The organism is Hymenobacter guriensis, assembly GCF_015773195.1.
Lineage (GTDB): Bacteria > Bacteroidota > Bacteroidia > Cytophagales > Hymenobacteraceae > Hymenobacter > Hymenobacter guriensis.
In genome coordinates this window covers 169735-227405 of record NZ_JADWYK010000007.1, presented here as the reverse complement: position 1 = coordinate 227405, position 57671 = coordinate 169735, and the positions used below count along the sequence as shown (strand labels likewise).

Annotated in this window: 49 protein-coding genes (2 of these 49 only partly in view); 41 read left to right on the top strand and 8 right to left on the bottom strand. The window is 59.1% G+C overall.

Annotation, left to right across the window (positions count from 1 at the left end):
* From I5L79_RS13445 to I5L79_RS13400, 10 genes are all read left to right on the top strand, one after another.
* Window positions 1-1864 carry the 3' portion of a DUF4175 family protein gene (locus tag I5L79_RS13445; RefSeq protein WP_196955572.1) on the top strand. Its footprint begins 1559 nt before the window's first position, so only the last 1864 of its 3423 coding nucleotides appear in the window; its start codon lies off the left edge, out of view; the stop codon is at window positions 1862-1864.
* Between the two features lie 42 nt (window positions 1865-1906).
* Window positions 1907-2362, top strand: a complete 456-nt coding sequence (locus I5L79_RS13440; RefSeq protein ID WP_196955571.1) for an ATP-binding protein — start codon at window positions 1907-1909, stop codon at window positions 2360-2362.
* The gene (ybeY, locus tag I5L79_RS13435) at window positions 2359-2844 is read left to right on the top strand and encodes an rRNA maturation RNase YbeY (RefSeq protein ID WP_196955570.1); all 486 of its coding nucleotides are present in this window, start codon (window positions 2359-2361) and stop codon (window positions 2842-2844) included. Before I5L79_RS13440 ends, ybeY begins: the two co-directional genes overlap by 4 nt.
* 192 nt (window positions 2845-3036) lie before the next feature.
* Window positions 3037-3765, top strand: coding sequence for a GNAT family N-acetyltransferase (locus tag I5L79_RS13430; RefSeq protein WP_231403078.1), 729 nt, complete (start codon window positions 3037-3039; stop codon window positions 3763-3765).
* 128 nt (window positions 3766-3893) lie between these two features.
* A complete protein-coding gene (locus I5L79_RS13425; protein ID WP_196955569.1) occupies window positions 3894-4169 on the top strand; it encodes a hypothetical protein in 276 nt (91 codons plus the stop codon).
* 60 nt (window positions 4170-4229) lie between these two features.
* Window positions 4230-6098 (top strand): tRNA uridine-5-carboxymethylaminomethyl(34) synthesis enzyme MnmG, encoded by a 1869-nt coding sequence (gene mnmG / locus I5L79_RS13420; RefSeq protein ID WP_196955568.1) that lies wholly within the window; start codon window positions 4230-4232, stop codon window positions 6096-6098.
* A gap of 575 nt (window positions 6099-6673) precedes the next feature.
* On the top strand, window positions 6674-7588 hold the full coding sequence (locus I5L79_RS13415; protein ID WP_196955567.1) for a class I SAM-dependent methyltransferase: 915 nt from the start codon (window positions 6674-6676) through the stop codon (window positions 7586-7588).
* Between the two features lie 121 nt (window positions 7589-7709).
* Window positions 7710-9323 (top strand): Ig-like domain-containing protein, encoded by a 1614-nt coding sequence (locus tag I5L79_RS13410; protein WP_196955566.1) that lies wholly within the window; start codon window positions 7710-7712, stop codon window positions 9321-9323.
* A gap of 746 nt (window positions 9324-10069) precedes the next feature.
* On the top strand, window positions 10070-10561 hold the full coding sequence (locus I5L79_RS13405; protein ID WP_196955565.1) for a DUF4385 domain-containing protein: 492 nt from the start codon (window positions 10070-10072) through the stop codon (window positions 10559-10561).
* A 133-nt stretch (window positions 10562-10694) separates the two neighbouring features.
* On the top strand, window positions 10695-11168 hold the full coding sequence (locus I5L79_RS13400; RefSeq protein WP_196955564.1) for a hypothetical protein: 474 nt from the start codon (window positions 10695-10697) through the stop codon (window positions 11166-11168).
* 220 nt (window positions 11169-11388) lie between these two features.
* Here I5L79_RS13400 and I5L79_RS13395 read toward each other — a convergent pair whose 3' ends face one another.
* Window positions 11389-12789, bottom strand: a complete 1401-nt coding sequence (locus I5L79_RS13395; protein WP_196955563.1) for an inorganic phosphate transporter — start codon at window positions 12787-12789, stop codon at window positions 11389-11391.
* Between the two features lie 303 nt (window positions 12790-13092).
* Here I5L79_RS13395 and I5L79_RS13390 point away from each other — a divergent pair, with 303 nt between their 5' ends.
* The 3 genes from I5L79_RS13390 to I5L79_RS13380 all read left to right on the top strand — a co-directional run bounded on the left by I5L79_RS13390 (window position 13093) and on the right by I5L79_RS13380 (window position 15303).
* Window positions 13093-14604, top strand: coding sequence for a glycine--tRNA ligase (locus I5L79_RS13390; RefSeq protein WP_196955562.1), 1512 nt, complete (start codon window positions 13093-13095; stop codon window positions 14602-14604).
* Window positions 14605-14704: 100 nt separating this feature from the next.
* Entirely contained in the window at window positions 14705-14938 is a 234-nt protein-coding gene (locus I5L79_RS13385) for a DUF433 domain-containing protein (protein ID WP_196955561.1), read from the top strand.
* Between the two features lie 29 nt (window positions 14939-14967).
* Complete coding sequence (locus I5L79_RS13380; protein ID WP_196955560.1) at window positions 14968-15303, top strand: DUF5615 family PIN-like protein; 336 nt, start codon at window positions 14968-14970, stop codon at window positions 15301-15303.
* A 113-nt stretch (window positions 15304-15416) separates the two neighbouring features.
* Here the strand turns inward: I5L79_RS13380 and I5L79_RS13375 are convergent, their stop codons facing one another.
* A complete protein-coding gene (locus I5L79_RS13375; RefSeq protein WP_196955559.1) occupies window positions 15417-15815 on the bottom strand; it encodes a hypothetical protein in 399 nt (132 codons plus the stop codon).
* A 234-nt stretch (window positions 15816-16049) separates the two neighbouring features.
* Between I5L79_RS13375 and I5L79_RS13370 the strand changes: the two genes are divergently transcribed.
* The 8 genes from I5L79_RS13370 (at window position 16050) to I5L79_RS13335 (ending at window position 30279) form a co-directional block, all read left to right on the top strand.
* On the top strand, window positions 16050-18479 hold the full coding sequence (locus I5L79_RS13370) for an efflux RND transporter permease subunit (RefSeq protein WP_196955558.1): 2430 nt from the start codon (window positions 16050-16052) through the stop codon (window positions 18477-18479).
* Window positions 18480-18622: 143 nt separating this feature from the next.
* Entirely contained in the window at window positions 18623-22090 is a 3468-nt protein-coding gene (gene ileS, locus I5L79_RS13365) for an isoleucine--tRNA ligase (protein ID WP_196955557.1), read from the top strand.
* Between the two features lie 263 nt (window positions 22091-22353).
* Window positions 22354-23010, top strand: coding sequence for a lipoprotein signal peptidase (locus I5L79_RS13360; protein WP_196955556.1), 657 nt, complete (start codon window positions 22354-22356; stop codon window positions 23008-23010).
* Window positions 23011-23176: 166 nt separating this feature from the next.
* Complete coding sequence (locus tag I5L79_RS13355) at window positions 23177-25168, top strand: ABC transporter ATP-binding protein (protein ID WP_196955555.1); 1992 nt, start codon at window positions 23177-23179, stop codon at window positions 25166-25168.
* 411 nt (window positions 25169-25579) lie between these two features.
* The gene (gene rnr / locus I5L79_RS13350; protein ID WP_196955554.1) at window positions 25580-28090 is read left to right on the top strand and encodes a ribonuclease R; all 2511 of its coding nucleotides are present in this window, start codon (window positions 25580-25582) and stop codon (window positions 28088-28090) included.
* A 136-nt stretch (window positions 28091-28226) separates the two neighbouring features.
* Window positions 28227-29198, top strand: a complete 972-nt coding sequence (locus I5L79_RS13345) for a polyprenyl synthetase family protein (protein WP_196955553.1) — start codon at window positions 28227-28229, stop codon at window positions 29196-29198.
* Window positions 29199-29239: 41 nt separating this feature from the next.
* Complete coding sequence (locus I5L79_RS13340; protein WP_196955552.1) at window positions 29240-29893, top strand: rhomboid family intramembrane serine protease; 654 nt, start codon at window positions 29240-29242, stop codon at window positions 29891-29893.
* A 95-nt stretch (window positions 29894-29988) separates the two neighbouring features.
* Window positions 29989-30279, top strand: a complete 291-nt coding sequence (locus I5L79_RS13335) for a PLDc N-terminal domain-containing protein (protein ID WP_196955551.1) — start codon at window positions 29989-29991, stop codon at window positions 30277-30279.
* 88 nt (window positions 30280-30367) lie between these two features.
* Here I5L79_RS13335 and I5L79_RS13330 read toward each other — a convergent pair whose 3' ends face one another.
* On the bottom strand, window positions 30368-30988 hold the full coding sequence (locus I5L79_RS13330) for a DUF2939 domain-containing protein (RefSeq protein ID WP_196955550.1): 621 nt from the start codon (window positions 30986-30988) through the stop codon (window positions 30368-30370).
* A gap of 99 nt (window positions 30989-31087) precedes the next feature.
* On the opposite strand from I5L79_RS13330, the gene I5L79_RS13325 reads away from it, so the two are divergent.
* From I5L79_RS13325 to I5L79_RS13315, 3 genes are all read left to right on the top strand, one after another.
* Window positions 31088-31921 carry a glycerophosphodiester phosphodiesterase family protein gene (locus I5L79_RS13325; protein ID WP_196955549.1) on the top strand — a complete coding sequence of 278 codons (834 nt, stop codon included), beginning with the start codon at window positions 31088-31090 and terminating at the stop codon, window positions 31919-31921.
* Window positions 31922-32264: 343 nt separating this feature from the next.
* Window positions 32265-32663: a helix-turn-helix domain-containing protein gene (locus tag I5L79_RS13320; protein WP_196955548.1), complete on the top strand. Its 399-nt coding sequence runs from the start codon at window positions 32265-32267 to the stop codon at window positions 32661-32663.
* A 168-nt stretch (window positions 32664-32831) separates the two neighbouring features.
* A complete protein-coding gene (locus I5L79_RS13315) occupies window positions 32832-33404 on the top strand; it encodes an acyl-CoA thioesterase (protein WP_196955547.1) in 573 nt (190 codons plus the stop codon).
* Between the two features lie 211 nt (window positions 33405-33615).
* Here I5L79_RS13315 and I5L79_RS13310 read toward each other — a convergent pair whose 3' ends face one another.
* Both I5L79_RS13310 and recF read right to left on the bottom strand, forming a co-directional pair.
* The gene (locus I5L79_RS13310; protein ID WP_196955546.1) at window positions 33616-33939 is read right to left on the bottom strand and encodes a DUF721 domain-containing protein; all 324 of its coding nucleotides are present in this window, start codon (window positions 33937-33939) and stop codon (window positions 33616-33618) included.
* 64 nt (window positions 33940-34003) lie between these two features.
* Window positions 34004-35116 carry a DNA replication/repair protein RecF gene (gene recF / locus I5L79_RS13305; protein WP_196955545.1) on the bottom strand — a complete coding sequence of 371 codons (1113 nt, stop codon included), beginning with the start codon at window positions 35114-35116 and terminating at the stop codon, window positions 34004-34006.
* A 67-nt stretch (window positions 35117-35183) separates the two neighbouring features.
* Here recF and pdhA point away from each other — a divergent pair, with 67 nt between their 5' ends.
* The 17 genes from pdhA (at window position 35184) to I5L79_RS23330 (ending at window position 54980) form a co-directional block, all read left to right on the top strand.
* Window positions 35184-36359, top strand: coding sequence for a pyruvate dehydrogenase (acetyl-transferring) E1 component subunit alpha (pdhA, locus tag I5L79_RS13300; protein WP_196955544.1), 1176 nt, complete (start codon window positions 35184-35186; stop codon window positions 36357-36359).
* Window positions 36360-36413: 54 nt separating this feature from the next.
* Window positions 36414-37190, top strand: coding sequence for a tetratricopeptide repeat protein (locus tag I5L79_RS13295; RefSeq protein WP_196955543.1), 777 nt, complete (start codon window positions 36414-36416; stop codon window positions 37188-37190).
* A gap of 138 nt (window positions 37191-37328) precedes the next feature.
* The gene (gene ribH, locus I5L79_RS13290; protein ID WP_196955542.1) at window positions 37329-37805 is read left to right on the top strand and encodes a 6,7-dimethyl-8-ribityllumazine synthase; all 477 of its coding nucleotides are present in this window, start codon (window positions 37329-37331) and stop codon (window positions 37803-37805) included.
* A 209-nt stretch (window positions 37806-38014) separates the two neighbouring features.
* Window positions 38015-38398: a TraR/DksA family transcriptional regulator gene (locus I5L79_RS13285; RefSeq protein WP_196955541.1), complete on the top strand. Its 384-nt coding sequence runs from the start codon at window positions 38015-38017 to the stop codon at window positions 38396-38398.
* A gap of 167 nt (window positions 38399-38565) precedes the next feature.
* Complete coding sequence (locus tag I5L79_RS13280; RefSeq protein WP_196955540.1) at window positions 38566-40365, top strand: pseudouridine synthase; 1800 nt, start codon at window positions 38566-38568, stop codon at window positions 40363-40365.
* Between the two features lie 50 nt (window positions 40366-40415).
* Window positions 40416-41159, top strand: a complete 744-nt coding sequence (locus I5L79_RS13275; protein ID WP_196955539.1) for a type III pantothenate kinase — start codon at window positions 40416-40418, stop codon at window positions 41157-41159.
* Window positions 41149-42474, top strand: coding sequence for a hypothetical protein (locus I5L79_RS13270; protein ID WP_196955538.1), 1326 nt, complete (start codon window positions 41149-41151; stop codon window positions 42472-42474). Before I5L79_RS13275 ends, I5L79_RS13270 begins: the two co-directional genes overlap by 11 nt.
* Window positions 42475-42483: 9 nt before the next feature.
* Window positions 42484-43047: an LPS export ABC transporter periplasmic protein LptC gene (gene lptC / locus I5L79_RS13265; protein ID WP_196955537.1), complete on the top strand. Its 564-nt coding sequence runs from the start codon at window positions 42484-42486 to the stop codon at window positions 43045-43047.
* Between the two features lie 51 nt (window positions 43048-43098).
* Entirely contained in the window at window positions 43099-43368 is a 270-nt protein-coding gene (locus tag I5L79_RS13260; RefSeq protein ID WP_196955536.1) for a hypothetical protein, read from the top strand.
* Window positions 43369-43500: 132 nt separating this feature from the next.
* Window positions 43501-45627: a peptidylprolyl isomerase gene (locus I5L79_RS13255; protein ID WP_196955535.1), complete on the top strand. Its 2127-nt coding sequence runs from the start codon at window positions 43501-43503 to the stop codon at window positions 45625-45627.
* Between the two features lie 168 nt (window positions 45628-45795).
* Window positions 45796-47643, top strand: coding sequence for a tetratricopeptide repeat protein (locus tag I5L79_RS13250; RefSeq protein ID WP_231403077.1), 1848 nt, complete (start codon window positions 45796-45798; stop codon window positions 47641-47643).
* A 264-nt stretch (window positions 47644-47907) separates the two neighbouring features.
* Complete coding sequence (gene recJ / locus I5L79_RS13245) at window positions 47908-49629, top strand: single-stranded-DNA-specific exonuclease RecJ (RefSeq protein WP_196955534.1); 1722 nt, start codon at window positions 47908-47910, stop codon at window positions 49627-49629.
* 177 nt (window positions 49630-49806) lie between these two features.
* Window positions 49807-51642 (top strand): M61 family metallopeptidase, encoded by a 1836-nt coding sequence (locus I5L79_RS13240; protein WP_196955533.1) that lies wholly within the window; start codon window positions 49807-49809, stop codon window positions 51640-51642.
* Between the two features lie 99 nt (window positions 51643-51741).
* A complete protein-coding gene (gene lptB, locus I5L79_RS13235; protein ID WP_196955532.1) occupies window positions 51742-52473 on the top strand; it encodes an LPS export ABC transporter ATP-binding protein in 732 nt (243 codons plus the stop codon).
* 120 nt (window positions 52474-52593) lie between these two features.
* A complete protein-coding gene (locus I5L79_RS13230) occupies window positions 52594-54117 on the top strand; it encodes a GH3 auxin-responsive promoter family protein (RefSeq protein ID WP_196955531.1) in 1524 nt (507 codons plus the stop codon).
* 108 nt (window positions 54118-54225) lie between these two features.
* On the top strand, window positions 54226-54702 hold the full coding sequence (locus I5L79_RS13225) for a toxin-antitoxin system YwqK family antitoxin (RefSeq protein WP_196955530.1): 477 nt from the start codon (window positions 54226-54228) through the stop codon (window positions 54700-54702).
* Between the two features lie 71 nt (window positions 54703-54773).
* The gene (locus I5L79_RS23330; RefSeq protein ID WP_231403076.1) at window positions 54774-54980 is read left to right on the top strand and encodes a hypothetical protein; all 207 of its coding nucleotides are present in this window, start codon (window positions 54774-54776) and stop codon (window positions 54978-54980) included.
* A 91-nt stretch (window positions 54981-55071) separates the two neighbouring features.
* Here I5L79_RS23330 and I5L79_RS13220 read toward each other — a convergent pair whose 3' ends face one another.
* From I5L79_RS13220 to gltX, 3 genes are all read right to left on the bottom strand, one after another.
* Window positions 55072-55854, bottom strand: a complete 783-nt coding sequence (locus I5L79_RS13220; protein ID WP_196955629.1) for a TIGR00266 family protein — start codon at window positions 55852-55854, stop codon at window positions 55072-55074.
* Between the two features lie 155 nt (window positions 55855-56009).
* Entirely contained in the window at window positions 56010-56375 is a 366-nt protein-coding gene (locus I5L79_RS13215; RefSeq protein WP_196955529.1) for a hypothetical protein, read from the bottom strand.
* A 178-nt stretch (window positions 56376-56553) separates the two neighbouring features.
* Window positions 56554-57671, bottom strand: the 3' portion of a protein-coding gene (gene gltX / locus I5L79_RS13210) for a glutamate--tRNA ligase (RefSeq protein ID WP_196955528.1). Its footprint extends 430 nt past the window's final position; only the last 1118 of its 1548 coding nucleotides appear in the window; its start codon lies off the right edge, out of view — the gene reads right to left on this strand; the stop codon is at window positions 56554-56556.

Below are 57671 nucleotides of genomic sequence, written 5' to 3'. Positions count from 1 at the left end.
CGCGCAGGCGTCGTCGGTGCAAAGCCAGCTGAGCAAGTCGCAGGAGCAAAGCAAGAAGCTGGAGCGGGAGTTGGCCAAGGCCGAAGACAAGCTCAAAACCAAGCGCGACCTGAACTTCCAGGACCGCAAGCAGCTGCAGGACATGCTGGAGCAAAAGCAGCAGTTCGACGAGCAGATGCAGGACGTGCGCCGCATGTTTGAGCAGTTCACTCAGCAGCAGGACCAGCTCGACCCCAAAAGCCAGGAGCTCAAGGAAAAAGCCCAGGAGCTGCAGAAGCTGATGGACTCCCTGCTCGACCCCGAAACCAAGAAGCTCTACGACCAGCTGCAGAAGCTGCTGGAACAGAAGCAGGACCAGAACCAGTTGGAAATGCAGCAGCTCATGCAAAAGCTCGAAAACAAGGAAAACACCCTGCAGAAAGAGCTGGAGCGCGCCCTTGAAATGTTCAAGCAGCTGCAGTTTGAGCAAAAGCAGGAAGCCACCCTGAAACAGCTGGAGCAGCTAGCCAAGGAAGAACAGCAACTGGCCGAGAAAACCGAGCAGAACGACAAGCAGAACCCCGATAACAAAGCCAGCAACCAGGAGCAGAAGGCCAAAAACGAGCAGTTCAAGCAGGAGCAGCAGGAAAAGCAGCAGCAGTTCGACCAGATTCAGCAGAACCTAAAGGACCTGCAGAAAATGGACGAGCAGCTCGACAACCAGAATGGGGCTGACGAAATGAAGGACCAGCAGCAGGAGGTGGACGAGCAGATGCAGCAAAGCCAGGAGCAGCTAAGCAAAAACCAAAACCAGAAAGCCAGCCAGAATCAGAAGCAGGCCGCGCAGAAGATGCAGCAGATGGCTCAGAAGATGCAGCAGCAGATGAGCGAGGAAGAACAGAATGAGCAGCAGGAAAACATTGACGACCTGCGCGACATCCTCGAAAACCTGCTCAAGCTCTCCTTCGACCAAGAAGGGCTGATGAAGGACTTCCGGCAGGTAGACCAGCAGGACCCGCGCTTTGTGCAGCTGGGCCAGCAGCAGCGCAAGCTCAAGGACGATGCCCGCGTGGTGCAGGATTCGCTCTACGCCCTGGCCAAGCGCGTGTTTCAGCTTCAGAGCTTCGTCACGCGTGAAGTAAGCGAGATGAACGGCCGCATGGATGAGTCGCTTACGCAGCTGCAGCAGCGCAACGTGGGCCGCGCCACCGCCAGCCAGCAGCAGGCCATGACGAGCATGAACAACCTGGCCCTCATGCTTAACTCGGCTTTGCAGCAGATGCAGGAGCAGCAGCGCGAAAGCCAAAGCCAGCAGCAGGGTGGGGGCAAGCCCGGCCGCAAAAAGAAGAAGAAGGGTAGTCAGGCCGGTGAAGGCCAGCTGGGCAAGATGCAGCAGCAGCTCAACCAGCAGATTCAGCAGCTCCAGCAAAGCGGTAAGAGCGGCCGGGCTTTATCGGAGGAGCTTGCCAAGCTCGCCGCCCAGCAGCAGATGATGCGCGAAGCCCTCAAAGAGCTGGAAAAGATGCAGCAGGGCGGCAAACAGGGCAAAGGCGAGCAGGGCGGTGGTGGCCTCGGCGACGTTAAAAAAATGATGGAACAAACCGAGACGGAGCTCGTAAACAAGCGGCTAACGGAGCAAACGGTTATGCGTCAGCAGCAGATTCTGACCCGCCTGCTGGAAGCCGAGAAATCGGCCCGGGAGCGGGACCAGGATACGCAGCGCGAGGCAAAGGCCGCCGAAAACCGTCCGCCAGTTTTTCCGCCGGCTTTCAACCGGTATCGTCAGCAGAAAAACCAGTCGACGGAAGCCCTCCGGTCGGTGCCGCCGTCCTTCACGCCGTACTACCAGCGCGAGGTCAGCGAATATTTTCAGAAAATGAAATAGCGTTCTGCTATTTTTACCGCCTTTGCCGCCTTTCCCTCTTTTATGAAACAGGTCAAGATTCAGATTCCTTCGCTCGTTGAGAACATTCGTGTGGTAGAAAGCTTCATCGACAACTCGAAGGATACGTTTCACATTGAAGACGACATCTACGGCAACATTATGGTGGCCGTCACGGAGGCGGTGAACAATGCCATCCGGCACGGCAACAAGTTCGACCGTGACAAAAACGTGCACCTCTCGCTGCAGGTAGATGCCAACCGGGTGAAGTTTGAAGTGGAAGACCAGGGTCCTGGCTTCGACTATACCAACCTGATTGACCCAACCGCGCCCGAGAACCTCGAAAATCCCGGGGGCCGCGGTATCTTCCTCATCCGCCACCTCGCCGACGAGGTAGAGTTTTCCAAGGATGGCCGCAACGTGCAGCTCACGTTTTTCCTCACGCCCGAAGGCGCCGATTCGGCCACTGCTTCCGAAGCTTCTGACCACAACGCGGCATGAGCACCCTGCCCCCTACCGAGCACGATGAGCCCATTGACGGGTACTTTGAGCACGAACGGCTCGGTATCGAATTTGTGGTGGAAGACGTAGATTTTGAGCTGGCCGACGCCGAGGAGCTGACGTCCTGGGTGGAGCGCATTGCCAAAGTCCACGAGCACGAAATCGTGCACCTTACCTACATTTTCTGCTCCGATGAGTACCTGCACAAGGTGAACATGGAGTACCTCGACCACGACACGTACACCGACGTCATCACCTTCGACAACGCCGACGATGCCGACATCATCGAGGGAGACATTTTCATTTCGGTGGAGCGAATCCGCGAAAACGCCCAACTGCACGGCGTTACGTTCCGCGACGAGCTGCACCGCGTGATGATTCACGGCGTGCTGCACCTGCTCGGCTACGCCGACAAGGATTTGCTCAGCCAGACAGCCATGCGCAAGAAAGAAGACGACTGCCTTTCGCTGCGCACCTTTTAAGCGCAAGGCTTACGCCAGCCCGTTGAAACGCCCGCCCATCGGTGGGCGTTTTCGTTGGTTTGCAAGTATTAGAACGTCATGCTGAGCGGAGTCGAAGCATCTCTCCCGCTTTGGCTGTAAGTATTGAGTTAGCCACAGGTAGAGATGCTTCGACTCCGCTCAGCATGACGGTTTATCAAATTTCTCTCTACTATGTCCACCACGCCTCAGTCAATTCTTACTATTCCGGGTGAAGCACTAGATTATTACCTGAGTCAGGGCTACTACCGGATGCAGCAGAACCTGTTTACCTGCCGGTTTCTGCCCATCGACGACCAGCTGTACTCGGTGCATTGGCTGCGGCTGGTACTGAGCCAGGTGAGCTACGGGCCCGCCCAGCGCCGGTTGCTACGCCTCAACGAGCGGTTTGCCGTGGTGCTCCGGCCTTTTCGCCTTACCGATGAGCTGGAAGAGTTGTACGCCCGCTACCGTGCTTCCATCACCTTCGACGCGCCCGAAACCATTGAGGCTTTTCTGCAGGCGGGCGCCGCCAACAATGCCTTCAGCACGGGTGTGGTAGAAATCCGGGACGGTCAGCAGCTGATTGCGGCCGGTATTTTCGACAGTGGGGCGCGCAGCATCGCGGGCATCATGAACTTCTACGACCCCGCCTACCGCAAATACAGCCTGGGTAAGTACCTTATGCTGCAGAAAATAAACCACGCCCTGCGCCAGCAAAAGGCCTACTACTACCCCGGCTACGTGGTGCACAACTACCCCAAGTTCGACTACAAGCTGTTTGCCTGCGAAGCCGCCACCGAAGTCTACGACAGCCTGATTGGCCGCTGGCTGCCATTTTCCTGGGCTACGGTGGCGGCGCAATCAGCGGCTATCCTGGCTGATTTGCCGGAAGACGCCGTGGATGAGTACGAATTGGAATAAGCAGCGCGTGGCGCGGAAAAGCCGCTGACTGCGTATCTTTGTGCACGTTTTGAGGGGTTTAGCTTGGCTTTTTCGTAAAAGATGAAGTTGGTGTCCTTCAGGTGTGGAGGATTTTCCGCTTTGCCCACATGCATGCAGCCGGCACGTTTACAGTAGAAGATGCGTTCTACATCACCAACCGTGGTTGGGTACTTATAGGCGAAATCCAGGGGGAATTTGGTGTGGTCAGGCAGTTACGTTTTGCTACTGGAGTGTTACTTCCTATAAGCCAAATGTGCCCTGTCAATGTCAGCAATAAGAATCGAATTCATAAAACTGGCTTGATTACTTCCGCTCACTTTGCTTCCCGGCAGGAATTACTCCACCAGCAGATCATTGGGGCGACGGCGCAAGTGTTGGAATAATGCCCGCCGGGCACAATTTCCGCCGCTTGCCTGTTGCTCTCTTTCGAACAACTTTTGATCATGTTTCAGCAAGAAGAGTACGACGTTATTGTAGTAGGTGCCGGCCACGCCGGGTGCGAGGCCGCCGCGGCCGCCGCTAACATGGGCTCCAAGGTGCTACTCGTGACGATGAACATGAACACCATCGCGCAGATGTCGTGCAACCCGGCTATGGGCGGGGTGGCCAAAGGGCAGATTGTGCGCGAGGTGGACGCCCTGGGCGGGCAGTCGGGCATCATCACCGACAAAACCATGATTCAGTTTCGGATGCTGAACCGCTCGAAAGGCCCCGCCATGTGGAGCCCGCGGGCACAGAGTGACCGGATGCGCTTTGCCGAAGAGTGGCGCCTGACGCTGGAACAAACCCTGAACGTGGACTTCTGGCAGGAAGCTGTAACCGGCATCGTAGTGGAAAAAGGCACGGCCGTGGGCGTGAAAACCCAGCTCGGCATCGAGTTCCGGGGCAAGTCGGTGGTACTGACCAACGGCACTTTCCTCAACGGCCTTATCCACATCGGCGAAAAGCAGTTTGGGGGTGGCCGCGCCGCCGAGAAAGGCAGCACCGGCATCACGGAGCAGCTGAAGGAGCTGGGCTTTGAGGCCGGCCGCATGAAAACCGGTACTCCGCCCCGCGTGGACGGCCGCTCCCTCGACTACAGCAAAATGGAGGAGCAGGCCGGCGACGAAACGCCCAGCAAATTCTCCTACCTCGACACGCCTGCGCTAACGAACCAGCGCCCGTGCTACATCACCTACACCAACGCCGAGGTCCACGAAATCCTAAAAGAGGGCTTCGAGAAGTCGCCGATGTTCCAGGGCCGCATCAAGGGCCTGGGGCCGCGCTACTGCCCGAGCGTGGAAGACAAAATCAACCGCTTCGCCGACAAGGACCGCCATCAGATTTTCGTGGAGCCCGAAGGTTGGTCTACGGTGGAGGTTTATGTCAATGGTTTCAGCTCATCGTTGCCCGAAGACGTGCAGTACCGCGCCCTGCGCAAAATTGCCGGCTTCGAAAACGCGAAGATGTTCCGGCCCGGCTACGCCATCGAGTACGACTTCTTCCCGCCCACACAGCTCAACCTAACGCTGGAAACCAAGCTGGTGCAGAACCTCTACTTCGCGGGCCAGATCAACGGCACCACGGGCTACGAGGAGGCCGCCTGCCAGGGGTTGATGGCCGGCATCAACGCCCACAACAAAGTGCACGGCAAGGAGCCCTTCGTGCTCAAGCGCAGCGAAGCCTACATCGGCGTGCTCATTGATGACCTTGTGAATAAAGGCACCGACGAGCCCTACCGCATGTTCACGAGCCGCGCCGAACACCGCCTGCTGCTGCGCCAGGACAACGCCGACCTGCGCCTCACGCCGCTGGGCCACGCCCTGGGTTTGGCCTCGGAAGAGCGGATGGCGCTGGTGCGCGAGAAGGAGGAGCAAACGGCCGCCGTGGCCAAGCTGCTGAAAACGCACGCCATAGAGCCGGCGGAAATCAACGGCTGGCTGACGGAAATCGGTTCGGCCACCATTCACGAGAAAACGCGCGTAGTAAACCTGCTGCGCCGCCCCGGCGTGGACCTGCCCGCCCTGGCGCGGGTGCTGCCCGGCCTCACGCTGGCCCTAGCCCCGTACCGCCCCGATGCCTTGGAGCAAGCCGAAATTCTGGTGAAGTACGAGGCTTACCTGGAGAAAGAGCACCAACAGGCGGCCCGCGTGCAGGAGCTGGAAAACTTCACCATCCGCGGCCGCCTCGACTACCATGCCATGCCCGCCCTCTCGCACGAAGCCCGCGAAAAGCTGCTCAAGATTCAACCCGAAACCCTGGGCCAGGCCAGCCGCATCAGTGGCGTCAGCCCAGCCGACGTTTCGGTGCTGATGGTGTATCTGGGTCGATGAAAACCGGAACAGCAGCCAGTCATTGGTCCCGGCTCCTGTTTTGGACGGGTCTGCTGAATGGGTTTGTTTTGTGCGGACTTATAATCGGGCTGTTCTTTAATTACCAGTTTGCGAAAACTCACTTCTGGTTATACTGGCTGGCGTTGGTCTGCTGGGTTTTGCTGGCAATTCAAGGATTACTTGCCATTGTGGTCATGGTTCTTAGATTCCTGCATCGGCGTTGGGGGCCGGCTCTGGCTTAGCTACTATGGGCTAGTTTGGGTTTGGGGCTTTGCGCTGCTACCATGCTTCCAGTGATGGCGCTTTTCGGAGCCGGCAGTTCAGTAGGCGAGCCGCCACCGGGCAGCCCGGGGCGGATTGAGGCTGACCGCGCAGACTCACTCTATAGTCAGCCTAATTTCCGACCAAAAGATTAGGGGAAATTATAGACTGACCTCCTAGCGTAACAAAGACCACGGCTGCAGTTTCTTCCGGATTCTGCGGCCGCTTTGGTTTCGTACCTTCGCCCTGCGGCTGGTTTCTCTGCGCAAGCCGGTCGTCGCCAGCAGCGAAATCAACATAATCAGCTAGAATCAGTGGTTTACGAGCGTTTGGAGAAGTGCCCGGTGTGCGGGAAAACGGAGTTTCGCAACAAGCTGGTCGTCGAGGACAAATCGGTCAGCAAGGAAAGCTTTGCCATTCAGCAGTGCCTGGCGTGCTCGTTTCAGTTTACCAACCCCCGGCCCGACGCCGCGCACATTGGTCGCTACTACGAGTCGGAGGAGTACGTGTCGCACAACAGCGGGGCGGGTGGGCTTATCAATCAGGCTTACAAAGTTGCGCGCTTCTTTACGATGCGTCGCAAGGTAGCATTGCTGAATCAGCGGGCACCGCGCAAGGGCAAGCTCCTGGACTACGGCTGCGGCACCGGACACTTTCTGGCTGCCGCTAAGGGCAACGGCTGGCAGGTGGCCGGCTGGGAGCCCAACGCCCGGGCCCGCGAAGAAGCTACCCGTCGCGTGGGGCAGCCCATTGGCACCGAGAGCCTGGTGCAGTTTCAGGCCGGCTCGTTTGATGCCATTACCCTCTGGCACGTGCTCGAACACGTGCACGACCTCAACGAGACGCTGGCCCAACTTATTCGCCTACTCAAAACCGACGGTGTGCTGCTGATTGCGGTGCCCAACATTGAGAGCTTCGATGCCCAGCACTACCAGCAGGACTGGGCCGCGCTGGACGTGCCGCGCCACCTCTACCACTTCAGCCCTAAAACCATGACGCAGCTGCTCAAAAAGCACAAGCTGCAGCTCCGCGACACCCTGCCTATGCCGCTGGACGCGTACTACGTGAGCATGCTGAGCGAGAAAAACCGGGCCGAGCGGGGCGCCGGCATGCTGGCCGTGCTGCGCAATGGCTACCACTCCAACCAGTACGCCGCCCGGCACCAGCAGCAGTACAGCAGCCTGATTTACGTGGCCACCCGGCGCGAAGCCGCCCCGGCCAGCCGCTAGGGGAGGAGGGAGGCTGTTCGGCTTCGGCAGCAGAATTTACCGTGGGGCTGGCAGAAGCTGGCCCTGCGTACTTTTGGGCGGCGGTGGCCGTTTTCCGCTTTTCACGTTTGTAGTGCTGCTGATGTCTGCTCGTTTTGCGTTGCCGTTGCTTGTTCTTGTGGGTGCTGCCGGGGGTGGCTGTGCTACCATTGCTACGCCCGAAGGCGGGGCCCGCGACACCGTAGCGCCCAAGCTTGTAAGCAGCATACCGGCCGACCGCGCCGTAAACGTGCGCAACCGCTCCGTGGTGCTGGAGTTTTCGGAGCCCGTGCAGGTGAAGGACCTCAGCAAAAACCTGCTGGTGGCGCCCCTGCTCGCCGACGACAACAAGTACACTGTGCGGGAAGGCAAGAACACCGTGACGCTGGATTTCGATAAGCCCTTCGAGCCGAACACGACCTACTCCTTCAACTTCCGCGACGCCATTACCGACATTACGGAAAACACCCCCGCCCGCGACGTGTCCGTGAGCTTCAGCACCGGCGCGGTCCTCGATTCGGGGGCGGTGCAGGGCCGCGTGGTGGATCTGCTTTCCTCCCAGCCCTCGGCCGACGTTTCGGTGGTGCTGTACCCCGAAACCGATACGGCCAACGTGCGCCGCGGCCGGCCCTACTACCTTGCCCGCACCGATAAGGGTGGCCGCTACCAGCTGCGCAACCTGCGCGAAGGACGTTACCGCCTGTTTGCCCTGGCCGATAAAAACCAAAGCAGCCGCTACGAGGAAGGTGAGAAAATCGGCTACCTGCCCGAACCCATTACGATCAAGCCGGGCACCGACTCCGTGCAGCTCCAGCTCACGCGCCCCGATGCCCGTCGGGCCCTGGTAACGTCCCAGAAATCGGACCCGCTGCGCTTTGTGGTGGGCTACAACGAAGGTCTGCATAGCGCGGTCATTAGCCCCCTCGGTGCCGCCACTACCTCGCCCAACGAAGCTCTGCAGCTTATCGACCGAGGCCGCTCGGTGGCGTTGTACAAATCAACCCAGCTCCCGGAAGGCCGCTACCTGCTGGCCTCCACCGACAGCGCCGGCAATTCCGGCCGCGACACCCTGAACGTGAAGTTTACGGGTACCACGCCCACCCGCCGGCCCCCCGCTTGGCAGCTGGTGGGCAGCAGTAAGGAAGTATACCGCCAGGGCCTGGTAGCTGTTCAGTTCACCGAGCCCCTGCGTCTGGTGCCTGATCAGCCCATTGGTGTATTGGTGGAAGACTCCACCAGGCGCCGCCCCCTACGCCTGCCCGCCGACGCTACCCTCAGCCCCGACCGCACCCTGCTCACGGTAAAGCTGAACAGCAAAGCCAACAAATCCATCAGCCTGCAACTCGACAGCACAGTAGTGACGGCCATATCCGGGCGCAGCCTGGGACTGAAGCCGCTGCGCTTCACGCCCACCGATCAGTCGCCCTCGGGTACGCTGGCCGGGCGCGTGCAAACCACGGCCAAGCGCTTCGAGCTGCAGCTGCTCGACGACAAGCACCAGCTGGTGCGCACCCTCGACTCGCCCCGTACCTTCCGTTTCGACAATCTGGCGCCCGGCACCTACCACATCCGTGTCTTCATCGATACCAATGCCGACGGCCGCTGGCAAGGGCCCGATCCAAACCTGCGCCGGCTGCCGGAGCCGGTTTTCAACCTCCAGCGCGAGTTTCAGGTGCGCGCCAACTGGGAAGAGGAAGACATTCAGGTGGCCTTCTAGCTGGACATTTTGCCAGCGTAGCCTTTGCCCTCGGCCTTTCCGGTCGAGGGCTTTTTATTGCTGGGTGGTTCAAGGCCCGCAGCCTATATAGACGGCTGTTTATAGGTTACTTATCCACAGCCAAAACCGCATTTCGGGCTTTCTGAAGCGGTTTCTACCAGCAAGTCAAATGGTATTCCACAGGGTTATCCACCAGTGGTTGAGGGAGCGGCTTTACCTGTGGATAATACCGGCGTAACCTGGGGATAATGCGTGGAGAAGTTGAGGAAAAGTTTTTTTGCGGATGTGCCGCCGCTGGCAGCTGGTTTTCGCGTCCACCACTTGGTGGATAAGGGTGGACAACTTCCCCCGCTTTCCGACGCTGTCCACATCGAGAATTTATGTGAATTGTGGATTCGTGGATAAGCCTGTGGATTGTTGATTTCTTCGGTAGTTGTTTTTCTATCAGCATTTTATAATCCACAATTGATGTGGATTAGGGGTGTATAACCCCAGCCTTGTCCACAAGTTTTCCGCGTGTGGACAACATCTGGTTCTTATCCACTTATACACACCCCTAACGATGGGGGATTAAAAAAGAGATTTAAAAAAGACTTTTAAAAAGTTATTAACTGAGTGGATAACTCAAGTTCGTTTTCAATTTTTTGGTTGTCAGCTGCCAGCTGCCCATGTTCAAGTAAGAGCTACCTGAAAACCGGCAATTGGAAACGGGCAACACCCGACTGGCAACTGAAGTATAGCCGGGTATGCCGTTCAACTACGATCAGGATTTCAAGCACCTCAACCTGCGGGAGCAGCCCGAGCTGTACCGGGTAGGCAAGGGTGAGCAGGGCGTGCTGCTGGTAGAGCCCTACAAAAGCGAGATTCTGCCGCACTGGCGCTTTCGCACCCCGGAGGTAGCGCTGGAGTCGTCGGAGCAGATATACGCGCTGTTTGAGGCGTATCTGCGTCAGGACGATTTCGTAGGAGCCGATATGGCTCGCAAGTTTCTGCAGATGGGGTACACCCGGGCCCGGCGCTACGCCAACCACCGCGGCGGCAAGAAATACGACGGCCCTGTGCCGGACGATAAGAAAGGCCAGAGCGGCGCCCACGGGCGGGCTGAGCTGCCCCGTGCGCCCGAGGACCCCGAAAAGGCGGCCGCTGCGCGCATCTTCAAGCAAAAGTGGGACGAGGCCCGGCAGCACCCCGAGTACGTGCGTCAGAAGGCCGCATTCGAAGCCCGCTATGGGAAGTGAGCTGGCATAGGTGGAGCATGGTAAGCAGCGAAATGAAGTGCTTGCTACTGCAACACCCTATAACCCTCCTCTCATCCAGCCGTTCAACAATCAGCCTACCTTTGCGGGCACCAACCCTAATTCCACTTCGCCAATGAGCACTCCGAATAGCATCGAAGAAAACGAAATCGTCCTGGGCCAAGGCATGGGCCCGCTCAAGTTCGGCGCCAGCCAGGACCAGGTGCGCACCCTGATGGGGGAGCCCGAGGAAATCGAAGAGTCGGACGATGAGGATGAGTTTGAGCACCAGGCCTGGAACTACCTCGACGAAGGCTACTCTCTGTACTTCGACCGCGAAGACGACTACCGCCTGAGCTGTATCGAAACCGACCACCCCGGTATGCGCCTCTACGGCGAGTCCATTCATGGTCGCAGCGTGGAGCAGATTGAAGACCTGATGAGCCAGCACGGCCACACGGCCAGCGAGAAGGAAACCATGGAAACCGGTGAAGTTCGCCTGTCCTACGAAAAGGAAATGATTGACCTTTACTTTGATGAAGGCGAGCTGCAATTCATCAACTTCGGGGTGTTTATCAACGAAGACCTAGAAGTGCAGTGGCCAGCCTAAACTGAGTTATCCACAAAATAGCCGGTTTTTGCTGTTGATAAGTGGATAAGTAATTCATAACCCGTTGGTTTCGCCCGGTTTTATGGAGACTTTGCGCTAAGCATGGAGCAATGCCTCACATAATCCAAAAGTTATCCACTTCAAAGCTCATCCATAAAAAAAGCCACCCAATCGGGTGGCTTTTTTGTGTATAACCAAGATTAGCTGAAAAGCAAGCCGCTTAGATCAGGGCCCGGAACAGCAGGAATAACCCTCCCGACAGGAACATGGTAACGGGCAGCGTGAGCACCCACGCCATAGCAATATTGCGCACCATCTGGGGGTTTAGGTTCTTGATGCCACGGTTGGCTACCATGGAGCCCGCAATGGCCGACGACAGTACGTGCGTGGTAGAAGCCGGCAAATGCGCCCAGGTGGAAGCCCCAATCATGATGGCAGCTACGAGCTCTGAGGAAGCACCCTGCGCGTACGTCAGGTGCTCTTTGCCGATACGCTCGCCGATGGTTTTCACGATGCGCTGCCAGCCTACCATCGTGCCCACGCCCAGCGACAACGACACCATCAACAGCACCCACCAGGGAGCATAGTCGGTGAAGGAGCGCATGTTGGTAATGGCGTCGTCGTAGGTTTTGCGGTCGGCCGTGCTCAGGCTTACTTTTTCGCTGGCCATGATGTTCTTGGCGCGGCTGTAGGTGAGCAGGATGGCCTTGCGGATCTGAAAACGCTCGGACTGCGGCAGCTTGTTGACGTCGGTGCGGCCGGCAAAAATTTGGTCCAGCGCAGCGGTCTGCTGCTTCACCAGCACCAGATCGGCCTTATCCTTGGCCGAAAGCTCCTCGGGGTTAATCTTATTCACCACCATTTCTACCTGAGCCAGCGAGACCCGCATGTCCAGCGGGTTCTTGGCATTGTCGAGGGCGAAAAAGGTAGGCACAATGCCAATCAGAATCAGCATGACCAGCCCTACGCCTTTTTGGCCGTCGTTGGAGCCGTGGAAGTAGCTTACCAGTGTACACGTAGCTACCAGAATCAGCCGGATCCAGAGGGGTGGGGGCTTGCGCTTGTGCGGCTCCTTGAAAATGGCCTTGTTGCGCACGAAGCGCTTAAGCACGAACATCAGCAGGATGGTGAGCGTGAAGCCAAACAGCGGGCCTACCAGCAGGGCAACGCCCGTCTCGGAAGCCTTGCTCCAGTTCACGGCCGCCCCACCCGAGTCGGGCAGCAGCGAGAAAGCAATTCCTACGCCCAGGATAGAGCCGATAAGCGCGTGCGAGGACGAGGCCGGAATGCCATAGTACCAGGTGCCCACGTTCCAGATAATAGCCGCCAGAATGAGGGCGCCCACCATGGCTATGCCGTGGTAGATGTTCTGGTCGACGAGGCTTTCCACGGGCAGCAGGTACACGATGCCCATGGCCACGCCGATACCGCCGGTGAGTACCCCGATGAAGTTCCAGAAAGCCGACCAGATAACAGCCACCCAGGGGCGCAGGGTATTGGTGTAAATGACCGTAGCCACGGCGTTGGCCGTGTCGTGGAAGCCATTTACGAATTCAAACGCGCAGGCCGCTACCAGACAAAGCAGCAGCAGCACCAGCACATGAGGCTCTAAGCCAAACATAAAAAGGGAGTTGGTGGGTAATCAGTTTTCAACAATCAAAGGTAGGTTGGGCAGGAAAGGGCGCAAGATTATGAAATTGTTACGCACTTGGCTGGCGCAGCAAGCTGAGGCGCTAAACGCAGGAATATTCAACAAGTTGAGTTTCCTGAAGGCGCAAGCCCCGGAAGCACTACTTTTGCCTTTCATACAGTGCCTGGGGCCTGGAGCGTAGTGCGTAGGAGGCAGTTTGCCGTAGAGGGCAATACCGCGCCGGCCCCGCGTCAGCTCCTGAGCACTGGGCACTACGCACTATCAACTACAACCATGAGCAACCCCGCGCAAACTACCACCGAAGGCACGCTTGCCGAAATCGTGTCGCACGCCAAGGAATACGGCTTCGTATTCCCTTCCTCGGAAATCTACGACGGCCTGGCCGCCGTGTACGACTACGGCCCCAACGGCGTGGAGCTGAAAAACAACCTCAAGCAGCTCTGGTGGAAGGCCATGACCCAGCTCAACCAGAATGTGGTGGGTATCGACGCGGCCATCTTCATGCACCCGCTCACCTGGAAAGCCTCCGGCCACGTCGACGGCTTTTCGGACCCCATGATTGACAACCTCGACAGCAAGAAGCGCTACCGCGCCGACGTGCTGCTCGAAGAAAAAGCTGCTGAGTACGAGAAGAATGGCGAAATAGCCCGGGCCGAAACCCTGCTGGCCGAAATGGGCCGCCTGCTCACCATCGAGGATCTGGCCGGCGTGAAGCAGCTCATCATTGACGAGAAAATCCTATGCCCCATCAGCAAAACCGGCAACTGGACCGATGTGCGCCAGTTCAACCTGATGTTCTCCACGCAGGTGGGGGCCGTGGCCGAGGGCTCTAGCCAGATCTACCTGCGGCCCGAAACGGCCCAGGGCATTTTCGTGAACTTCCTGAACGTGCAGAAGTCGGCGCGGCAGCAGGTGCCGTTTGGCATTGCCCAGATCGGCAAGGCCTTCCGCAACGAAATTGTAGCCCGTCAGTTCATCTTCCGCATGCGGGAGTTCGAGCAGATGGAAATGCAGTTCTTTGTGCGCCCTGGCACCGAGGGCGAGTGGTACCAGCACTGGAAGGAAACGCGCCGCCGCTGGCACGAGGCCCTGGGCCTGCCCGCCGCCAAGCTTCGCTTTCACGACCACGACAAGCTGGCGCACTACGCCAAGGCTGCCGTCGATATCGAGTACGAATTCCCCTTCGGCTTCAAGGAAATTGAGGGCATCCACTCCCGCTCCGACTTCGACCTAACCCAACACCAAGCCCTGAGCCGCAAAAAGCAGAACTACTTCGACAACGACATCAACCCCGAAACCGGCAAGCCCTACGGCAACTACGTGCCCTTCGTGGTAGAAACCTCGGTGGGCGCCGACCGCCTGTTCCTGGCTACGCTCTGCCAGGCGTTCCAGGAAGAAACCATTACGGAAGGCGAAGGGGAGGAGCAAAAAACCAAAACCCGCAAGCTGCTGCGCCTGCACCCGGCCGTAGCCCCGGTGAAAGCCGCCATCTTCCCGCTGGTGAAGAAAGACGGCCTGCCCGAGAAAGCAAACGAAATCTACCAGGCCCTGCGCCACGACTTCCGCGTTATTGTGGAGGAAAAAGACGCCATCGGCAAGCGCTACACCCGCCAGGACCTCATCGGTACGCCCTTCTGCATTGCCGTTGACCACCAGACGCTGGAAGACAACACCGTAACGGTGCGCCACCGCGACTCCCGCGAGCAAACCCGCATGCCTATCAGCGAGCTGCATGGCTACATCGGCCATGCCGTGAGCTTCTCGCGCATCTTCGAGCAACTGTAAGTTCTTCTGCCAATCTCAACAGCCACCGCGCCCCGTGCCGTAGTTTCTGCGGCGCGGGGCGTTTTTGTATCTTGCCTGAGGATCTGCTCCCTACTTACTTATGCAATACATTCACGACCGTATCACGCTTGACCCCAATTTGTGCGGGGGCAAGCCCACCATCCGGGGACTGCGCCTGACGGTGCAGACGGTTCTGGAGTTTCTGGCCGCCGGCGACACAGCCGAAGACGTGCTGGAAAGCTACCCGTTTCTGGAAATGGCCGACATTCAGGCGTGCCTGCGTTTCGCTTCCGAGAACCTGGCGCGGCAGCATTTCACGTCGTTTGCGGCTTGATTCGGGTGTGATACTGCCTGCGCTGCCGTATGCCAAAGTACCTGATTAATGCCAACCTGCCGCATCGGTTTCTGTTCTGGAACACGCCGGATTATCTGCCCGTGCCGGATGCAGCCTGGCCAGATGATAAGGTGTGGGCCTACGCCGCCGAACACCAACTCACCATCATTACCAAAGATGTAGATTACGAAGTGCTGGTACAGGCCCAGGCTCCCCCGCACGTTATCAGGCTCTGCGTTGGCAACCTGCGCCGCCGCGACCTGTGGCTGTTTCTGGAACGGGTATGGCCGGCAGTGCAGGAGGCCAGCCAGCGGCCCGGTGTACGCCTTACCCGAGTGTTTGCCACGCACATCGAAACCAGCTGAGTTTCCTTAGCATGAAAAAAGCCCCGAAGTTCTTCGGGGCTTTTTCGTAATAATATGGCATTCTGTATTTTCGGCACAGCCATTCAGCCAGTCAACAAGAAAACCATTCAAATCTAATTGTCGCTCAGCCAGGCGGTGGCCTCGTGGCGGGACGTGAAGTAGTTGAACTCCACATGCTCCGGTGGCATCAGCAGGCCCGCCGAGTAGTTGCCGATCTGGTGCTGGTACTGGCCTTCCGACAGCACGGCGGCAATGAAGATGGGGCGCGTCAGCCCGGCCGGGATGTCGTTGATAAGCGGAGCCAGGATGTGCTCCTCCTCGTCGGTGGGTGGGGCGTTGCGCTTAAGGTCTAGTAGCAGCTTGCCCACGTTCTGGCGCCGCATTTCCTGCAGGGCCCGCTGGTAGGCTAAGGCAAATGAGGTAGAAAGTCGGGTTGCATTATAGCTGAGGTGCAGGGTTTCGGTGGCTGGATGGTAGGTGAGGGACGCATCCGGCGTTTGGTACAGAGTCATGGAGCAGAGAAGAGCAGTCAGAAATAAAAATAGTGCAACAAATAGCACAGTCAATATTCTGACGATTGGCCTTTTACGAAAAGAGACGCCTACAAAGTTGCCTATTTTTCGGGAATAATACCTCGTAGAAATACAACTAATTTATATCCTCGGGTGCCTGATCTGAAAACGGCGGCAAAGGTTGCACCGGCAGGCTTCCCGGCATTGCGTACCTTTGCTGCATTTGCGTAGTCTATGTGGAGAAACCTTGCCCTGTTCGTCATCAAGAACCGCCGCCTGCTGGTAGGGCTGCTGGCCGTTATCACGGTATTTATGGCCTGGCAAGCCCGCAAAATCGAAATGACTTACGATTTTGCCCAGGTGGTGTCGCCCGACGACCCGGACATGGTGTACTTCCAGAAGTTCAAGCGGCAGTTTGGCGAGGATGGCAACGTGCTGGTGCTGGGCATGCAGGACAGCTCGGTGTACCAGCTCGGCAACTTCAACGAGCTGCGCCTGCTCACGGATACGCTCAGCAAGGTGCAGGGCGTGAATGGGGTGCTGGGCGTGACGCGCCTGCCTCGTCTGGAAAAGGATACCGCCACCCAGACGTTCCGGGCCGTGCCCATCTTCCGGCGCTTTCCCCAGACGCAAGCTGAGTTGGACTCCCTGATGCAGGTGGTAAACGCTCAGGAGTTCTACAAAGGCCAGCTGATTTCGCCCGCCACCGGGGCCACGCTCCTGGCCCTCACCATGGACCCCAAGTACCTGAACTCCTCGCGCCGCGAAGCCGTGATGCAGAAGATTCTGGCCCATGCCGAGCGGTTTCAGAAGAAAACGGGCATCAAGATGCACTACGCGGGCCTGCCCTACGTGCGGGCCACCATGACCACCAAGGTGGCCTCGGAAATGAAGCTGTTCGTGGGCCTCACCATCGTGATGATGGCCCTCACCCTGCTCATGTTCTTCCGCACGTGGTCGGCGGTGGTGTTTCCGCTGCTCATTGTGCTGATTGTGGTGACGTGGTGCATTGGCTCGATGGTGCTGATGGGCTACAAAATCAACCTGCTCACGGGCCTGATACCGAGCATTATCATCGTTATCGGCATTCCCAACTGCACCTACCTGCTCTCCCGCTACCACTACGACTACCGCAAATCCGGCAATCAGGTGCTGGCTATGACGCGGGTGGTGCGCAAAATCGGGCTGGTCACGCTCATGAACAACACAACCACGGCCATCGGCTTCGTGGTGTTCTGCTTTACCAACATTGCCATTCTGTTTCAGTTTGGCGCGGTGGCTACCCTCAACATCTTCGTGGCCTTTGCGGTGTCGTTTATTCTGATGCCGATTGTGTTTACCATCCTGCCTCCGCCCACACCCAAGCAGCTGGAGCACCTGGAAGCCAAGCCGCTGATGAAGCTGCTGGAGTTCTTCGATTATCTGGTGCTGGAGCGCCGCCGAACGGTGTATATAGCCGCCCTGGTTTTCGCGGCGCTGGCCGCCGTGGGCGTTACCAAGGTGAAATCGGTTTCGTACATGGTAGATGATCTGCCCAAGGATTCGTCGGTGAACTCCGATTTGAAGTTCTTTGAGCAGCACTTCAACGGCGTGATGCCCCTAGAGCTGGTGGTGGATACGGGCAAACCCAAAGGCCTACTCAAGCTCAAGAACCTGGAACGCATCGACCGTTTGGAAAACTACCTGCGCACCCAGCCGGTGCTTACCTCACCGGTGAGCGTGGTGACGTTTCTGAAGGCATCCACCCAGGCGTTTTACAACGGCGACCCGCAGTACTACCGCCTGCCCGACAACGACGAGAAAAACTACGTGTTCAGCTACCTGGCCCGCTCGCAGTCCACCAAAGGCAGCGAAGGACAGTTGACCAGCAAGCTGCTGCGCTCCTTCACCGACAGCACCATGCAGAAGGCGCGCATCTCCCTGAAGATTGCCGATATCGGTTCAAACAACCTCGATACGCTAGTCAACAACCGCATCCGCCCCGAAATCGATAAGATCTTTAAGGGTACGGGCATGGACGTGAAGCTGACGGGCACCACCATTCTGTTTACCAAGGGCAACGAATACCTGATTGGCACGCTGAAATCGAGTTTGCTGCACGCGTTTCTGCTGGTGGGCGCCGTGGTGCTGATTTTGTTCCGCAGCGTGCGGGCGGTGTTCTTCACGCTGCTGCCCAACTTCTTCACTTTGCTGCTCACGGGCGGCCTAATGGGCTACTTCGGCATTCCGCTCAAGCCCAGCACGGCCCTTATTTTCAGCATTGCCCTGGGTATCGATGGCGACAATTCCATTCACCTGCTGGCCAAGTTCCGGCAGGAAATGGCTATAAACGGCCGCCGCGTGAAAGCCGCCATTACCACCACGCTTTCGGAGGCGGGCACCAGCATGATTTACACCAGCATCGTGCTGTTTCTGGGCTTTTCGGTGTTTGCCTTCTCCGAGTTTGGCGGCACTAAAGCCCTGGGCTTGCTCATGTCGGCCAGCTTGCTGATTACCAACTTTTCCAACCTGATTCTGCTGCCCTGCCTGCTCGTTACCTTCGAGCACGGCGCCGATGAGGAAACCATCGACCAGTCGAATATCCGCCACTACGACGACAACTACCACGAGGAAGACGACGACCTGGAGCTGAACCTGGGTCGGATGCAGAAAGGAGTAGGGTAGGGACTCAGGGACTTGGGGACTTAGGGACTTGGAGTTATTCTGCAAGCACGCAAGTGTTGCAGAAGAGCGCCTAATTTCTGAGTCGCCAAGCCTGCTACTCTTTGCTTCAAAAACCAAGTCCCCAAGACCCCAAGACCCAAAAAATGAACTACCCCGAATACAAGCAGCCGCTCAACTACGGCCAGGTTGGCACCGATATCCTGGCGTGGTGGAAGCAGAACGGCATCTTTGAGAAAAGCGTGAGCTCCCGGGAAGGGCAGCCCACCTTCGTGTTTTATGAAGGTCCGCCTTCGGCCAACGGCGCGCCCGGCATTCACCACGTCATGGCCCGCACTGTGAAGGACATCTTCTGCCGCTACCAGACCCTGCTGGGCAAGCAGGTGAGCCGGAAGGGTGGCTGGGACACCCACGGCCTGCCCATCGAGCTGCAGGTGGAGAAGGAGCTGGGCATCACGAAAGAGGATATCGGTAAGAAAATCAGCATCGAGGAATACAACCAGCGCTGCCGCGAAACCGTCATGCGCTTCAAGGCCCAGTGGGACGACCTCACCGAGAAAATGGGCTACTGGGTGGACCTCGACGACCCCTACATCACCTTCGAGCCCGAGTACATCGAAAGCTGCTGGGCCCTGCTCAAAAAGCTCTACGACAAAGGCTACCTCTACAAAGGCTACACCATCCAGCCTTACTCGCCGGCGGCCGGCACCGGCCTCAGCTCCCACGAGCTGAACCAGCCCGGCACCTACCGCGACGTAAAGGACACGACCATCGTGGCTCAGTTCAAGGTAAAGCGGGACGAGAAGTCAGAGAAGCTGTTTGCCGGCCCAGCTTGGGAGGTTGAGAATACCGATATTTTCATCCTAGCTTGGACTACGACGCCTTGGACACTACCAGCTAACACTGGCTTGGCGGTAGGTAAGAATATTCCATATGTGCTCGTTCGCACTATCAACCCTTACACCAAGCAATACATCCGGGTCGTTTTAGCGAAAGCGAGGCTGAAGAGCTACTTCTCTGAATTCACTGAAAATGGCAAGCCTATTCTGCCAACGTACTCAGATTGGGGAAGCTTAGAAAGGCAGATTCCGTGGGAAATCGAAGCTGAATTCACCGGCGCCGACCTTGTCGGCGTCAACTACGAGCGGCTGTTCGGCCAAGACAAGGGCTTCCCGGCCTTCGAAGGGGAGGAGCGCGCCTTCCGTGTTATCAGCGGCGACTTCGTCACCACCGAAGATGGTACCGGCATCGTGCACATTTCGCCCACCTTCGGTGCCGATGACTTTCGCGTGGCCCAGCAAAATGACATTCCCGCGTTGCTGGTAACCGACGACCAAGGCAAAATCGGCCCCGTAGTGGACCGCACCGGCCGCTACGTGGCTCAGATGGGTGAATTCGGCGGGCGTTGGGTGAAAAACTACGACGGGCACGACCAGAGCGGCGCCGACTACAAAACCCTCGACGAAAGCATTGCCATCCGCATGAAAGGCGACGGCACGGCCTTCAAAGTGGAGAAGTACGAGCACACCTATCCTCACTGCTGGCGCACCGATAAGCCCGTGCTCTACTACCCGCTCGACTCCTGGTTTATCAAAACCACGGCGGTGAAAGACCGGCTCATCGAGCTCAACAAAACCATCAACTGGAAGCCTGAAAGCACCGGCACCGGCCGCTTCGGCAACTGGCTGGAAAACCTGGTCGACTGGAACCTGAGCCGCTCCCGCTACTGGGGTACGCCCCTGCCCATCTGGCGCAGTCAGGACGGCTCGGAGGAAATCTGCATCGGCTCCATCGAGCAGCTCAGCGCCGAAATCGACAAAGCCGTAGCCGCCGAAATCATGACCCACAACCCCTACCAAAAGGTGGACGGCAACTGGGTAATGGCCGATGGCAGCGCCGAAGAATCGACCAAGAAAATCGACCTGCACCGCCCCTACGTGGACGATATTTTTCTGGTGAGCCCCTCGGGCCAGCCCATGTACCGCGAAACCGACCTCATCGACGTGTGGTTCGACAGCGGCGCCATGCCCTACGCCCAGTGGCACTACCCGCTGGAAAACAAGGAGGTGTTTGAGCGCAATTTCCCCGCCGACTTCATTGCCGAAGGCGTGGACCAAACCCGCGGCTGGTTCTTCACTTTGCACGCTTTGGGCGTGATGCTGGAGGATTCCGTAGCCTTCAAAAACGTCATGGCCAATGGCCTGGTACTCGACAAAAACGGCAACAAGATGAGCAAGCGCCTCGGTAACGCCGTGGACCCGTTTGCCACCATCAGCCAGTACGGGCCCGACGCCACCCGCTGGTACATGATTGCCAACGCCCAGCCCTGGGATAACCTCAAGTTCGATCTGGCCGGCATCACCGAAGTGCAGCGCCGCTTCTTCGGCACGCTGTTCAACACCTACTCGTTTTACTCGCTCTACGCCAACCTCGACGGCTTCCAGGCCACCGAAACCGGCCGCGTGCCTCACGCCGAGCTAAGCGAGCTGGACCGCTGGATTCTGAGCAAGCTTCAGTCCCTCATCCTCGAAGTGCGGGGCTACTACGACGGCTACGACCCGACCAAGGCCGCCCGCGCCATCCAGGATTTCGTTACCGATCAGCTTTCCAACTGGCACGTGCGCCTCTCGCGCCGCCGCTTCTGGAAGGGCGAGCTGACCCAGGACAAGCGCGCCGCCTACGAAACCCTGCAGGAATGCCTCGTGACCGTGGCCCAGCTCATGGCTCCCATTGCGCCCTTCTTCGCCGAATGGCTCTACAAGAACATGACCGACGGCCTGCGCCAGAACGGCGAAACTCAGCAGTGGGCTGCCGAGTCGGTGCACCTGACGCTGCTCGTGCAGGCCGACGAAGCCCGTATCGACAAGGCCCTGGAGGAACGGATGGAGCTGGCTCAGCGCATTTCTTCGCTCACGCACTCCCTGCGCAAGAAGTCGGTGCTGAAAGTGCGCCAGCCCCTGCAGCGCATCCTGGTGCCCGTTTTAAACGACACCACGCGGGAGCAGGTAGGCAAGGTCGAGGATTTGATCTGCGCCGAGGTGAACGTGAAGCACGTGGAGTTCCTCGACGATACCAGTGGGGTGCTGGTGAAGTCGGTGAAGCCCAATTTCAAGCGGTTGGGGCAGCAATACGGCCCGAAGCTGAAGGTGGTAGGCGCCCGCATTCAGCAGATGACGGCCGAGGAAATCAGCACCCTGGAAAAAACCGGACAGCTGGCCGTGGAAATCGAGGGGGAAACCTACACCCTGGCCCCCGACGACGTGGAAATCCGCACCGACGACTTGCCCGGCTGGCTCGTGGCCACCGACGGCCCACTGACGGTAGCTCTGGACGTGACCCTGACCGACGAATTGCGCCAGGAAGGTGTAGCCCGCGAGCTGGTAAACCGTCTGCAGAATCTGCGCAAGGACAGCGGCCTGGAAGTGCAGGACAAAATCCGCGTCACGCTGCAGCAGCAGCCCGAGCTGGAAGCCGCTGTGCAGTCGTTCGGCAGCTACATCCGGGAAGAAATTCAGGCCCTAGCCCTGGACTTCGCGCCCGAAATCAGCGGCGGTTCGGTGCTCGAATTTGACGAGTATTCGGTGCCCGTGCAGCTGAACGTGGCAACTGCCTGATGCTAAGGTGCCAACTGCCGCTTCTGAAATGGCGGTTGGCACACCGGCGCACAAAGCGTTTTGGGTCGCCATTGAATCGGCTTAAAACGGCACAAAACACCCTTCCAACCATATACCAACGGTGCGCTAGCCGGGCGGTGCACCCGGGCGGCGAAGTCCAAAAATCTTCGTCACTTTGTGCTGCGAGAGGGGAGAGGGACCCGTGCTGACAGCGTGTCAGGGCAGCGTCTCACTTCTCACGGCTAACCGCTCACTTCTCAGAAATGAAATACTGGAAATATTACCTCGTGGCGCTGCTGGTCATCGTCATTGATCAGCTGTCGAAGTGGGCCGTGCACCGCTACATGCCCCTAGGCGTAGCGGGAGAAATTCCTATGCTAGGAGACTGGTTTAAGCTGCACTACACGCTGAATCCGGGCATGGCCTTCGGGGTAGAATTGCCGCCGCCCTACGGCAAAATCCTGCTCACCAGCTTCCGCCTGGTGGCCGTGACGGGCATTGCCTACTATATCTACCGCCTCTGGAAGCAGCGGGCTCCGCAGGGGCTGCTGGTGTGCGTAGCCATGATTCTGGGCGGCGCCCTGGGCAACGTTATCGATTCTATCTTCTACGGCATCCTCTACAACAATGCGCCGTTCAATGCGCCCACGCCCTGGTTTCACGGGCAGGTGATTGACATGCTGTACGTGGATATCTACGAAGGCTTCCTGCCCACCTCCTGGCCGTTGGTGGGCGGTTCCCACGTGTCGCTTTGGCCGATCTTCAACATTGCCGATTCGGCCATTTTTGTGGGCGTGGCGCTGATTCTGCTGTTTCAGAGCCGCTTCTTCGGCCACCCCGACAACGTTCATCCCCTGGCTGCCGACGACGTAGCCGCCGCCCAGGCCCGCCACGACGCCGAAGCCTCGGAAGTAGCGTAGATTCGTTTCGAGATTCATCAAAAGGCCCGTCGGAGTTATCCGGCGGGCCTTTTTGTATTTCTACGGCTGGCAATCGGTACTGCCTCTGCGCCCTCTGCGGGCTAAACTTCCCATCATCATCCCAGGAAGCGCTCCGTATCTTTACCCATCTGCCCGTTTCCGCGCTATGTCTAAGCCCCTGCTTTCTGTCCGCAACCTCACCATCGACTTTCAGAGCCACCGCGGCAATACGCGGGCCGTGGCGGACATTTCCTTTGATCTGAACCGGGGCGAAACGCTGGCCATTGTAGGAGAATCGGGCTCTGGAAAGTCCGTGACGTCCCTGGCGCTGATGGGGCTGATTCCGCTGCCGCCCGGCCAGATTGTGAGCGGGGAAGCCTTGTTTCAGAGTGAGGCGCTAGGAGAGGTAGACCTGCTGAAACTACCCGAGGAGCAGCTCCGGAAGGTGCGCGGCAACGACATCGGCATGATCTTTCAGGAGCCGATGACCTCCCTGAACCCGGTGTACACCTGCGGGCACCAGGTGGTGGAAGCCCTGCGCCTGCATACTACGCTGAGTTCAAAAGAAGCCGAAGCCCGCACCGTGGAGCTGTTTACGATGGCCCAGCTGCCCCGCCCCGAGAAAATATTTACCAGCTACCCCCACGAAATCAGCGGGGGCCAGAAGCAGCGCGTGATGATAGCCATGGCTATGGCCTGCAACCCCGCCATCCTCATTGCCGACGAGCCCACCACCGCCCTCGACGTGACGGTGCAGGCCCGCATGCTGCGCCTTATCGACGACCTGCGCCGCCAGCACCACACGGCCGTCATCTTCATCACTCACGACCTGGGTGTAGTGGCCGAAATAGCCGACCGTATCCTTGTCATGTACCGGGGCCGGGTGGTGGAGCAGGGCCCCGTGCTCGACATCTTCACCAACCCGCAGCACCCGTACACTAAAGGTCTGCTGGCTTGCCGCCCAAAACTTTCCGTGGGCCGCAAAAAACTTCCGGTAGTGGCCGATTTCATGCAGGAAGCGGCTGATGGCAGCTTCATCAGCACGAAAACCACCGTGGCGCAAGTAGCTGAGGGCTACCCGGCTGATGAAGCTATGGCAGCCCCTCAAAACGGACCTGATACCACCAAAAAGTTCCCCGTGGAACATTCTGTTTCACGCCCTGAACTCCCGGGTTTTGGTCTGGAAACGGCACCCACACTAGAGTCGGGCCAGCTGTTGCCGCTAGAGGCCGGGCCTGTTGCCCGGCCAGAAACTCCGGTGCCAGCTAGTGCTGCCGGCTTTACTTCCAGCCAGGCAGCGGATAACCAAGCCCCCAAGTCCTCAAGTCCCCAAGTCCCCCTTTTAAGCATCCAAAACCTCAACGTTCATTTCCCCATTCACAAAGGCTTCTTCAACCGCAAGCCTGAGTTTGTGCGGGCCGTGGATGGGGTGAGCTTTGCTATCTACCCCGGCGAGACAGTGGGGCTGGTAGGGGAGTCGGGCTGCGGCAAGACTACGCTGGGGCGGGCCATTCTGCGACTGGTGGAGCCCACTTCCGGTAGCATCCTGTTCGAAGGAGTAGACCTGGCTAAGCTGCCGGCCGAGCATCTGCGCCGCCGCCGCCGGGAGTTTCAGATGGTGTTCCAGGATCCGTACGCCGCCCTCAACCCAATGATGACTGTGGGCGAGGCCATTCTGGAGCCTATGCGCGTGCACGGCGTGGGCGGCAACAAACAGCAGCAGAAAGCCCGGGTGCTGGAGCTGCTGCGTACGGTTGGTTTGAAGGAGGAGCACTACCTGCGCTACCCCCACGAGTTCAGCGGGGGTCAGCGCCAGCGCATCTGCATTGCCCGGGCCCTGGCTTTGCAGCCCAAGTACATCATCTGCGACGAATCCGTGTCGGCCCTCGATGTGTCGGTGCAGGCGCAGGTGCTCAACCTGCTCAACGACCTCAAGCGCGAGTTCGGCATCACCTACCTGTTTATCACCCACGACCTGTCGGTGGCCCGCTTTATGAGCGACCGGCTGCTGGTGATGCGCCAGGGGCAGATTGTGGAAAGCGGGCCCGCCGCCGAGGTCTATGCTAACCCCCAGCACGAGTACACCCGTCAGTTGCTGGCCGCCATTCCCAAAGACACTCCCGCCGATATCCAAGCCGCCGTGGCCAGCCGGGCATAGGGGTTAGGTAGGCCAATGCCAATAATCGAACGTCATGCTGAGCGAAGTCGAAGCATCTCTACCAATCCGTTAGGTTATCAAACGAAGCGGTAGAGATGCTTCGACAAGCTCAGCATGACAGCTTATTAATTTCTTCGCACAAAAACACCCGGCACTTTTATGCCGGTAAGTGCGTTGACACCTCAAATAAACGGATGCCCATCTACCGCGCTTCGGCCGCCGTAACGCAACGGTAACCGGCTATTTTTTGCCTTGCAATAGTTATTGCCCGCTATATTCCGTAGTATCCCTTCAAAGCCCGTAAAAACGGCTTATACCCTTCACCCCGGAAAGCACCCAATCCGGCCGCTTTCTATTTTACTTAACCCCGCCGCCTACGAAAAAGACACCCACTGGCGGCCCGTTTTCTACATGAAAGAAAAAGACGAATCCGCCGCCCCCCGCGCCTCCCGCGCGAAGGCAGCCCGTGGCGACCAAGCCACTCCCATTTCCAAAGACCTCGTGTTTCGCGTGTTCCGCGACAACCCGGGCAAAGTTTTATCCTACCGTCAGCTTTCCCGCCGCCTGGGGGTTACCACCAAGGAGCAGCGCGAAGACGTGTTTGAGCACCTGAAAAGCCTAAAGAAAGCAGGCCTGCTCACGCTGCTCCAGAACGACGACTACCGCCTGACTGATGCCAGTGTTGCGCATGCGGCTACGGAGCCCGCCAGCGGCCGCAAAACCCGCAAAAACGACCGGGAGCCATTTGCCGCCGTCAACCGGGGTGGCCGGCCCGCCGAGTTGGTAGGGCAGGACCCGGTAGTACACCGCCGCCGCGAAGCCGGCTTCGACTTCCCGGATGCTGATGCGCCTACCACCCCGCGCCGCGCTGGCCGCTCCGAAGGGGGCGACACCATCACCGGCACCGTGGCCCTGGCTACCGACAAGTACGCTTTCATCATCTCCGAGGAAAGCGAGCAGGATGTGCGCGTATTTACCGACCGGCTGAAGTTTGCCATGCACGGCGACACGGTGCGCCTGCGCCTGCGCGGCTCCCGCGACGGCCGCCCCGTGGGCGACGTGGTAGAAGTCCTCAACCGGGTGCGCCCTGAGATTGTCGGGCGGCTCTACCTGAAAGGCGGTATCGGCTTCGTGAAGCCCGACAACCGCAAGCTCTACTTCGACGTGTTCGTGCCCTTCGAGAGCCTGCACGGCGCCAACCACGGCGAGAAAGTGCTGGTGCGCATCACCGAGTTTCCGGAGCACGATGCCGGCCGCCAGCCCGTGGGCGAGGTGGCGCGCAGCTTTGGGCAGGCCGGCGAGAACGAAGCCGAAATCAACGCCATCATGGCGGAATTTGGGCTGCCGTTTGAGTTTCCGGCTGAGGTAGAGGCGGAGTCGGAAAGCATTCCGCTGGAAATACCGGCCGGGGAGCTTAAGCGCCGCCGCGACTTCCGCCATATCACCACCTTCACCATCGACCCCGTCGATGCCAAGGACTTCGACGATGCGCTGTCGATTCAGAAGCTCGAAAACGGCCACTGGGAAATCGGGGTGCACATTGCCGATGTGACGCATTATGTGCGCCCCGGCATGGCCCTGGAAAAAGAAGCCCGCTACCGCGCTACCTCCGTGTACCTGGTAGACCGCGTGATTCCGATGCTGCCGGAGCGGCTTTCCAACGGCCTCTGCTCCCTGCGCCCGAACGAGGACAAGCTTACCTTCTCGGCTGTGTTTGAGCTGGACGAGAACGGCAAGCTCTACAACTCCTGGTTTGGCAAGACCATCATTCACTCCGACCGCCGCTTCGCCTACGAAGATGCCCAGGAGCGCATCGAAGGCCTGGAAGCCGACTACACGGCCGAAATCCAGCTGATGAACAGCATTGCCAAGAAGCTCTGCGCCCAGCGCTTCAAGCAGGGCGCCATCAGCTTCGAAACCCAGGAAGTGAAGTTCAAGCTCGACGAAAACGGCAAGCCGCTGGGCGTGTACGTGAAGGAGCGCAAGGACGCGCACAAGATGATTGAGGAGTTCATGCTGCTGGCCAACCGCAAGGTGGCTGAGTTCGTGTTCAAGCTCAAGAACCGCAAGCCGCGCTACACCATGGTGTACCGCGTGCACGACGCCCCCGACGAGGAGCGTCTGCAGAACTTTGCCCTCTTCGCACAGAAGTTTGGCCACCAGCTCGACCTATCCAACCCCAAAAAGCTGAGCGCCGAGCTCAACGATTTGAGCAGCGAAGTGGTAGGGCGGCCCGAGCAGAACGTCATCCAGACGCTGGCCATCCGGACCATGGCCAAGGCCACGTACACCACCGACCCGCGCGGGCATTTCGGCCTGGCCTTTGAGCACTACTCGCACTTTACCTCGCCCATCCGCCGCTACCCCGATATGATGGCGCACCGCCTGCTGGAGCACTACCTGGAAGGCGGCAAAAACGTGGAGGTCGAGCCCATTGAGGAAGAATGCAAGCACTCCTCGGAGCGCGAGAAGCTGGCCGCCAATGCCGAGCGCGCCAGCATCAAGTACAAGCAGGTGGAATTCCTGCAGGACCGCGTGGGCGAGCAGTTCACCGGCGTGGTATCGGGCCTCACCGACTGGGGGCTGTACGTGGAAATCGAGGAAAACAAGTGCGAAGGCATGGTGCGCATTGCCGACATCCCCGGCGACTTCTACGAGTTGGATAAGGACAACTACCGTCTCGTGGGCCAGCATACCAAGCGCATCATCCAGTTCGGCGACGAGTTGCAGGTGGTGGTGAAAGCCGCCAACCTGCTTGACCGCACCATTGACTTCGAGTTGGTGGACAACCGCCCTGACTCAGTAAAGCGCCGTGAGCAGGAGGAGCGCCAGAGCCGCCGCGGCTACCGCCCCGAGCGCAGCAGCAAAGGTGGCCGGCCCGGCGGTGGTAAGTCCGGCGGTGGCAACAACCGCCGACGGTAAGCTTGCTTAATATCCTTAACAACAAACGCCCCGATGGCTTAAGCTGTCGGGGCGTTGTTTTTAGCGGGCGCATTGCTGGCACACTTGCTTCGCTTGCGCCGCCGTACCTTGCTCCTCCGAACCTCGACCTTTTTCCGTGGACCTGTCTTATTTCACCGATAAATTTTCCGCCGGCCTCGCCGACCTGCGCTACGGCGACCAGCCCACCAGCCTCTACGAGCCCATCCGCTACATCATGGGCCTGGGTGGCAAGCGCATCCGACCCTTACTCACGCTACTTGGCGCCCACCTCTTCACTGATGATCTGGGCCCTATAGTGAAGCCCGCGCTGGCTACGGAGGTCTTCCACAACTTCACCTTGCTCCACGACGACCTGATGGACCAAGCTCCCCTGCGCCGGGGTCAGGCCACCGTGCACGAGAAGTGGAACCCCAACGTGGCCATTCTGAGCGGCGACGTGATGCTGGTGCGGGCTTACGAACTGCTGTTCGACATCCAACCCGAGCTGCTGGCCCACGTGCTGCGCCGCTTCTCGCAAACCGCCGCCGAGGTGTGCGAAGGCCAGCAGTGGGACATGAATTTCGAAACGGAAACGGAAGTCAGCATTGCGCAGTACCTCGACATGATTCGGCTGAAGACGGCCGTGCTGCTGGGCTTTGCCCTGGAGTTGGGCGCTCTGCTGGGTGGCTCTTCCCGCGAGGATGCCGACCATCTGCGCCAGTTCGGCGTGGGCATCGGCCTGGCCTTCCAGCTGCGCGACGACCTGCTCGATGTGTACGGCGACGCGGCCACCTTCGGCAAGCGCGTGGGCGGCGACATTGTAAGTGATAAGAAGACCTACCTGCTGCTCACGGCCCAGGCCCAGGCCAACCCCACCCAGCGCGCCGTACTGGCCCGCCACATCGGTCAGCCCGTGCCGGATGCCGATGCCAAAGTACAGGCCGTGCGCGCCGTGTACGATGAGCTCGATATACGCCCGCAGACGGAAGAACTGATCAACGATTACTTCCTGGATGCCTTGCAGCATCTGGAGCGCGTGGCGGCCCCCGAAATGCGTAAAAAACCACTGCACCAACTGGCCCTACAACTACTGGAGCGGGAAAGCTAACCTAGCTACCTGCTTTAAGCATTTCCCCTTTTCCCTCTCTTATGCCCTTCCTCAATCCCGCGCTTATTCTGATTGCGCTGACCGCTGGTATTTCCATGTATGCCTGGTCGAACCGGAATTTGCTCGAGAGCTGGGTGTTCAGCCCCTATCTGGTAGAGCGCCGACAGCAGTGGTACCGCTTCCTGACCTCAGGTTTCCTGCACGCCGACTTCGTGCACTTGTTTTTCAACCTGTGGGCGTTCTACTCCTTCAGCCCGGTGGTGCAGCAGGAATATGCGGCGCGCTACGGCCTGATGGGCGGCACAGTGTGCTTTCTGCTGCTGTACCTGGGTGCCATCATCGTGTCGGATATTCCCACCTTTCTGCGCCACCGCCATGACCCTGCTTATACCAGTCTGGGGGCTTCGGGCGGCGTATCGGCGGTGGTGTTTGCCAGCGTGTTGTTTTATCCCGTGGCGCTTGGCGGGGGAGGCATCTACATTTTTCCGCTGCCGGTGCCCATCCAGCCCTTCGTGTTTGGCATCCTGTATCTGGCGTATTCCTACTACATGGCGCGCCGGCAGGGGGACAATATCAACCACGACGCTCACTTCTACGGTGCGCTCTATGGAGCTGTACTTTCGCTGGTGCTGGCGCCTGCCTCGGCAGCCGAATTCTGGAATAAAGTGCAGACTTATTTAAGTAATTTACTGTAAATCAGTAATTTGTATAAAAAATATTGCATACTCTATATCCATTCCGGGCAGTGAGGCGTACAGAAGGGCATTCATCACCTTTTCTCTCTACTCCCATGAACAAAATCATTGCTTCTACCAGCCGTTTGGCTGCCGCTGCGCCGCTTTTCGCGCTGATGCTCCTCGTTTCATCTTGTGCCCGTTTTAATGCCAACGGCGGCCTAGCCACCTGGGGCTGGGTTCTCCTTATCCTGGATGTTCTGGCTTTGCTCGACGTGTTCCGTCAGCCCTGGACGATTGGCAAAAAGATTCTGTGGGCCGCCATTATCTTCTTCTTCCCCCTGGCTGGCCTGATCATCTACTGGCTGTTTGCCGGCCGTGGCAAGTCCAACACGGGCATCGTGTAAGCTTGCTCCCTGCCAACAAGAAGGCCCCGTACCAGCAGTTGGTACGGGGCCTTCTTGTTAATGAACTACTGGGCTTGCCTACTTCTGCCTACTTCCTCAGCAACTGGTTTTTCTCCAGCCGGGCTACGTGCTTCAGTATTTCCCCGGTGTTGGTGATTTCCGTGGCCTGCCAGTAGTCGCCCTGGTTGCGCATTTTCACCTCTACTACTACCGTGGTGTCGTAGCGGGGCTGCGTAAACTCCAAGCCTACCAGCGCCTGCTCGCCTTCTTCGCGGCTGTACTTGATGCCTTTAAACTGGCTGTCGGGGCTCACCACTTTGCCGGCCAGCCCCAGGATGGATACGTTCACTGCCCGCTTGGGAGCCGCGGCAGCGGCGGCTTCCAGGGAGCCGGTTTCGATGTATCGCTCCACCTCGCGCCGGGCAGCTTTCGTTAGCTGGGGCTTCAGAAGGCGTAAAGCTCCTTTCACCGCCAGCCCGCCCGGGTTGAGCACGCCCAGCGCCGCGCCCTGAGTTGCTACTTGGTCCACCAGATTCCCCGTCACGCTTTCTACGTCCACGTATCGCCCAAAGGCGGCGGCATCGTGGTCGTGCGCGGCTTTAGCCGCCTGCATCAGCGAGTACTCGGGAGTGCCCGACATATGACGATAATAGAGGTAGCCGCCCAGAAGCAGGGCCAGCACCACAACGGCTAGAATAATCTTTTTCATGCGCCCAAGGTACAAAGGGGAGCAGAACAGACGGCATCCGTATACTCTACAAACTGCGCTCCTGGCCGGCTGGTCATCGCACTAAGGTTCCTGTTTTCCATGTCTGATTCCGCTTACTATCCCGTTATTCATGGCCACCGCGGCTGCCGCGGCCTGCGGCCCGAAAACACGCTACCGGCTTTCCGCCATGCCGTACAGCTGGGGGTTGAGGTAATAGAGCTGGACGTGGTGGTGTCGGCCGATAACCGCGTAGTGGTATCGCATGAGCCCTGGATGTCGGCCACTATTTGCCGCACGCCAGCTGGCTTGCCCATCAGCGCCTCCGAGCAGTACGCCCACAACCTGTACACGCTGCCCTACGCCGAAATCGTCCGGTACGACTGCGGGCTTACCCGGCATGCGGCCTTTCCGGAACAGCAGCCCGAACCCGCCTATAAGCCCTTGCTTAGCGAAGTCGTGCGCAACCTCGATAACCTGGCCTGCGAGCTGGGCCGCGCTCCGGTACGCTACAGTATCGAACTCAAGAGCGACCCAGCCGCCGATGGTCTTTTTCAGCCATTGCCGGGCCCTTTCCTGGAGCTGGTACTGCAGGAGTTACGGGCGACTCAGGTCCTGCCCCGCACTACGCTGCTTTGCTTCGACAAGCGCATCCTACAGCTCGCGCACCGGCAACTGCCTACGCTGCCGCTCTGCCTGTTGGTAGAAGATGTGCAGCCGTTCAGCCAGCACCTGGAGCAGCTGGGATTTACACCCGCCGTGTATGGTCCGCAGTATCATCTGGTCACGCCTGAGCTGGCTGCCGAGCTGGCTAGCCTGGCGGTGCAGCTGGTACCGTGGACGGTAAATGACCCCACCGATTTCATGCGTCTTCTGGCCCTTCGCCCCGCTGGTATTACTACTGATTATCCCAATCGGTTTCTGCCAGCCCGCTAGGCGCCGGGGGCAACTTACTCTGCCAGTTCGTTGATAGTTACACACCCGCTTTTCCTGTTAGAGGATTGATGGCGCAGTAGTGCATTCTGATCCGCTACACCGTTATGGTGAGTTAAGCAGCCTGGCTTCAGTTGTTACATTAACACTGTTATTGTAACGTAATTCATGTTGTGTTACAAAAATTGTATAAATGTATCATTGTAACACTTCTTTGTAAAGTGTATTAATTACATTCGTGTGTATCATTATAGCGTGTATCATTTCAGGTAATTGTATCTGTTTTTTGTTTACGTAAAACACTTTGCTCATATTTACACTCTACATTAATCTTACACCGCTAACCATGCCGCATCAGGGCGAAATACTGCAGGAAGCCATTAAAAACAGCGGAATTTCGATTACGCGCATCGTGGACGAACTGGGTATTACACGTCCAACGATATATCGTAAATTCAAAGAAGAGACACTTGATTACAACTTTGTTAAACGCATCGGCGAAATAATATCTCACGACTTTTCACAAGATTTTACAAGTCTGCAACAGACTGTCTTGCCCTTTACAGGTGCAACGCCTGTTACACCATTAGGTGTTACATCCGAACGTGTAACGTTGCCGCGTAATGCTGTATCACTTCCGGCCGATATGGATGCAACCAAGCAGCTAATGGCTCTGCAGCAGAAGTACATTGCCCTGCTTGAGGCTTACAATGAGCTTCTTTTGAAAGTGTATGGCCCCAAGTGAACAAAAGTGTTCCACGTGAAACATTTTTGTCCGAAGCCAGTAGCGAAAACCGGGTTGCAAACCAAGCCATAAAAGTTACACAGAAGGCCACAAGCTGGTCGATAGCCAAACCAGGCGGCCGCCTAAGGTTTACATAGTACACTTGTTTTCATAGACGCAACACGCCTTATGCCACCTCTAGACTACCGGCCCGTATCCTACTCCCGCGTAACATTGACGGAGCTGATGATACCGGCTTACGCGAACTTCGGCGGGAAAATCCACGGTGGTATTTTGCTTTCCCTGATGGACAAAGTAGCCTACGCCGCGGCCTCCAAACATGCCGGTGCATACTGCGTGACGGTGAGCGTGGATGGAGTAAATTTCCTCCAGCCGGTGGAAGTTGGGGAGTTGGTTTCGTTGCTGGCTTCCGTCAACTACGTTGGCCGCACCTCTCTGCTGGTGGGCATCAAGGTCATTGCCGAAGACGTGCGAAAAGGGTCGGTGAAGCATACCAACACCAGCTACTTCACCATGGTAGCCAAGGACGACCTGGGCCGGCCTACTCCCGTGCCGGGGCTACTGCTGGAAAGCCCCGAGGATACCCGCCGTTTTATGGAGGCCATCAAGCGGCGTGAGGTGAAGGAGCAATTCCGGGAGGAGTTTGATAATGCCCGCACCCGGCTGGATGCTGAGCAGCACCTGCACCTGCTGGATAACGAGCGGTGCCGGTTGGGCTATGAGCCCATGCCAGGTGAGTAGGGGAGGAGTTGGAAAGGTTGTCGACTTCTTCTGACGTAAGCGGGACAGCCTATGGACTTTCTCTTTTAAGCTCAAATGGCCAGCTAGCGTTGCCTTGGTCCAGTCAGGAGTCAGACAGGCTGGCCTGGAGAAAGTCGTGAGACACGAATAAGCCACAAAAAAGCCTGCCCCGGTAGGACAGGCTAGTTGAAACAGGCCAAACAAAAAGAAGCTAGAGAAAGACAACCTCTTTGATAACCTCCGAGCCTACTTCGGCATTCAGGTTGGCCAGCACCTGGGTTTTGGCCATGAAGAGCTCGTGCTTAAGCGGAGCCGAAGACAGGCGCACAAACAGCTTGCTGTTGCTTACGTATACCTGCTGGGTTTTCATGGCTACAGCTTTGCCCATCACCCGCTCCCAACTGGCCACCACCGTTACCTCGTCCAACTTGCCCTGGAGACGGTAAGCCCGCAGCAAAGCGGTAATTCCATCCTTCAACGGCACAATGTCCGATTGACGGGAATTTTCGGAGGAATAAGGTTTTTTGAACGCCATTTTGTATGTAACGCGCGAACCTAAACGGCAGGTAGCGGCCCCACAAAGGTACGGCAGAGGGCCACTAAAGCGGCTGCACCCGGCCCGATTCAACCCGAAACCGGCGGATATCATCAGAGAGGGAAGCCAGTACCCGGTCGGTGCGTTCCAGGTGCGTATCGGTAAGAAAAATCTGGCCGAAGGTGTGGTTGGCCACCAACTGCATCAGCCGGGTAATGCGCTTCTCGTCGAGCCGGTCGAAGATGTCATCCAGCAAAAGCAACGGTTTATGCTGCTTGTGTAGCGCAAGGACTTCGAACTGGGCCAGCTTGAGCGCAATGGCAAACGACTTCTGCTGGCCCTGCGACCCGTAGCTTTTTACCGGCAGCTCATCCATCAGAAAGGTGAAATCATCCTTATGCGGACCCAGGGTGGTGCGCTGCAAGGTGAGGTCCCGGCGCTCTTGTAGACGCAGCAGCTTCAGAAAGTCGGCGCCAGGCAGCTCACTCTTATACGTAAGCGTCACCTGCTCACGCGAGTCGGCCAGCTGCTCGTAATGGCGCTGGAACACGGGCTCGAACTCAGTGAGAAACTCCTGCCGCCGTCGTACCAGCTGCTCGCCCAGCGGAGCCAGCTGCTCATCCAGCACCAGCAGGTAGTCCCGGTCGTAGCCGGCCTGACGGTCGGCGGCGAGCTTGAGCAAAGAGTTGCGCTGCTTGAGGGCGTGAGTATAGCGGATAAGCGCTTCGAGGTATTCGTGGTCGAGCTGGGAGATAAGGCTGTCGAAATACTTGCGGCGCTCCTCGCTGCCCTGCCGGATAAGGTCGGTATCATAGGGGGAGATGAGCACGACCGGGTAGCGCCCAATGTGGTCGGATACCCGCTCGTAGGCCTGCTTGTCGTGGGTGACGGCCTTCTTCTGACCCAGGCGCAAACTGCACTGAATGGTTTCGGGCTTGGCCTCGGCTGAGGCCTGGAAACGGCCCTTCACCACGAACAGCTCTTCACCCTGCTTGATGCTCTGCGCGTCGGCAACCGTGAAGGCACTCTTGGTGAGCGAGAGGTAATGGATAGCATCCAGCAGGTTGGTCTTACCGCTCCCATTGTCGCCCACAAAGCAGTTGATGTGCGGGGAGAAGCTCAGATTGGCTTCTTCGTAGTTTTTGAAGAAGAGTAAGTGGAGGCTATCAAGAGTCATGTTTGGGTTCGGAATTGCAATCCTTTTACGTACTTTCGCATCCCAAACGCGAACAATCGAAAGCAAGATGGCGGAGACGAAAGTAAAGGCTACCCCGAAGGCTTCCAATTCGACGAAAAAATCGTCGACTCCCAAGGCCTCCTCTACAGGCAAGGCTGCACCCGAAACCGTGCAGCAGCCTGATCCGGTATTGCCGCCCGCCAACGGCGAGGCCCAGGCCGCTACCGACGCGCCTAAAGCAACGCCTACGACCAACCCGGAATTCCCGAAGGAAACCTACCTGCGCTGGTACGAGCAAATGCAGCTCATGCGCAAGTTTGAGGAAAAGGCCGGCCAGCTCTACGGTCAGCAAAAAATCAAAGGCTTCTGTCACCTCTATATTGGCCAGGAAGCCTGCGTAGCCGGCGCCGTGTCGGCCCTCACCAAGGACGACAAGTGGATTACTGCCTACCGCGACCACGCGCACCCCTTGGCACTAGGTACCTCACCCAATGCTATTATGGCCGAGCTCTATGCCAAGGCGACGGGCTGCTCCAAGGGCAAAGGCGGCTCCATGCACATCTTTGACAAGGACGTTAACTTCATTGGTGGCCACGGCATCGTAGGGGCGCAGGTACCGATGGGGGCCGGCATTGCCTTCGCGGAGAAGTTCAACAAGACCGGCAACCTGTGCATCTGCTACATGGGCGACGGGGCTGTGCGCCAGGGTGCCCTGCACGAGGCCTTCAACATGGCCATGCTGTGGAAGCTGCCCGTCATCTTCGTGGTAGAGAACAACGGCTACGCTATGGGTACCTCGGTGCAGCGTACCTCCAACGTGACGGAGCTCTACACCCTGGGTGAAAGCTACGACATGCCCTCGGAGCCGGTGAATGCCATGAACGTGGAAGACGTACACCATGCCGTGGCCCGCGCTGCTGAGCGCGCCCGCGCCGGTGAGGGCCCCACGTTCCTGGAGTTCAAAACCTACCGCTACAAAGGCCACTCCATGAGTGACCCCGCCAAGTACCGCACCAAGGAAGAGCTGGAAGACTACCGCTCGCGCGACGCCATCGAATCTGTGCGCCATACCATCCTGACCAACAACATGGCTACCGAGGAAGATCTGGCGGCCATCGACGAGAAGATCAAGGCGCAGGTGCTGGAGTCGGTGGAGTTTGCCGAAAACTCGCCCTTCCCCACGGCCGACGAGCTGTACAAGGATGTATACGTGCAGCAGGATTACCCCTATATCCACGACTAACCCGCCAAGGCAGCTGCAACGCCGCCCGGCCTTCTTTTTCTGAATTTCACCCTGATGTCGAAGATTCCTTACACGCGAAACAGCCCGCTGAATCGCCCGCAGCAAACCCAGGTGCCCGCTGACCCCAATCAGCCCGGTCCGGAAACGTTCGTGCCCGAGCACCCTTTGCTGGAAGACCCGGATGCACTGGCCGCTCGCCTTGCTAATTCGGAGGATTTCGTGCGACGCAACAAAAACCTGCTACTCGGTCTGCTGACAGTGGTAGTGCTGGCCGTGGTAGGTGGCTTTGGCTGGTACATCTGGAAGGGCAAGCAGGATGAGAAAGCGCAAGCCGAGCTGTTCCAGGCCGTGAACTACTGGGAAGCTGACTCGCTGAACAAGGCGCTGAAGGGTGACGGTCAGTACCGCGGCCTCGAAGCAGTAGCCAACGACTACAGCGGCACCAAGGCGGGTAACCTGGCCAACTTCTACGCCGGTGCGGCTTCGCTGAAAGCCGGCAAGTACCAGGAGGCCATCAACTACCTGGAAGACTTCAGCTCCGACGACCTGCTGCTGCAGGCCCGCGCCTATGCCCTGCTGGGTGATGCCAACCTGGAACTCAACAAAACCAAGGAAGCCGCCGACCTGTACGCCAAGGCCGCCGACTACAAGAGCAATGAGTACTTCACGCCCGGTTACCTGCTGAAGGAAGCCACGGCCCGCGAGCTGGCCAAAGACTACGAAGGCGCGCTGAAAGCCTACGACCGGATTCTGACCGATTACCCCACTGCCGCCGAAGCTACCGAAGCCAAGCAGTTGAAAGGTCGCGCCGAAGGACTGGCCGGCAAGTAGCCCATACTATACCCGAGAAACAAAAAGGTGGCCCTACGGTCACCTTTTTGTTTTGTCTTATATCCCGGGAGAACAGAAAGCGTGGGCGCGTACCTTTGCGGCCGACAGCACTGTACGTTCTTCAACCTCAACCCGACTATGGCAACTGCCCTCAAAAACCTTAGCGACTATACTTCCGACCAGTTTGTTGATATCAGCGAAAAGAAATTTGGCTTGGTGGTAGCCGAGTGGAACCGCGCCATTACAGATACGCTGGCTCAGGGTGCCTATGAGACGCTGCTCAAGCACGGCGCCAAGGCAGAAAACGTGTTCCGCAATACCGTACCCGGCAGCTTCGAGCTGACGCTGGGCGCGCAGCTGCTGGCCCAGCACGAAGAAATAGACGCTGTTATCTGTCTGGGTGTGGTGATCAAAGGCGAAACCAAGCACGACGACTATATCTGCCACGCCGTAGCGCAAGGCCTTACCACAGTGGGTCTTAAGTTCAACAAGCCCGTCATCTTTGGGCTAGTGACCACCAATACTGAGGAACAGGCCTGGGACCGCGCTGGCGGCAAGCACGGCAATAAGGGTGTGGAAGCCGCCGTGACAGCCATCCACATGCTAGGTTTCTGAGTCTTAGCCGCTCACGTAGTAAAATGCCTGTAGCGCAAATCAGGACAAAGCCGTAGCTTTGCGGCCGGAAACGACGTGTGCTACTTACCGTAGCAGGGTTGCAGATGAAATACGGGCGGCAAACTAATTTTGTGAGCCTGCTGTTTCGCCCCCAGCATCCCCGGTACGTGGTGCTCAGCTAAATACTCCATATTCAATTCCCTGTTCCCATGAGTGAAGAAAACCTACGCTATTCCAGGGAAGATCTGGCCGAGTTTGCGGAAATCATCCAGGATAAGCTTACGGCTGCCCGCAAGGAAGTAGCGTTCATCAAAGAAACCCTGAGCCGCAAAAACGATTCGGGTACCGACAACACGGCGTCTTCTTCGAAGGTGCTGGAAGATGGTGCCGATACGGCCGAAAAGGAAAGCCTCAACCAGTTGGCTTCGCGCCAGATGAAGTTTATCCAGCAGCTCGAAAACGCCCTAGTACGCATCAAGAACGGTACGTACGGCGTGTGCATCGGCACCGGTAAGCTTATCCCGAAGGAGCGCCTGCGCGCCGTGCCCCACACCCAGCACTCCATCGAAGCCAAGATGGCCCGCCGCGACTAAGCGCCGCGCTGGCTCGCCAGTAACGCCCGGACCAGCAGCCGGCTCCCGCAGGGGCTGTTTGCTGGTCCGGGCACTGTTTTCTACCGGGCGTCGTTTTCCGCGCACCGATTTCGTATTTTCATCTTTTCCCCACGTACCGTAGCGATACGGCACCCAAGCCTACCTGTATGGGCAAGAAACATTTCTCCGACGATACCCCAGGCCGCCGCGGCCGCGGCCCCCAGGGCCGCCCTGCTGATGGTGGCCGTTCTGAAGGCCCGCGCAAGTTTTCCGGCCTCGGCCACAGCCGCGCCGACCGCGCCGGCTCCGGTGCTCCCCGCTTTGGTGGCGGCAGCGAAGAAAACCGCCGTGGCTTCAACGCCGACCGTCCATCTTTTGGGCGCCCCAGCGGCGGCAGCTTTGATGGCCCGCGCAAATCGGGGAGCGGCGGTTTTGGTGGCCCCAAAAAGTTTGGGCAGTCGGGTGGGGGCTTTTCGCCCCGGGGCGGTAGCAGCCGGCCCGGTGGCTATGGTCAGCCCCGCTTTGGCGGCGACGACCGGCGCGGTTTCCGGCCCGATCAGCGGCGGGATGACCGCCGGGAGGAGCGGCCCCGCGAGGAGCGCCCGGTGCGGCCCTTCGAGCCCAAAGAAACCTGGGGCGGTCAGCCTTATCGGCAGGAAGGCCAGGCAGCCGTACCGCGTGGTCTGCCCGGCGAGCGGAACCGCAAGTTTATAAAGCAGGATCCGCGTGGTCCGAAAGAATCAACCGACTTCCGGCCCACGCCGCCGGCACCCGAGCGTGAGCCCCGCCAGATCAGCGGGGAGCGGGAAGTGCGGCCTGCCCGGCAGTTCGACTACCGGGGCCGCCCCGAGAATCTGGATACTGACCGCCCGGAACGCCGCTCTGAGTCGGCGCCCCGCGAAGATGGTGACCGGCGCCCCGGCGGCTACGGACAGCGCGAGGCTGGCAACGACCGGGACCGGAAGCCTGGCGGGTTTAGTGCCCGCCGCGAAACCAGCTTCGGTGGTGGCAGCTTCGGCGAGAAGCGCACCAGCCGCCCCGGCTCTTTTGGAGCCGACAAGCGGGAGGCCCGCCCGTACGGCGACCGGCCGGAGCGTACCATCAACAAGCGCACTGGCCGCGACGCGGATTCCAATCAGGCAGGCAAGCGCAAGTATGGGGAAGTAGCCGGCGAAGCTCCCGACTACAAAAACCTGAAGTACTACGAGGAAGACAAAAGCCGGGGCAACAAGCGCCGCCGCGACGAAGAGCCCGCCGAGGAACTGACCCGTTTGAACCGCTACATTGCCAATGCGGGCATCTGCTCCCGCCGGGAGGCCGATTCGCTGATTGCGGCCGGTGAAATCCGGGTGAATGGCGAGGTAGTGACGGAAATGGGCTACAAAGTTCAGCCTTCCGATACGGTGCAGTACGGTAAAACCAACCTCAACCGCGAAAAGCTGGTGTACGTGCTGCTGAACAAGCCCAAGGACTTCATCACCACCACCGAAGACCCCGAAGGCCGCCGTACCGTGATGGAGCTGGTAGCTAATGCCTCGAAGGAGCGCATCTTCCCGGTAGGCCGCCTCGACCGCAACACCACGGGTCTGTTGCTGTTCACCAACGATGGGGAAGTGGCGCAGAAACTTTCGCACCCCTCGCACAAAAACAAGAAAATCTATCAGGTTGAGCTGGACAAGCCGCTGACGGAGGAGCACCTGCGCCAGATTACGGAAGGCCTGCAGCTGGAAGACGGGAAAGCCGAAGTTGACGACGTGGCCGTAGTGGCCGGCAATGCGCATTTCGTGGGGGTAGAGTTGCACATCGGCCGCAACCGCATCGTGCGCCGCATCTTCGAGCACCTGGGCTACGATGTAGTAACGCTGGACCGCGTGCAGTATGCGGGCCTCACCAAGAAGGACCTGCCCCGGGGCAAATGGCGCTTCCTGAACGAGAAGGAAGTTATTCGCCTGAAATATTTCATGTAGCAGGCAACGCGGCCTGCCCGGGCCGGCTCCTGTAAAAAAGCAAGCGGCGCATGTGCTACCTCACCCTCGACATCGGCAATACCTCCAGCAAGCTGGGGTGCTTTGTTGATGGAGAGCTGGTAGAGCAGGCGGCGGGGCTTACGGTAGAACAGGTATTGGCCGCCGCCGCTCGGCTGCAACCGCGCCACACCATTGTGGCCACGGTAGCGGCTCAGCCGGTGCAGGACTGGGTAGCCAGGTTGCAACCATTCACGCAGGGCGTGGTAGTAGGGCTCGACCCGGCTGCCACGCCCGTGCCGTTGCACAACGGCTACGCTACCCCGCACACTTTGGGCGCCGACCGGCTGGCCGCCGCCGTGGGTGCGGCCGCCCGCTTTCCAGGCCAGAACGTGCTGATCGTGGATGCCGGCACGGCCATCAAGTGCGACTTGGTGGAGGCGGGGCCTACATTCCGGGGCGGCAGCATTGCACCGGGCCTACGGCTGCGTTTCCAGGCCTTGCATACCTTTACCGGACGCTTACCGTTGCTGGCTGTACCGGCCGATGTGCAAGCGCCCGTGTCGCTCACGGGCAACGATACGCACAGTGCCATAGCAAGCGGGGTGCTCAACGGAGCGGCAGCCGAGGTGAACGGCCTCATAGCCGAGTACCGGGAGCTGTACCCGGAGCTGGCCGTGGTGCTGACCGGGGGCGACGCGCCTTTCTTTGAACCGCGGCTGAAAGGCCGCATCTTTGTAGTACCTGAGCTGATTCTGCTCGGGCTTCACCGAATTCAGGTGCATAATGTCAACTAAATCATTCGCCGGCTTATTGGGTCTGGCGCTATTGGGCGGTTTCGTTTCCTCCCGCACCTACGGTCAGGGCCTCGGCAACTCTCCTTATTCGCGCCTGGGCCTGGGTGACGCGTCGGCTACGGCGGGCGGCATCCGGCAGCAGGGTATGGGAGGCGCTGGCCTGTCGGCGCCCGATGGGCAGCACATCAATGACCTGAACCCGGCGCTGCTGTACTACACCTCGCGCACTACCTTCGAAATCGGGGTGACGGGGCAGTACAAGGAAATCAGCAACCAGCAGGCCTCGCAGAAAGACGGCAGCGCCAACCTCTCGTACCTGGCGCTGGCCTTGCCTATTTCCAAGCGCATGGCCGTGTCCATCGGCCTGCGGCCCTATTCGTCCGTTGATTATGCCAACCAGCTGACGGAACCCGTAGTGGGCGACGAAAGCCTGCGCTCCATCAAAGAGTATGAAGGCCAGGGTGGCCTGACCCAGGTGTACGCCGCCACAGGCATACGCGTAGCCAAGGGTTTGTCGCTGGGCCTCACGGCTGGCTACACGTTTGGCAGTATCGACCACGACGCGAAGTCGACCTTGTACTCCGAAGCAACCGGGGTTGAAAATGCCACCACCACCGTAGTGCGGGACCATCTGTACTACTCCGATTTCACCTTTCGGGTGGGCGGCCACTACCGCGTGCCGCTGAACGACAAGCTGAACCTAAACGCGGGCGGCACCTACGGCTTCTCCTCCAAGCTCGACGGCACCCATGATCAGGCGCTAGAACGGCAGGACATCGAAGGCCGCATCATTGAAACCAATGTGGTACTGACGGGTCGGGAAGGCTACGCCAAACTGCCGGCCTCCGCGCAGTTTGGCCTTTCGCTCGACAACAACCGCAGCTGGTCGGTTTCGGTGGATGCCGCGCAAACAAAGTGGGGTGATTTTACCAACTTCAACACCTTCAACGCCACCAAGCTCGACAATACCTTTCGGGTGGCGGCCGGCGGCGAGCTGACGCCTGATCCGGCCTCGGTGGACAGCTACTTCAAGCGCATAACTTACCGCTTGGGCGTGAGCGTGGAGCAGATGCCCTACCGCCCCGCCGGCCAGGTGCTCTACGACCGGGCGCTGAGCTGGGGCTTCACGCTGCCCGTACCCACGGCCTCGCCGCTGGAATCGGCGGGCGTGAACCTGTCGTTTGCCGTGGGCATGCGCGGCAACACCGACGCCAGCAGTGAGCTGCCCAACGGCAACATCCAGGAAAAATACATGCGGGCGCAGTTGGGCTTCTCACTCAACAACCGCTGGTTTATCAAGCGTCGTCTGGAGTAGTAACGCGCTATGAGCAGCCGCACCACCTGGCGCCACGTAGGCCTGAGCCTAACCCTTATGGGGTTGGTAGCCGCGTGCGAAACCAAGCCGGCCGACCAAACGCAGAAAACGGTTACCTACAAAGGGCCCCTGTCGGAAAGTACCAACGTGCTTATCCTGTACAGCGACTCGGCCAAGCTGCAGATCAAGCTTACTGCTCCGTTGCAGCAGCAGTTTGAAAACAGCGACATGGTGTTTCCGAAAAGCATGAAGGTTGTTTTCTACGGCGATAATGGCACGCGCGTCATCAACACGCTGGAGGGCAACTACGGCAAGTACGACAAGGCCCAGAACCTGTACATCATACGGGGCAATGTGAAGGTGCGCAACGAGGAAAAGCACCAGGAGCTCGATACCGAGGAGCTGTTTTTCAACCAGCAAAAAGGCACCATCTATACCGCCAAAGAAACCGCCGTGCGGGTAGAAACCGATACCGAAGTGCTGACCGGTTTCGGGCTGAAAGCCAACCAGGAATTTTCTTGGTACAGAATCCTCAATCCCACAGGTGTTTTCACTGTGCAGCAGGGTAAGTAATGAGAAATAACAACTGGTTTTTCAGCCAAATTACTGTAAGTCACTCTTCATATGCCTATCCGCTTCGACCGTTCGTTGGCCCGCACCGTGCTGTTCTCGCTAGCCGTGTGTGCGTTCGTTATCGGCACGTACCAGACGCTGCTGCAGAACGATAAAAATGCCTTGCGGGACAATTACTGGCTGTTTATGACCTCGTTCAGCCTGCTGATGCTGTACCGCTACCTGGGCCGCAGCCAGGCGCCGGTGGAGCCCGCCAAACCCGTAGCTGCCCGCAAGCCAGGACGGGGTAATACCAACCCCAAGCAAGCCAAACGCAAGTAGGTTCTGCTGACGCTTTTACCCGATCTGGCCCCCGTACCTTGCCGGCGCGGGGGCCAGTCCTTTGAATGTCCGGGGGATTCTGGTTATTTTGCGCCTCTTTCCACTTTTCATACCGCGCTTTTTTTCAAATAAATGGCATTAATTAACACAATCCGGGAAAAATCGGGCTGGGCAGTCGGCACGGTTGCCATCGGGATGCTGCTCTTTATCGTTGGTGGCGACCTTATCGGGGGTAAAAACCGCCTTTTCAACAGCAACGATACGGTAGTAGGCGAAGTGGCCGGCGAAAAAGTGGAGTACGACGAGTACCAGCGCGTACTGGAGGAAACCAAACAGGCCTTCATTTCCCAGAACCAGCGCCAGCCCGACGAAAACACGATGGGCTACCTGCGTGAGCAGGCCTGGAACAAGATTCTCTACCGCATTGCCTTCCAGAAGGAGTTTGATAAGCTCGGCCTGAAGGTTTCGGACGACGAGCTGACCGACATGGTGCAGGGCAAGAACATTCACCCTAGCATCCGCCAAGCTTTCACCGACCCCAAGACCGGGCAGTTCGACCGCACCCGCGTGATTGAGTACCTGAAGAACCTCGACAAGCTGCCGCCCCAGGCGCAGGATGCGTGGTATTCCTTCGAAGCCAACCTGGGCCCCGACCGCCTCGGCAACAAGTACAACAACCTCATCAAGCTCTCGACCTACGTGACGACGGCGGAGGCCAAGCGCTACGCCGAGGACATCAACACCCGCGCCAACATCCGCTACCTGCTGGTGCCGTACTTCTCCATTTCGGACTCGGCCGTGAAGGTGAGCGACGCCCAGCTGCAAGCCTACCTCGACGCGCACAAAGACCAGTATAAAGTAGAGGAAGGCCGCAATATTGAGTACGTGACTATTCCGGTAACGGCCTCGGTGGAAGACAGCACGGCGGTGAAAACCACCATCAACCAGCTGGCCCAGCAGTTCGCCTCGGCCCCGAACGACTCCCTGTTCGTAAAGCTGAATTCCGACCCCGAGTTCCCCTACAACGGCCGCTTCCTCTCGCCGGCTGACCTGCCCGAGAAGCTGCGCCAGAACTTCCCCCTCACAGTGGGCAAAGTGTACGGCCCCTACGCCGAAAACGGCACCTACAGCCTGTTTAAGGTAACCGGCCAGAAAGCTGGCACGCAGCCCGCTGCCCGCGCCAGCCACATCCTCATCAAGCCCACGGCCGAAACGCCGGAAGCCAAAGCTGCGGCTAAAGTCAAAGCGCAGGACCTGCTCAACAAAATCAAAGGGGGAGCTGACTTCGCCGCTATGGCTCGTCAGTTCGGCTCGGATGGCACCACCGCTACCGGCGGCGACCTGGGCTGGTTTACGCAGGGTCGTATGGTGCCCGAGTTCGAAAAGGCCGTGTTTGGCGCTACCTCGGCCGGCCTGCTGCCCAACCTGGTTGAAACCTCCTTCGGCTACCACATCCTGAAGGTGACGGCCCCCAAAACCACCCAAACCTACCAGGTGGCCGCCGTGCAGAAAAGCATTGCCCCTTCCGAAAGCACCCGCGAAATGGCTTACGCCAAGGCGCAGGAGCTGAAAGGCAAAGCCACCGACCTGGAGTCGTTCCGCGCTGCTGTAGCCGCCGACAAGACCCTGCAGAAGCAGGAAGCCAAGGGCCTCGACAAAGGTGCCCAAACCGTGAATACCCTGCAGGGTGCCCGCGAGCTGGTGCGCTGGTCTTACTACAACAACGGCAAGAAAACCGAAGTGGGCGACGTTTCGGACGTGTTTGAAATCGGTGACCAGTACGTGCTGGCAGTAGTTACCGGTTCCCGCGAGAAAGGCGTTGCCGATGTGGCCAGCATCAAGCCCGAGTTGACCGCGCTGGTGCGCAACGAAGAGAAAGCCAAGCAGATCATGGCCAAGCTCCAGGGCAAAACCGGCACGCTGGAGCAGTTGGCTGCCGCTTACGGCAATGGTGCCCAGGTAAACCAGGCCCAGAACATTGCCATGGGTGCCGGCATGATTCCGGGCATCGGCAATGAGCCAGTGGCCGTGGGCAAAATTTTCGGCCTGAAGCCCGGCCAGAAGTCGGCCCCCATTCAGGGTGAGCAAGGCGTACTGGTGGTACAGCTCGAAAACATCAACAAGGAGCAGGCTGCCGTGGATGTGCAGGCCATTAAGCGCCAGCTGGTGCAGCAGCGCTCCTCCCGCCTCGACGGCGCCATCTACGAAGCCGTGAAGAAAGACGCCAGCGTGGAAGACAACCGCCCACGCTTCTTCTAAGCCGCCGGTTACCAGCGCAAGCTGAAAGGGCCGTACCTTGGGGTGCGGCCCTTTTTTGTGGCCTTCCGGTTGGCTGTTTCTGGTTTTTTGGCCGGTATGAAATGAATTAACCGAGTCGTAAGTTGTAACCTGCGGCAGCCTTCGGTGGCGGCTTTTCGTCTGATAGATATGGGTATGAACGTTTGGAGCCGGCTTGGCCGGGTAGTAGGCAGCATGGCGGTAGTTGCGTTGCTGGGCGTGGGCCCGGCCCTGGCGCAGTCGGGGGCCGATGCCGAGGACCTGGCCCTGGCCCGCGAGTACGCCCGCAAAGGCGAGTTTGCCAAGGCCGAGCTGCTATTCAGCCAGCTGCCCGACGAGCTGCAGTTCAATGGCACCGTGCTGCCCGAGTACCTGCGCACTATGCAGGAAATGCGCCATTTCAAGGAAGCCGAAAAGCTGGCCCGCAAAGCCCAGCGCCGCCGCCCCGAAGACCCCATCGTGGGCATCCTGCTGGGCCGGGTACTGGACAGCAGCGGTGACAAAGCCGGCGCCGCCAAGCAGTACGAGCGGGTGGTTTCGGGTCTGAAGTCCGACCAGGTGCTGGCCGTAGCCGCTGACTTCCAGGAACACCAGCAGCTCGACTGGGCCGAGAAAGTGTACCTGCGCGGCCGCGCCCTGGCCCACAACGACATCGAGTATGCCCCGCAGCTTATTCAGCTCTATACCCGCCAGCCCGGCACCGAGCGGCTGCTGGCCGAAACCCTGCGCCTGCTACAGCAGGACGAGCGGCAGCTGCCCTTCGTGCGCAACATGCTCCAGAACAGCCTGCGCGAGGAAAAAGACTTCGATGCCCTGGAAAAGCTCCTGCTGAACAACGTACAGCAGCACCCCGAGCAAGGGAGCTACAGTGAGCTGCTGCTATGGCTGTACGTGCAGCGCAAGGACTTCACGGGTGCGCTGGTGCAGGCCCGCGCCCTCGACCGGCGCACCCGCAGCGAAGGCAGCCGCGTGCTGGACCTGGCCGCCATTGCTCTGCGCAACCACGACTACGAAAGCGCCATTGCGGGCTACGAGTACGTGGTGCGCGAGTACCGGGGCGGGCAGTTCTACGGCATGGCCCGCCAGCTGCTGCTCCAGGCCCGTGAGGAGCAGGTGCGCAACACCTTCCCGGTGGACGTAGCTAAAATTCGCACGCTGCTGAGCGAGTACCAGCAGCTGCTGACCGAGTTCGGAGCTACCTCGCCGTACCGGGCTGATATCCTGCGCAATATGGCCGAGCTGCACGCGTTTCAGCTGGGCGAGAAAGATAAAGCCATGACGCTGCTGCAGGAAGCCATCAGCCAGCCCCGCGCCAACCCCGAAACCGTAGACCGCGCCAAGCTGACCCTGGCCGACCTATACCTGCTGCGTGCCGAGCCATGGGAAGCCACGCTGCTGTACTCACAGGTGGAAAAGTCGCACAAGGATTCCCCGCTGGGCTACGATGCCAAGCTGCGCAACGCCCGCCTTAGCTACTTTGCCGGCGACTTCAAGCTGGCCCAGGGCCACCTCGACATTCTGAAGGAAGCCACGAGCCGCGAAATTGCCAACGATGCCATGCAGCTCAGCCTGCTCATCACCGACAATACCGCTATGGACACCGCCGGCGTAGCCCTGCGCGACTACGCCGCCACCGAGTTGCTGGTATTCCAGAACAAGCTGCCGGAAGCCATGCGCGGCCTCGATGCCCTGGTGCAGAAATACCCCGGCCATGCCCTCCAGGATGAAGCCTGGTATTTGAAAGCCCAGCTCCAGCGCCGCACCAGCGACTACGCCGGGGCCGTGCAAACCCTGGCCCGCATCACCGAAAACCCCAAGTACGACGTGCTCAGCGACGACGCCCTGTTTCTGGCAGCCAGCATTCAGGAGGAAAACCTGCAGGACCGCGAAAAAGCCCAGGAGCTCTACCAGCGCGTCATCACCAAATACCCCGGCAGCATCTACGTGGCCGAAGCCCGCAAGCGGTTCCGTAAGCTCCGCGGCGACGCGGTAAATTAATTCCTGTCATTCCGAGCGGAGCGAGGAATCTGGGTTCTTAGCCGCGCCTTCCTGCAGTAGTATTCCTCAGGTTCCTCGCTCCGCTCGGAATGACAGCTCTCCTCTCAGGTAAAAGGCGTGAATATTCTGCCTGCCTGCAAGCCGCTGACTGCCAATACGGACTTACGCGGCCAGTCCGGATGAATACGGCCGGGGCCGTGCAAGGCTGGGCTTTTCTTCTTACTTTTGAAGATAGCGCCGCCTTCTGGCGCGCCGCCCGCCCCTATGCAGAAACGATGGATTCGGAAGCCCGCGCCCGACCCCGAAAAGGTCCGGCACCTGGCCGACGCGCTGCGCGTCAACGAGGCCATTATTGCTTTGCTGTGCCAGCGGCAGGTGTGCTCCTTCGAGGAAGCCCGCGCTTATTTCCGCCCTTCACTGGACTCTCTGCCCGACCCGCTGTTAATGCGCGACATGGACCGGGCCGTGGAGCGCCTGCTGCAGGCCCTGCACACCGGCGAAAAGGTGCTGGTATTCGGCGACTATGACGTGGACGGCACCACTTCCGTGGCAGTGGTTTATTCCTACCTCTGCCAGTTTTTCGGCCTGGAGCGGGTAGAGTACTACATACCGGACCGGTACAAGGAAGGCTACGGCATCTCGGAAACCGGTATTGAGTATGCCGCCGACCACGGCTTCGCCCTCATCATTGCCCTCGACTGCGGGGTGAAATCGGTGGAGATGGTAACCTACGCCACCCAGCGCGGCGTCGACTTCATCATCTGCGACCATCACTTGCCCGGCGACGAGCTACCGGCCGCTGTGGCCGTGCTCGACCCCAAGCGCGCCGACTGCCCGTACCCGTTCAAGGAGCTGTCGGGCTGCGGGGTGGGTTTCAAGCTGATGCAGGCCCTGTGCCAGCACCTGGGTCAGGACGAAGCGCCGCTTTATGAGCTGCTGGATCTGCTGGCCGTCAGCATTGCCGCTGACATCGTACCTATTGGTGGTGAAAACCGCATTCTGGCCTACCACGGCCTGCGCTTGCTCAACGACGCCAACCACCCCCAGCGTCCCGGTCTCGACGCCCTGCGTGAGCTGGCGGGCCTGACCGGCGCCCAGCTCAACATCAGCTCTCTGGTATTCGGGTTTTCACCGCGCATTAATGCGGCCGGCCGTATGGGCGATGCCAAGCGGGCCGTGGCCATGCTGCTGGCCGGCTCCAAGGAAGAAGCCATTGAAAAGGCTGGCGTGGTAGACAAAACCAACCAAGAGCGCCGCGGCTTCGATACGCGCATCACCAAGGAGGCCCTGGAAATGATTGAGGCCGATGCCGGCCTGCGCAACGCCCGGTCCACGGTGCTCTACAACGAAACCTGGCACAAGGGCGTCATTGGCATTGTGGCCTCACGCTGCCTCGATAAGTACTACCGGCCTACCATCATCCTCACCCAAAGCAATGGCAAAGCCACCGGCTCGGCCCGCTCTGTCATCGGCTTCGACGTGCACCAGGCCATTCTGGAGTGCTCGGATTTGCTGGAGCAGTTTGGCGGCCACATGTACGCGGCCGGCCTCACGCTGCCCGTGGAGAATGTGCCGGCGTTTCAGCGCCGGTTCGAGGAAGTGGTGTCTTCGCGCATCACCGATGAGCAGATGATTCCGCCAGTGGAAATCGACGGGCAGCTGGAGCTGACGGACATTACGCCGAGCTTCTACAAGCTGCTGAGCCAGATGGAGCCCTTCGGCCCTGGTAATTCCAACCCGGTATTCGAGTCGCGCGGAGTGTATGCCCTGCCCGATTCGGCCCGCATTGTGGGCAACTCCCACCTCAAAATCACCCTCACCCAGGATGGTCACCACACCGTGGATGCCATCGGGTTTGGGCTGGGGGAGTACCTACCCGAAATTCTGCTGGGCCGGCCCTTCAGCGTGTGCTACACCGTGGAGCTGAACGAGTACCGGGGCGTGAAAACCCTGCAGCTGCGCCTGAAGGACATTCGCTGGGACTAGCCGGGCACTGAGCCCGAATAGATCCTCGAATTTCTCAAAACTGCTTTGTGGACTGACAAAGCCGGCCGGGAGAAAAGCAAAAGCTTCGGCGGAGCCCGCCAATAGGGTAGGAGGTATAAGCAGATACTTGTATCTTGTTGGTTGGCTGCGTTTCGGAGTGGCCCGTTTTCTTGCCTTATGAAACCAGCTTACCTGCTGTTGGGCTTGCTGCCCTGCGCTACCGCCACGCTCGCCCAGAATTCTCCCGCAACGTACCGCGTCGCTGTGGACCTGCAGCAGGTACAGAACGACCGGGTGCGGGTGGTGGTGCGCCCGCCCGTCGTGCGCGAAAACCAGGCTACGTACGTGCTGCCCAGCGTGGTGCCTGGCTCCTACTCCAAGAAGGACTACGGCCGTTTCATTACCGATTTTCAGGCCTTCGACAGCCAGGGCAAAAAGCTGAAAACCACCCGCCAGGGCGACAACCTGTTCCTTATCGATAAAGCCCGCCAACTCGACCGACTGGAGTACCTCGTGGACGACACCTGGGATTCCAAGGACAAGAACTTCGTGTTCCAGCCTGGGGGCACCAACATTGATGCCGGCCGCAACTTCGTGCTCAACCACTACGGCCTCTACGGCTACCTGGAGGGCTACAAGATGCAGCCTTACGAGGTGACCATCAACAAGCCCGCCGATTTGTACGGGGCTACGTCTCTGGGCAAGCAAAGCCCTACGGCTACCCAGGACGTGTTTCGGGCTGGCAGCTACGTGCAGCTGGCCGACGCCCCGGTGATGTACAGCCGCCCCGATACCACCAGCTTCACTACCGGCGGAGCGCGCATCAGCGTGTCGGTGTTTTCGGAAAACGGGGTGGTGAAGTCGGCGCAGGTGAGCGAGGCTATGCGGCCGATGGCGGAGGCGCTGGCCCGGTTCTTCGGGCGGATGCCGGTGCCGCGCTACCACTTCATCATGTACTTCCCGGCCTTCAGCTCGCCCGTGGTGAACCCGGCGGGCGGGTTCGGGGCCATGGAACACTCGTATTCGTCGGTGTACTTCCTGCCCGAAATTGCGGACGCCGTGCGCATCCGGTCCCTGGTGCGGGAGGTGGCCTCGCACGAGTTTCTGCACATCCTCACCCCGCTCAATATCCACAGCCGCGAAATCGGGGAGTTCGACTTCCGCACGCCCAAGATGTCGCAGCACTTGTGGCTGTACGAGGGCGTTACGGAGTATTTCGCCCAGCTGGTGCAGCTGCAGGGCGGCCTCACCCAGGAAGACGAGTTCCGCAAGGAAATCAAGCACAAGATTGAGGACATGCAGAAGTACCGGACCGTGTCCTTCACCGATATGAGCCGCAACATCCTGGTGGACCCCTACAAGGACATGTATGAAAACGTGTACAAGAAAGGCGCCCTCATTGGTTTTCTGCTCGATATCCGCATTCAGGAGCTTACACAGGGCCGCCTGAGCTTGCGCGACGTGCTCCTGCAGCTGGGCCAGAAGTACGGTCCCGAGCGGCCCTTCGAGGACGAGCAGCTGATTCCGGAAATCGTGCAGCTCACGCACCCGCAACTCCAGCAGTTTTTCACCGAATATGTGCAGGGCAGCCAGCCGCTGCCGCTTAGCGAGTACTTGGCCAAGGTAGGCTGGCGCTATGCCCCCAAGGCCAACGTGGTGGTAAAGGCCTTCGGCGAGCTGGGCTTCCGCTACGACCAGGACAAGCAAAGCTTCATTCTGGCCCAGACCCGCGCCGAGAACAACGTGTTTGGCCTGCAGAACGACGACGTGATTCTGCAAGTGAACAGCACGCCCGTGACGATGGAAAATGCCGAGCAGCTGCTGCGCCCTCTTATCGAGCCGGCTACCGATACGCCCGTGCGCATCGTGTACCGGCGCGGCAGCACGCAGCAGCAGGTTGAGGCCTCCCCCCGCGACATGGAAGCCGAAGTAAAGCACCTGCTGGAGCCCCTGCCCACGCTCACGGAAGCCCAGCGCGCCCTCCACGACCAGCTTCTGCGCCCCCGGGCGTAAGGTTTCTGATTTCTGGTTGCTGGTTTGGAGTTCTGCCGCGAGTCGGCGAGGCAGAACTCCAAACCAGCAACCAGAAACAAGCAACTACCTTTGCGGCCTATGATTCTGAAAGCGGAACATCTGATCAAGAAGTACAAAGCCCGCACCGTGGTCAACGACATGAGCGTGACGGTGGGGCAAGGTGAAATCGTGGGGTTGTTAGGGCCAAATGGGGCGGGCAAAACCACCTGCTTCTATATGATTGTGGGTATGGTAAAGCCCAACTCAGGCCACATCTTCCTCGATGAGGAGGATATTACCACCATGCCCATGTTTCAGCGGGCCCGGCGCGGGGTGGGGTATCTGGCGCAGGAAGCTTCCGTTTTCCGGGATTTGAGCGTGGAGGAAAATATCCTGTCGGTGCTGGAAATGACGGATTTGCCGCGCCAGGCCCAGCTCGATAAAGTGGAGGAGCTGCTCCACGAGTTCAGCCTTACCCACGTGCGCAAAAACCTGGGCCGTGTACTCAGCGGCGGTGAGCGGCGCCGTACCGAAATTGCCCGCGCCCTGGCCGTAAACCCCAAGTTCGTGCTGCTGGATGAGCCCTTTGCCGGCGTCGACCCCATTGCCACCGAGGAAATCCAGGGCATCGTGGCCAAGCTCAAGCACAAGAACATCGGCATCCTCATTACCGACCACGACGTGAACTCCACGCTCAGCATCGTAGACCGGGCCTACCTGCTCTTCGAAGGCAAGCTGCTGAAAGCCGGCACCGCCGAGGAACTAGCCGCCGACGAAACGGTGCGTCGCGTGTACCTGGGCAAGAATTTCGAGCTAAAGCGCAATATTTAGGTTGCTGAGGCCGCTGTGGTTAGCCTTGCTACCTAGCGCCTCGGCAGCCTGCCACCCCAACCACCCCGCCAAGTCTGCGTATGGCCTCGGGCACCTTATTCACCTGATTTGCGGGCGTAGATGATCAGCAACATTCTGACGTGGGCCGTACAGCGGCGCCTGGCCAGCATCGACCATTTCCGGCAGCACCCGCTGGCTGCGCAGCAGCAGGTGTTTGAGGGCTTGCTGCACACGGCCCGAGACACGCAGTGGGGGCGCCAGTACGGCTACGCCGAGGCCCCGAGCCGGCAGGAGTTTGCCCGCCGCGTGCCCGTGAGCAGCTACGAGCAGCTGTATCCGCACCTGGAACGCATGCTCCACGGCGAAGCTGATGTGCTCTGGCCCGGCGCCACCACGTGGTTTGCCAAGAGCAGTGGCACCACCAACGCCCGCAGCAAGTACATTCCGGTGTCGCGCCAGAGCCTGCACGACTGCCACTACCGCGCCGGCCGCGACATGGTGGCTATGGCTACCAGCCTGTACCCCGAGGCCGATGTAATGGCTGGCAAAACGCTGTCGTTGGGCGGTACGCACACGGCCAACCCTTTCCGCCCCCACACTGATTCGCGGGTGGGCGACGTCTCGGCCGTGATTATGCAGAACCTCCCCGCCTGGGCTGAGTTTCTGCGCACGCCGCCCCTGGAGCTGGCCCTGCTGGATGAGTGGGAGGAAAAGATTGAGCGCATTGCCCGGCACGTGCAGCACATCGACGTCACCACCCTGGCGGGCGTACCTACCTGGATGATTGTGCTGCTCCGCCGCGTGGTGGAGCTGGCCGGCGCTGCCAACATCACCGAAGTGTGGCCCAATCTGCGGCTGTTCCTGCACGGAGCCGTGGCCTTCGGGCCGTATCGGGAGCTGTTCCGGCAGCTGATTCCGGGCGGGCAGATGCGCTACCTCGAAATCTACAACGCCTCCGAAGGCTACTTTGCCTTCCAGGACCAGCCCGATTCCGAAGACATGCTGCTGCTACTCGACCACGGCGTGTACTACGAGTTTATCCCGGCGGAGGAGTTTGGGGCGGAGCACCCGCGCACGGTGCTACTGGAAGACGTGGAGCTGGGACGCAACTACGCGCTGGTCATCAGCACCAACGCTGGCCTGTGGCGCTACAAAATCGGCGACACGGTGCGCTTTACCTGCCTGGCCCCGTACCGCATCCGCATTTCTGGCCGCACCAAGCACTTCCTGAATGCCTTTGGGGAGGAAGTCGTCATTGAAAACGCGGATGCCGCTCTGGCTGCAGCCTGTGCAGCTACCGGTGCTCTGGTGCGCGACTTCACGGCGGCACCAGTCTATTTCAGCTCCACCGACGGGGCTTCGCGCGGCGGCCACCAGTGGCTGGTGGAGTTTATGCAGGCTCCCGCCGATGCGCCGCAGTTCGCCCAGGTGCTCGATGAGACCCTGCGCCAGCTCAACTCTGATTATGATGCCAAGCGCTACCGCGACATTGCCCTGGTAGCACCCGTAGTCCAGGCCGTACCGGCTGGCACGTTTGAGCGTTGGCTGGCTCGCAAGGGCAAGCTGGGCGGCCAGCACAAAGTACCGCGCCTGAGCAATTCCCGTGACGTCATCGACGAAATACTTGAACAACTAAATAATTAGTTATAGCTTAGGGCATTACTTTTCTATTCTGGGATGATTGCCCTGCATCAAAAAAATTCTGCTACCGGCAGTGCGGCAGTTGCCTGCCTCATAAGCTTGCTGGCTGCAATGACTGGCGGCTGCCGCACTGCCCAAACAGTACCGGCCAATGTTCCAACGGCGAAGCTCAACCGCTTCGATTCCCAAAATGAGCGGCAGGGCCAATGGCGCACTTACTACGATGAGGGCAGCACGCAGCTGGCTACGGCCGGCCGCTACCGCCATGGTAAGCTGGTGGGTCGTTGGCGCTACTACGGGCCACAAAACGGCCTGGAGCGGGAGGAACAGCACTATTGGTGGCGACCGGGACTACTCTTCATCCAGGAATATCACGCCAACGGAAAGCTGGCTAAGCAGGGTCGGGCGCGCATCGTCCGGGAAGCCGACATCGTGCACTTTTACTGGTTTGGGCCCTGGCTGGAATATGCTCCCAGCGGCGAGGCTGTTTCGCGAGCCTGGTACGAAATGGGTCAGCTGCGGCGTCGGGAAAAGCTCCCGACAGCTCCCAAAGCCAGCCAGCCAGCTGCACCAGGGCAGCAGGAATAGCAGTGGCAAGGGCTTTTATTTTATAAAACATTATATATTAGAGCTATGCTTCTGATCTAACCTTCCCACCCGTGTCCTCTATTGCTTCTAATTCGGAACCAGCACCCCGGAAACGACGGCGCTACATCAAAAAACGAAAAAAGAAAACCCCTGCCTGGGTGAAAAAAACCCTGCTAGGATTCCTGGGCCTGCTGGTTCTGGTGATGGTAGGCAGCCTTGTTTTTGTGGCCATGACGGCACCCAACGAGCCGCTGGATGAGCTGGCCGCAAAGAAATAGAGTTATTCTTTGCTCACATAATGCCTAAAGCAAGCGGCTCGCTCAATCCCCGGGGTTAAGCGAGCCGCTTGCTTTAGGCCTCGGCAGGAACCTATTCGTCCATGATACCGCCGACGAGCTTGCCCAGTACGCTGCCGCTTTCCTTCTGGGCATTGCCGCCATTGGGTGCCAGCGCCTGAATCAGCTTTTTCACGGGCATGGATTGAATCCAGACGCGGCCGGTACCACGCAGGGTAGCCAGCAGCAGCCCCTCACCCCCGAAAATCATGGATTTAAGGCCGCCGGCCCGAGCTACACTGAAGTCGATGCCCGGCTCGAAGGCTACCACGCAGCCCGTATCTACGCGCAGCAGCTCATTGTTCAGGCGCTTCTCGATGATGGTGCCGCCGGCATGAATAAAGGCGCGGCCGTCGCCGGTGAGCTTTTGCAGGATAAATCCTTCGCCCCCGAAAAAGCCGGCCCCGAATTTCTGGTTGAAGTGCAAACTGATTTTGGTACCCCGGGCCGCCGCCAGAAAGCCGTCCTTTTGCACAATTAGGCCCTGCGGCAGTGTGCGCAGGTCCAGCGGAATAATCGTGCCAGGGTAGGGGGCCGAAAACGCCACATGGGCCTTGCCGTAGCCGCCCCGGTGCGTGAAGTGCGTCATGAACAAAGACTCGCCGGTAATCAGGCGCGTGCCGGCCGAAAACAGCTTGCTCATAAAGCCCTGCGCGGGCTCTGAGCCGTCGCCCATCTTCGTTTCAAAGGCAATGGCTTCGCTCATGTACACCATGGCGCCGGCCTCGGCAATAACGGTTTCGTTGGGGTCCAGCTCGACTTCGAGGACCTGGATGTCGTGGCCGAGGATTTTGTAGTCGACGTCGTGAGAGTTCATCATAGCGAAAGAAAGGTAGGTGCCGAAGCAGTTTGGTGGCTCAAGTATAGCAAATGTGCTTGTAGTATACTGCCTGCCGGGGTTAAAACACAGGCGTCCGGCCGAGCAACAGGATTTGCTCAGCCGGACGCTTCCAGCAGGTTAATACGGCTGGCTTACTCGGTTTCTTCCAGGGGGGTAACCCCAGGCACATCTTCTTCGGGGGCAGCGCCTTTTTTGCGGGCTTCCTTGCTGGTGCGGCGCATGAAGTCCTCATCCGATTCCTCGGGCTCCCGGGTGCCATCCTCAATCGGAAAATCGTTTTCTTCTTCTTTCTCGCCAAACTGCCCGTCGCGGTTCACCAGTTTTTTGTCGCGCACATGGCGGTTCAGAAAGTGGTTGATGTCCTCAATGGAGTAGTTGGAGGTGATTTCGCCCAAGGGGTTTACCTTGATTTCGAAGCCTTCCAGCTCCTTATGTACCCGGGCTTTTTTCTCGGGGTCGACTTTCTTCTTTTTCGGGCTAACGGGTTTCTTGGCCATGGTGCAAGCGGCTAAAGGCTGAGCAGGTAAGACGCGCGGCCTATCAGCGGCCAGCGTAGCAGACTCTAGTACGAAACCAGTGGCGGAGCGGTTGAAGCGGGTTCTGCTACCACTTCATAAAAAAGCCCCGTCGAACTATCGACGGGGCTTTTTTCACGACCTAAGTCAGCGCTATAGCTTACGCAGGCAGCTGGCTGAGAGCTTGCTGAATCCGCTCAGCGGTTTCCTGCGGACCCAGAATGCTCATGATGTGCATCAGGTCGGGCCCGGCGGCGGCACCCGTTACGGCCACGCGCAAAGCCTGCAGCACCTGCCCGATTTTGATGCCCTGGCGTTCCAGCACCTGCGTAAGCAAGGCCTTGATGCCGTCAGGCGTGGCGTCGGCAGTGGCGGGCAGCTCCCGGGCAAACTCAGCGAGGGCGCCGGCCACCTGGGCATTCCACTTTTTGTTGATTACCTGTTCGTCGTAGCTGGTGGGGCGCTGGAAAAACAGTTGCGCCTCGCGGGCCAGATCATCGGGGAAGGTGGCGCGCTCTTTTACCAGGGCCGCAATCTGCTCGGCCTTGGCGGCGTCCAGCTCCTGACCTTGGGTGCGGAGGGCTTCTACTAGGTACTGCGCGAGTTCGGCATCGGGTTTGGCACGCAGGTACTGCTCGTTGTACCAACGCACCTTGTTTTGATCGAAGCGGGCTGGCGACTTGCTCACGCGCTCAATGGAGAAGGCTTCCACCAGCTCGTCCATCGTGAACAGCTCCTGGGTAGAGCCGGGGTTCCAGCCCAGGAAAGCCAGGAAGTTGATGAAGGCCTCGGGCAGGTAGCCGTCTTCGCGGTAGCCGCGGCTCACCGTTGGCTCGCCGGTTTCGGCGTCTTTGCCGTGCCATTCCAGCGGGAATACCGGGAAACCCAGCTTGTCGCCGTCGCGCTTGCTGAGCTTACCGGTGCCGTCGGGCTTGAGCAGCAGGGGCAGGTGGGCAAACTGCGGCATGGTGCTTTCCCAGCCCAGGTAGCGGTACAGCAGCACGTGCAGCGGGGCCGAGGGCAGCCACTCTTCGCCCCGAATCACGTGGGTAATTTCCATCAGGTGGTCGTCCACGATGTTGGCCAAGTGGTAGGTGGGCATTCCATCCGACTTCATCAGCACCTTATCATCGATGCTGGACGAATGCACCACCACCCACCCGCGAATCAGGTCGTTGAAGCGTACTTCTTCCTTGCGCGGCACCTTCAGGCGGATAACGTACGGCTCGCCGGCTTCCAGCAGCTGCGCTACCTCTTCGGCGGGCAGCGTAAGGGAGT

Bases quoted from the DNA above. Each gene is read 5' to 3' on its own strand.
- I5L79_RS13230 (WP_196955531.1), top strand. From the start codon at position 52,594: ATGATCAGCAACATTCTGACGTGGGCCGTACAGCGGCGCCTGGCCAGC.
- lptC (WP_196955537.1), top strand. From the start codon at position 42,484: ATGAGCAGCCGCACCACCTGGCGCCACGTAGGCCTGAGCCTAACCCTT.
- I5L79_RS13405 (WP_196955565.1), top strand. From the start codon at position 10,070: ATGCCGTTCAACTACGATCAGGATTTCAAGCACCTCAACCTGCGGGAG.
- I5L79_RS13330 (WP_196955550.1), bottom strand. From the start codon at position 30,988: ATGAAAAAGATTATTCTAGCCGTTGTGGTGCTGGCCCTGCTTCTGGGC.
- I5L79_RS13370 (WP_196955558.1), top strand. From the start codon at position 16,050: ATGTGGAGAAACCTTGCCCTGTTCGTCATCAAGAACCGCCGCCTGCTG.
- I5L79_RS13390 (WP_196955562.1), top strand. From the start codon at position 13,093: ATGAGCAACCCCGCGCAAACTACCACCGAAGGCACGCTTGCCGAAATC.
- mnmG (WP_196955568.1), top strand. From the start codon at position 4,230: ATGTTTCAGCAAGAAGAGTACGACGTTATTGTAGTAGGTGCCGGCCAC.
- I5L79_RS13320 (WP_196955548.1), top strand. From the start codon at position 32,265: ATGCCGCATCAGGGCGAAATACTGCAGGAAGCCATTAAAAACAGCGGA.
- I5L79_RS13335 (WP_196955551.1), top strand. From the start codon at position 29,989: ATGAACAAAATCATTGCTTCTACCAGCCGTTTGGCTGCCGCTGCGCCG.
- I5L79_RS13295 (WP_196955543.1), top strand. From the start codon at position 36,414: ATGTCGAAGATTCCTTACACGCGAAACAGCCCGCTGAATCGCCCGCAG.
- rnr (WP_196955554.1), top strand. From the start codon at position 25,580: ATGAAAGAAAAAGACGAATCCGCCGCCCCCCGCGCCTCCCGCGCGAAG.
- I5L79_RS13430 (WP_231403078.1), top strand. From the start codon at position 3,037: ATGTCCACCACGCCTCAGTCAATTCTTACTATTCCGGGTGAAGCACTA.
- I5L79_RS13385 (WP_196955561.1), top strand. From the start codon at position 14,705: ATGCAATACATTCACGACCGTATCACGCTTGACCCCAATTTGTGCGGG.
- I5L79_RS13225 (WP_196955530.1), top strand. From the start codon at position 54,226: ATGACTGGCGGCTGCCGCACTGCCCAAACAGTACCGGCCAATGTTCCA.
- I5L79_RS13280 (WP_196955540.1), top strand. From the start codon at position 38,566: ATGGGCAAGAAACATTTCTCCGACGATACCCCAGGCCGCCGCGGCCGC.
- I5L79_RS13315 (WP_196955547.1), top strand. From the start codon at position 32,832: ATGCCACCTCTAGACTACCGGCCCGTATCCTACTCCCGCGTAACATTG.
- ileS (WP_196955557.1), top strand. From the start codon at position 18,623: ATGAACTACCCCGAATACAAGCAGCCGCTCAACTACGGCCAGGTTGGC.
- I5L79_RS13360 (WP_196955556.1), top strand. From the start codon at position 22,354: ATGAAATACTGGAAATATTACCTCGTGGCGCTGCTGGTCATCGTCATT.
- I5L79_RS13215 (WP_196955529.1), bottom strand. From the start codon at position 56,375: ATGGCCAAGAAACCCGTTAGCCCGAAAAAGAAGAAAGTCGACCCCGAG.
- recF (WP_196955545.1), bottom strand. From the start codon at position 35,116: ATGACTCTTGATAGCCTCCACTTACTCTTCTTCAAAAACTACGAAGAA.
- I5L79_RS13375 (WP_196955559.1), bottom strand. From the start codon at position 15,815: ATGACTCTGTACCAAACGCCGGATGCGTCCCTCACCTACCATCCAGCC.
- ybeY (WP_196955570.1), top strand. From the start codon at position 2,359: ATGAGCACCCTGCCCCCTACCGAGCACGATGAGCCCATTGACGGGTAC.
- I5L79_RS13250 (WP_231403077.1), top strand. From the start codon at position 45,796: ATGGGTATGAACGTTTGGAGCCGGCTTGGCCGGGTAGTAGGCAGCATG.
- I5L79_RS13400 (WP_196955564.1), top strand. From the start codon at position 10,695: ATGAGCACTCCGAATAGCATCGAAGAAAACGAAATCGTCCTGGGCCAA.
- lptB (WP_196955532.1), top strand. From the start codon at position 51,742: ATGATTCTGAAAGCGGAACATCTGATCAAGAAGTACAAAGCCCGCACC.
- I5L79_RS13220 (WP_196955629.1), bottom strand. From the start codon at position 55,854: ATGAACTCTCACGACGTCGACTACAAAATCCTCGGCCACGACATCCAG.
- recJ (WP_196955534.1), top strand. From the start codon at position 47,908: ATGCAGAAACGATGGATTCGGAAGCCCGCGCCCGACCCCGAAAAGGTC.
- I5L79_RS13270 (WP_196955538.1), top strand. From the start codon at position 41,149: ATGTCAACTAAATCATTCGCCGGCTTATTGGGTCTGGCGCTATTGGGC.
- I5L79_RS13285 (WP_196955541.1), top strand. From the start codon at position 38,015: ATGAGTGAAGAAAACCTACGCTATTCCAGGGAAGATCTGGCCGAGTTT.
- I5L79_RS13255 (WP_196955535.1), top strand. From the start codon at position 43,501: ATGGCATTAATTAACACAATCCGGGAAAAATCGGGCTGGGCAGTCGGC.
- I5L79_RS13380 (WP_196955560.1), top strand. From the start codon at position 14,968: ATGCCAAAGTACCTGATTAATGCCAACCTGCCGCATCGGTTTCTGTTC.
- I5L79_RS13340 (WP_196955552.1), top strand. From the start codon at position 29,240: ATGCCCTTCCTCAATCCCGCGCTTATTCTGATTGCGCTGACCGCTGGT.
- I5L79_RS13325 (WP_196955549.1), top strand. From the start codon at position 31,088: ATGTCTGATTCCGCTTACTATCCCGTTATTCATGGCCACCGCGGCTGC.
- pdhA (WP_196955544.1), top strand. From the start codon at position 35,184: ATGGCGGAGACGAAAGTAAAGGCTACCCCGAAGGCTTCCAATTCGACG.
- I5L79_RS13395 (WP_196955563.1), bottom strand. From the start codon at position 12,789: ATGTTTGGCTTAGAGCCTCATGTGCTGGTGCTGCTGCTGCTTTGTCTG.
- I5L79_RS13425 (WP_196955569.1), top strand. From the start codon at position 3,894: ATGCATGCAGCCGGCACGTTTACAGTAGAAGATGCGTTCTACATCACC.
- I5L79_RS13440 (WP_196955571.1), top strand. From the start codon at position 1,907: ATGAAACAGGTCAAGATTCAGATTCCTTCGCTCGTTGAGAACATTCGT.
- I5L79_RS13275 (WP_196955539.1), top strand. From the start codon at position 40,416: ATGTGCTACCTCACCCTCGACATCGGCAATACCTCCAGCAAGCTGGGG.
- I5L79_RS13310 (WP_196955546.1), bottom strand. From the start codon at position 33,939: ATGGCGTTCAAAAAACCTTATTCCTCCGAAAATTCCCGTCAATCGGAC.
- I5L79_RS13355 (WP_196955555.1), top strand. From the start codon at position 23,177: ATGTCTAAGCCCCTGCTTTCTGTCCGCAACCTCACCATCGACTTTCAG.
- ribH (WP_196955542.1), top strand. From the start codon at position 37,329: ATGGCAACTGCCCTCAAAAACCTTAGCGACTATACTTCCGACCAGTTT.
- I5L79_RS13260 (WP_196955536.1), top strand. From the start codon at position 43,099: ATGCCTATCCGCTTCGACCGTTCGTTGGCCCGCACCGTGCTGTTCTCG.
- I5L79_RS13410 (WP_196955566.1), top strand. From the start codon at position 7,710: ATGTCTGCTCGTTTTGCGTTGCCGTTGCTTGTTCTTGTGGGTGCTGCC.
- I5L79_RS13240 (WP_196955533.1), top strand. From the start codon at position 49,807: ATGAAACCAGCTTACCTGCTGTTGGGCTTGCTGCCCTGCGCTACCGCC.